The 52160-nt window shown below is 50.2% G+C and carries 31 protein-coding genes, 2 tRNA genes and 1 pseudogene; 27 read left to right on the top strand and 7 right to left on the bottom strand.

Annotated elements, in window-relative coordinates; all coding sequences use genetic code 11:
* The 6 genes from QVO66_RS13375 to QVO66_RS13350 all read left to right on the top strand — a co-directional run.
* Window positions 1-712, top strand: a 712-nt coding sequence (locus QVO66_RS13375) for a topoisomerase C-terminal repeat-containing protein (RefSeq protein WP_288172906.1), incomplete at its 5' end; no start/stop codon positions are given.
* Window positions 713-717: 5 nt separating this feature from the next.
* Complete coding sequence (locus QVO66_RS13370; RefSeq protein ID WP_021856010.1) at window positions 718-1245, top strand: shikimate kinase; 528 nt, start codon at window positions 718-720, stop codon at window positions 1243-1245.
* A gap of 14 nt (window positions 1246-1259) precedes the next feature.
* A complete protein-coding gene (gene speA, locus QVO66_RS13365; protein ID WP_021856009.1) occupies window positions 1260-3152 on the top strand; it encodes a biosynthetic arginine decarboxylase in 1893 nt (630 codons plus the stop codon).
* 108 nt (window positions 3153-3260) lie between these two features.
* The gene (argB, locus tag QVO66_RS13360; RefSeq protein WP_288172919.1) at window positions 3261-4034 is read left to right on the top strand and encodes an acetylglutamate kinase; all 774 of its coding nucleotides are present in this window, start codon (window positions 3261-3263) and stop codon (window positions 4032-4034) included.
* A 278-nt stretch (window positions 4035-4312) separates the two neighbouring features.
* On the top strand, window positions 4313-4825 hold the full coding sequence (locus tag QVO66_RS13355) for an RNA polymerase sigma factor (RefSeq protein WP_021856007.1): 513 nt from the start codon (window positions 4313-4315) through the stop codon (window positions 4823-4825).
* Window positions 4815-5282: a hypothetical protein gene (locus QVO66_RS13350; protein ID WP_053397786.1), complete on the top strand. Its 468-nt coding sequence runs from the start codon at window positions 4815-4817 to the stop codon at window positions 5280-5282. The genes QVO66_RS13355 and QVO66_RS13350 overlap by 11 nt, the downstream gene beginning before the upstream one ends.
* A 440-nt stretch (window positions 5283-5722) precedes the next feature.
* On the opposite strand, the gene QVO66_RS13345 is transcribed toward QVO66_RS13350, so the two are convergent.
* Window positions 5723-6367 (bottom strand): DKNYY domain-containing protein, encoded by a 645-nt coding sequence (locus QVO66_RS13345; protein ID WP_021856005.1) that lies wholly within the window; start codon window positions 6365-6367, stop codon window positions 5723-5725.
* Between the two features lie 455 nt (window positions 6368-6822).
* A complete protein-coding gene (gene pnp / locus QVO66_RS13340; protein ID WP_021856004.1) occupies window positions 6823-9144 on the bottom strand; it encodes a polyribonucleotide nucleotidyltransferase in 2322 nt (773 codons plus the stop codon).
* Window positions 9145-9674: 530 nt separating this feature from the next.
* Between pnp and QVO66_RS13335 the strand changes: the two genes are divergently transcribed.
* The 3 genes from QVO66_RS13335 (at window position 9675) to QVO66_RS13325 (ending at window position 13727) form a co-directional block, all read left to right on the top strand.
* The gene (locus tag QVO66_RS13335; protein ID WP_021856003.1) at window positions 9675-10877 is read left to right on the top strand and encodes a clostripain-related cysteine peptidase; all 1203 of its coding nucleotides are present in this window, start codon (window positions 9675-9677) and stop codon (window positions 10875-10877) included.
* Between the two features lie 143 nt (window positions 10878-11020).
* A complete protein-coding gene (metG, locus tag QVO66_RS13330) occupies window positions 11021-13087 on the top strand; it encodes a methionine--tRNA ligase (RefSeq protein ID WP_370798908.1) in 2067 nt (688 codons plus the stop codon).
* A gap of 271 nt (window positions 13088-13358) precedes the next feature.
* Window positions 13359-13727, top strand: coding sequence for a YbaN family protein (locus QVO66_RS13325; RefSeq protein ID WP_053397848.1), 369 nt, complete (start codon window positions 13359-13361; stop codon window positions 13725-13727).
* A gap of 196 nt (window positions 13728-13923) precedes the next feature.
* Here the strand turns inward: QVO66_RS13325 and QVO66_RS13320 are convergent, their stop codons facing one another.
* Window positions 13924-16419: a TonB-dependent receptor domain-containing protein gene (locus QVO66_RS13320; RefSeq protein WP_021856000.1), complete on the bottom strand. Its 2496-nt coding sequence runs from the start codon at window positions 16417-16419 to the stop codon at window positions 13924-13926.
* Between the two features lie 106 nt (window positions 16420-16525).
* Between QVO66_RS13320 and QVO66_RS13315 the strand changes: the two genes are divergently transcribed.
* The 13 genes and pseudogenes from QVO66_RS13315 to QVO66_RS13255 all read left to right on the top strand — a co-directional run bounded on the left by QVO66_RS13315 (window position 16526) and on the right by QVO66_RS13255 (window position 35810).
* A tRNA-Arg gene (locus QVO66_RS13315) sits at window positions 16526-16597 on the top strand.
* Window positions 16598-17360: 763 nt separating this feature from the next.
* Window positions 17361-19751 (top strand): TonB-dependent receptor, encoded by a 2391-nt coding sequence (locus QVO66_RS13310; protein ID WP_441295441.1) that lies wholly within the window; start codon window positions 17361-17363, stop codon window positions 19749-19751.
* A 59-nt stretch (window positions 19752-19810) separates the two neighbouring features.
* Entirely contained in the window at window positions 19811-21244 is a 1434-nt protein-coding gene (locus QVO66_RS13305) for a DUF4374 domain-containing protein (RefSeq protein ID WP_021855998.1), read from the top strand.
* A 108-nt stretch (window positions 21245-21352) separates the two neighbouring features.
* Window positions 21353-22510, top strand: coding sequence for a PepSY-associated TM helix domain-containing protein (locus tag QVO66_RS13300; RefSeq protein ID WP_021855997.1), 1158 nt, complete (start codon window positions 21353-21355; stop codon window positions 22508-22510).
* 453 nt (window positions 22511-22963) lie between these two features.
* Window positions 22964-23341 carry a fluoride efflux transporter CrcB gene (gene crcB / locus QVO66_RS13295; RefSeq protein WP_021855995.1) on the top strand — a complete coding sequence of 126 codons (378 nt, stop codon included), beginning with the start codon at window positions 22964-22966 and terminating at the stop codon, window positions 23339-23341.
* 1 nt (window position 23342) lies between these two features.
* Entirely contained in the window at window positions 23343-24509 is a 1167-nt protein-coding gene (locus tag QVO66_RS13290; protein ID WP_021855994.1) for a TlpA disulfide reductase family protein, read from the top strand.
* Between the two features lie 193 nt (window positions 24510-24702).
* Window positions 24703-25917 (top strand): alkaline phosphatase family protein, encoded by a 1215-nt coding sequence (locus tag QVO66_RS13285; protein ID WP_021855993.1) that lies wholly within the window; start codon window positions 24703-24705, stop codon window positions 25915-25917.
* A 245-nt stretch (window positions 25918-26162) separates the two neighbouring features.
* Window positions 26163-27323: a glycosyltransferase gene (locus QVO66_RS13280; protein ID WP_021855992.1), complete on the top strand. Its 1161-nt coding sequence runs from the start codon at window positions 26163-26165 to the stop codon at window positions 27321-27323.
* Between the two features lie 490 nt (window positions 27324-27813).
* A complete protein-coding gene (locus QVO66_RS13275) occupies window positions 27814-29046 on the top strand; it encodes a nucleoside recognition domain-containing protein (RefSeq protein ID WP_021855991.1) in 1233 nt (410 codons plus the stop codon).
* A gap of 61 nt (window positions 29047-29107) precedes the next feature.
* Window positions 29108-30638: pseudogene (locus QVO66_RS13270) on the top strand (oligosaccharide flippase family protein).
* Window positions 30639-30749: 111 nt separating this feature from the next.
* The gene (locus tag QVO66_RS13265) at window positions 30750-32870 is read left to right on the top strand and encodes a S46 family peptidase (RefSeq protein ID WP_021855989.1); all 2121 of its coding nucleotides are present in this window, start codon (window positions 30750-30752) and stop codon (window positions 32868-32870) included.
* Window positions 32871-33238: 368 nt separating this feature from the next.
* A complete protein-coding gene (locus QVO66_RS13260) occupies window positions 33239-33655 on the top strand; it encodes a hypothetical protein (protein WP_021855988.1) in 417 nt (138 codons plus the stop codon).
* Window positions 33656-34646: 991 nt separating this feature from the next.
* On the top strand, window positions 34647-35810 hold the full coding sequence (locus QVO66_RS13255) for a multidrug effflux MFS transporter (RefSeq protein ID WP_021855987.1): 1164 nt from the start codon (window positions 34647-34649) through the stop codon (window positions 35808-35810).
* Window positions 35811-35931: 121 nt separating this feature from the next.
* Here QVO66_RS13255 and QVO66_RS13250 read toward each other — a convergent pair whose 3' ends face one another.
* Window positions 35932-36615, bottom strand: coding sequence for a hypothetical protein (locus QVO66_RS13250; protein ID WP_021855986.1), 684 nt, complete (start codon window positions 36613-36615; stop codon window positions 35932-35934).
* Between the two features lie 890 nt (window positions 36616-37505).
* On the opposite strand from QVO66_RS13250, the gene QVO66_RS13245 reads away from it, so the two are divergent.
* The 4 genes from QVO66_RS13245 (at window position 37506) to QVO66_RS13230 (ending at window position 47879) form a co-directional block, all read left to right on the top strand.
* Window positions 37506-39329 carry an Omp28-related outer membrane protein gene (locus QVO66_RS13245; RefSeq protein ID WP_288172905.1) on the top strand — a complete coding sequence of 608 codons (1824 nt, stop codon included), beginning with the start codon at window positions 37506-37508 and terminating at the stop codon, window positions 39327-39329.
* Between the two features lie 184 nt (window positions 39330-39513).
* Complete coding sequence (locus QVO66_RS13240) at window positions 39514-42756, top strand: hypothetical protein (RefSeq protein WP_021855983.1); 3243 nt, start codon at window positions 39514-39516, stop codon at window positions 42754-42756.
* Window positions 42757-42860: 104 nt separating this feature from the next.
* Complete coding sequence (locus QVO66_RS13235) at window positions 42861-44717, top strand: T9SS-dependent choice-of-anchor J family protein (protein ID WP_021855982.1); 1857 nt, start codon at window positions 42861-42863, stop codon at window positions 44715-44717.
* An 18-nt stretch (window positions 44718-44735) separates the two neighbouring features.
* Window positions 44736-47879, top strand: a complete 3144-nt coding sequence (locus tag QVO66_RS13230) for a hypothetical protein (RefSeq protein ID WP_021855981.1) — start codon at window positions 44736-44738, stop codon at window positions 47877-47879.
* A gap of 542 nt (window positions 47880-48421) precedes the next feature.
* Here QVO66_RS13230 and QVO66_RS13225 read toward each other — a convergent pair.
* Both QVO66_RS13225 and QVO66_RS13220 read right to left on the bottom strand, forming a co-directional pair.
* Window positions 48422-49240 carry an MBL fold metallo-hydrolase gene (locus tag QVO66_RS13225; RefSeq protein ID WP_021855980.1) on the bottom strand — a complete coding sequence of 273 codons (819 nt, stop codon included), beginning with the start codon at window positions 49238-49240 and terminating at the stop codon, window positions 48422-48424.
* Between the two features lie 92 nt (window positions 49241-49332).
* Window positions 49333-49406 (bottom strand) — tRNA-Asn (locus QVO66_RS13220).
* A 398-nt stretch (window positions 49407-49804) separates the two neighbouring features.
* Here QVO66_RS13220 and QVO66_RS13215 point away from each other — a divergent pair.
* A complete protein-coding gene (locus QVO66_RS13215; RefSeq protein WP_021855979.1) occupies window positions 49805-51487 on the top strand; it encodes a S41 family peptidase in 1683 nt (560 codons plus the stop codon).
* A gap of 259 nt (window positions 51488-51746) precedes the next feature.
* Here the strand turns inward: QVO66_RS13215 and QVO66_RS13210 are convergent, their stop codons facing one another.
* Window positions 51747-52154: a helix-turn-helix domain-containing protein gene (locus QVO66_RS13210; RefSeq protein ID WP_021855978.1), complete on the bottom strand. Its 408-nt coding sequence runs from the start codon at window positions 52152-52154 to the stop codon at window positions 51747-51749.
* Window positions 52155-52160: the final 6 nt, after the last annotated feature.

Raw genomic sequence — 52160 nt, 5'->3', positions numbered from 1 at the left:
GCTGAAATACTTCCCGACGATCATGGACTACAACTTCACGGCCAAGGTGGAACAGCAGTTCGACACCATTGCCGAGGGCAAGTCGCAGTGGACATCCATGATAAAGAACTTCTACAAAGACTTCGAGCCTACCGTAGAGCAGACCATGAACACGCGCGAGGAGCACAAGGCCGGAGAGCGCGAGCTGGGCATCGACCCCGCAAGCGGCAAGCCCGTGTTCGTTAAGATTGGCCGCTTCGGTCCCGTCGTTCAGATAGGCAAGGCCGAGGACGAGGAGAAGCCGCGCTTCGCACAGATGCCGTCGGACAAGAGCATCGAGACCATAACTCTCGAAGAGGCGCTCGAGCTGTTCAAGCTGCCGCGCACGCTAGGCGAGTTCGAAGGCTCGCCCGTCATTATAGGCGCAGGCCGCTTCGGCCCCTACGTCATGCACGCCAAGAAGTATGTTTCGCTGCCCAAGAACGAGAATCCGCTGACCGTTACGCTCGCCACGGCCATACAGCTCATAGAGAGCAAGCGCCAGCAGGAGACGCAGCGCCACATCAAGGCCTTTGAAGAAGAGCCAAAGCTCGAGGTGATGAACGGCCGCTACGGCCCTTACCTGGCCTACGACGGCAAGAACTACCGCCTGCCGAAGAACCTTCATGACAAGGCCGCAGAGCTGTCGCTCGAGGAATGTATGGAAATCATAAACACATCAAAGAAGAAATAACGCCGATGACAAGAATCCTTATCATTGGATATATGGGTGCCGGCAAGACCACCCTGGGCAAGGTGCTGGCCAAAGACCTCGGCCTGCAGTTCTACGACCTCGACTGGTATATCGAGGGCCGCATGCACAAGACGGTGGCACAGATATTTGCCGAGCGCGGCGAGGAAGGCTTCAGGACGATAGAGCGCAACATGCTCCATGAGGTGGCCGAGTTTGAGGACGTCGTGATAAGCTGCGGCGGAGGCACGCCCTGTTTCTACGACAACATGCAGTATATGAATGCGCAGGGCGACACAGTCTATCTGAAAGCCTCTCCCGAAGTGCTCAGCGCACACCTCAAGATGGGCAAGACGGAGCGCCCGCTCCTTAAGGGCAAGACTCCCGAAGAGCTGCGCGACTTCATCACCTGCCAGCTTGCCGCCCGCGAACAGTACTATACACAGGCCCGACACGTGTTCAACGTCGAGGTGCTTGACAGTTATGATAAAATACAAACATCCGTAACTAATCTGCGGACATTGCTTAATATTTAAATTTTACAGCCCTGATGAAAAAATGGACCATTGAAGACTCTAACGAGCTCTATAACATGAGCGGTTGGGGAACATCCTATTTTGGTATTAACGAAAAAGGCGACGTGTATGTCACTCCGTGCAAGGACGACACACAGATTGACCTTCACGACGTCATGGACGAACTCTCGCTGCGCGACATCACACCGCCAGTGCTGCTGCGTTTTCCCGACATTCTCGACAACAGAATCGAGAAGACATGGAGCTGCTTTAAAAAAGCTTCAGACGAATACGGGTTTACAGGAGAAAACTTCATTATATATCCCATCAAGGTTAACCAGATGCAGCCGGTCGTTGAGGAGATTATCAGCCACGGACGGAAGTTCAACCTCGGACTCGAGGCAGGCAGCAAGCCCGAGCTCCACGCCGTCATAGCCGTGCAGTGTCAGAGCGACTCGCTCATAATCTGCAACGGATACAAGGACCAGAGCTACATAGAGCTGGCTCTGCTGGCACAGAAGATGGGCAAGCGCATATTCATCGTGGTCGAGAAGCTCAACGAACTTGAGATTATAGCCAAGGCCGCCAAGAAGCTCAACGTAAGGCCTAACCTCGGCATACGCATCAAGCTTGCCTCGTCAGGAAGCGGCAAGTGGGAGGAGAGCGGCGGCGACGCAAGCAAGTTCGGACTGACAAGCTCTGAGCTGCTCAAGGCCCTCGAGATTCTCGAAAAGAAGGAGATGAAAGACTGCCTGCGCCTTATCCACTTCCACATCGGCAGCCAGATAACAAAGATACGCCGCATACAGACAGCCCTTAGAGAGGCTTCGCAGTTCTACATACAGCTGCACAAGATGGGCTATAACGTTGACTTCGTTGACTGCGGAGGCGGACTTGGCGTCGACTACGACGGCACACGCTCGCCCAACAGCGAGAGCAGTGTCAACTACTCTATACAGGAATACGTCAACGACTGTATCTACACCTTCGTTGAGGCTGCCAACCGCAACGGCATTCAGCATCCTAACATCATAACAGAGAGCGGCCGCTCGCTGTCGGCTCACCACTCAGTGCTCGTCATCGACGTGCTCGAGACTGCTTCATTGCCGGAGATGGACGACGAGTTTGAGCCGGGCGAGGCATCTCATCCGCTCGTAAAGGACCTATATGATATATGGGACAACCTTAACCCGCGCACCATGCTCGAAGACTGGCACGACGCCGAGCAGATACGCGACGAGGCGCTCGACCTGTTCAGTCACGGCATAGTAGATCTTCAGACACGCGCCGAGATAGAGCGTATGTACTGGAGCGTGTGCCGCGAAATTAACTCTCTGGCAAAGAGTCTGAAGCATACGCCTGAGGAACTGAAGAACCTCGACAAGATACTTGCCGACAAGTACTTCTGCAACTTCTCGCTCTTCCAGTCGCTGCCCGACGCCTGGGCAGTCGACCAGCTGTTCCCGATCGTGCCGCTGCAGAGGCTCAATGAGCGTCCAACACGCAGCGCAACGCTGCAGGATATCACTTGCGACAGCGACGGAAAGATAACCAACTTCGTCACCAACCGCAACATCTCGCATATCCTTCCGGTACACACCCTGCGCAAGAACGAGCCTTATTATCTCGGCGTGTTCCTCGTTGGAGCTTATCAGGAGATACTCGGCGACATGCACAACCTGTTCGGTGACACCAACGCCGCACACATAACGGTGAAGGACGGACGCTATCACATCGACCAGATATTCGACGGCGAGACCGTTGAGGAAGTGCTCAACTACGTTCAGTACAACCCGAAGAAACTGGTAAGGCAGCTTGAAGTATGGGTTACAAAGAGCGTCAAGCAAGGCAAGATTTCGCTCGAGGAGGGCAAGGAGTTCCTGTCTAACTATCGCTCAGGACTCTACGGATACACTTATCTCGAATAAAATAACAGAGCAGAGAGCCGATGCCATGGTGTCGGCTCTTGTTTTTATTACAGGCGCAGACGCTCACATGCCGTGCAGTAGGATGCGCCATTGCTGTAAGATAATATGATGAAAGAGAAGATAACAGTAGTGAAAGTAGGCGGAGCCGTTGTTGAAGACGAGGCTCGCCTTAGCCGTCTGCTCAGCGACTTCAGCGCCATTGAGGGCCGCAAGGTGCTCGTTCACGGCGGCGGTCGCCGCGCCACGGCCGTTGCCTCACGCCTCGGCATAGCGAGCAAGATGGTCAACGGTCGCCGCATAACCGACCGCGACATGCTCGAAGTGGTTACGATGGTCTACGGCGGACTGGTCAACAAGAACCTTGTTGCGCGCCTTCAGGCCAACGGCGTTGACGCCATCGGACTTACAGGTGCCGACATCGACGTGATACGCTCTCACAAGCGCCCCGTTAAGGACGTCGATTATGGCTTTGTAGGTGATGTTGACCGTGTGGACGGACATAAGCTCCGCACGCTCATAGAGGCAGGAATAACGCCCGTGATGGCGCCCCTGACGCACGACGGCAACGGCAACATACTAAACACCAACGCCGACACCATAGCCGCAGAGACGGCAAAGGCGCTGGCAGAACATTACGACGTAACGCTCATCTTCAGCTTCGAGAAGAAGGGAGTGCTCAGCAATCCCGGCGACGAAGACAGCGTGATACCGCTCATAACCCGTGCCGACTTTGAGCGTTATGTGGCCGACGGCACCGTGGCAGGAGGCATGCTGCCCAAGCTCGAGAATGCCTTTGAGGCCATAAGTGCCGGAGTTTCGCGCGTCAACATCACCCTTGCCACCGCCATCGACGGCCGTCACGGCACGATGATAACGGAGTAGGGCATGCAGTTAGCACTGCAGATAAAGAAGATTTTGAGAGAAACAGAGCAACATTTAGCATAAAGTCATGCTATGATTTGCGAGACATTGAATTATGTCCGAATGCGCCCGGCAACAGCACCGGCAGCAGGGCATTGCGCACCACAAGGCAGTCTGCGGGCACATACCACCCGGCAGAGACTGCAGTCTCTTAATAGCAAATAAACGTTAAAATAGAAAAAAGACCGCATCAGTTTGTAACTTTCGGTCTGTTGAATCGTCATTTAAATAGAGAGCAGATGAAAAATATCAGTTTCCGTAACGATGTTTTGCCGTTGAAGAACGTGCTCTACCGCCTCGCCTTGCGCATAACGCTCAACAAAGAGGAGGCTGAAGACATCGTACAGGACACGCTGATGAAGGTCTGGAACAGGCGCGACAGCTTGCAGAACGTTGACTCGATAGAGGCTTTCAGCCTTACGATATGCCGCAACTTGTCGCTCGACAGAATGAAAAGGGCCGGAAACGACAGCCAGCCGATAGGCGATGAGGAGATAGGCTCGGCCGATACGGCCTCTGATCCTTATGAAAGGATGATACAGAAAGACCGCGTCGAACTGGTGAAACGCATCGTTGACAGCCTGCCCGAGAAGCAAAGAAGCTGCATGCAGCTGCGCGACTTCGAGGGGAAAAGCTACAAAGAGATTGCCACTGTTCTCGGTCTGAGCGAGGAGCAAGTGAAGGTTAACATCTTCAGAGCCCGCCAGGCGGTTAAACAAAAATATAAAGAATATGAAGGATATGGACTATAAATACATAGAACAGCTATTGGAACGCTACTGGAAGTGCGAGACAAGCCTCGAGGAGGAGCACATCCTGCGCACGTTCTTCAGACAGAAAGACGTGCCGGAGAGCCTTCGCCAGTACAGAGACTTGTTCTGCTATGAGCACGAGGAGAAGGAGACCGACGTGCTCGGAAGCGACTTCGACGCCAAGATGCTGGCTATGGTCGACGAGCCGGAACCCGTGAAGGCCGTTACGATAAGCCTCAGACAGCGCTTCATGCCGCTGCTCAAGGCAGCCGCATCGGTGGCTATAGTCCTTGCACTGGGCAATGTGGCTCAGGTGATGTTCAACGAAGGCGGACAGCCCGAACCGGCTGTGGCAGGCTTTCAGAAGACTCACAACGGTCCTTCGGTGGCTATGAGCGACTCGGCAAAGACCGACTCGATGAAGCAGGCTTCGGCCGCAACCACCATCTTAAAGTAAGACATATTTCGATGCTTTCTCAATAAATCATGTTTAGTAAAACAAAAAAACGAAACTGTGAAGTTTCAATTCTCTCAAATTTTTCATAACATACTAACGTAAAGAAAAGGAGCCGTTATCTGACAAGAGATAACGGCTCCAGTTGTTTTTACCAAAATCTGTCATTACATTGTATATCTTTCAATGCTGCAATCAGACTGATGTCTTCATCCGTCTGACAGTCATCTGTTGTCGCCCTGCCGTCTGTCTTTATCTTGACTCCGTCTGTTATAAATGCTGAAAAGCATGCGGCGAGAGGCTCTTTATAGAGCGGCAATCATGCAGAATGATAATGAGCGGTTTGCGAGAAATAAACGTTTCGTTGCTGACTTTGCGGCCGGCCTTTGCTGTTTGGTCTCTTTCCGGCCGCGCGTCGTTGTATTGATGTCCTTTTAGCAAGGCTATATCTTATTCCCCTTATAATACGTACTGAAGTTGTCTTTGGCGTATCCGTTGTCGAGAACGACGAAACTTGACGCCGTAGCCCCGTCAATTTTCTTCCCTTTATAGAACACTCTGAAGCTGTCTTTGGCATATCCGCGGCCAAGCAGGGTGAAGCTCGACGCCGTGGCATCGTCGATTCTCTGTCCTTTGTAGAACACTCTGAAGCTGTCTTTTGTATATCCTTCGCCGAGCAGGGTGAAGCTCGACGCCGTTGCTACGTCCATCTTCTGCCCCTTGTAGAACACCTTGAAGCTGTCTTTGGCATATCCGCAGCCGAGCAGGGTGAAGCTCGACGCCGTTGCGCCGTCTATCTTTTGTCCCTTGTAGAACACCCTGAAGTTGTCTTTGGCGTAGCCTTCGCCGATGACGCTGAAGCTTGATGCCGTGGCACCTTCAACCACCTGACCGCGGTAATACACCTTGAAGTTGCTTACAAGATAGTCGTTGTTGCTGTTATGATGCCTTCTTTTTGCGTGTGAGCCGTTGTCGCAGGCGTTGCAGTGATGTGTACCGTAGCAGTCGGATTGCGGGCACTGAGCGAACGAAACAGAGCCTGCTGCCAATGTAAGGATGAGTGTCAGGGTTGCTGTAAGTATCTTCATAATGTTAAGCTTTAAATGATTTCCCGTTTTATTTATATAGACGTATTTAACGATGAAGGTTTATCTCGTTAATGTATTTTATGCTTTCTGGCAGCCTTTGTTGCTGATTTAACCCAAACCGCCGTTAGAAATACATGCTTTCTTCTTGCCTGATAATAACGGCTTTTATAGGAAATATCAGACCGTATGCCATGCGGCTGATCATAAGAACAATAGCTTGCTTGCTGCCTGAATGTGAAAATCTCTAACGCCCGGTTTGTGCTTGCTGCCTGCCGGCGCGTCCGTCATACATGGCCGGGGCGTAGTTATTAGGCCTTTATACGGCGGTTTATGCCGCCGTGCAGCGCGTTTCGACCATGTCTCCGAGCCTTTGTCAGCCTATGCAGATGATAATAAAAATGGCGGCAATGTGAAAGTTGCCGCCATTAATTATAGTCTTAATGAGATAATCTCAATTAGTCGTTGTTGTGGTCAAGACTGTCGTTGAAGTCTTTGGGCTCTCTCGGTGCCAAAGGATCGTGGAAGTCGTTGTTGTTGCTGCGGTGCTCAAAACGGCGCTGTTCGCGGTTGTTCTGGCGCTCTCCGCGCTCCGGTCTCTGACGGCGCTCGGGTCTCGGGCGGCGCTCGCGCTCAACATATCCTTCGGGTTTCGGTATCAGCACGCGGTGAGAAAGCTTATACTTGCCTGTCTTCTGGTCGATGTCCATCAGCTTGACGGTGATTTTGTCGCCCTCTTTCAGTCCGGCTTCCTCAACAGTCTCGAGGCGCTTCCAGTCTATTTCAGAGATGTGCAGCAGTCCGTCCTTGCCCGGCATGATTTCAACGAAGCATCCGTAAGGCATTACAGAGCGTATTGTTCCGTCGTAAACCTCGCCTACTTCGGGTATTGCCACGATGGCCTTTATCTTAGAGATGGCTGCAGTGATGCTCTCCTTGTTAGGCGCACTTACCTGCACTTTGCCCTTTCCGTCGATTTCGTCGATGGTGATAACGGCTCCAGACTCTTCCTGTATCTGCTGTATGATCTTTCCGCCCGGGCCTATTACGGCTCCGATGAACTCCTTCGGAATGTCGAATGCCTCGATGCGCGGTACCTGCGGCTTCAGTTCGGCGCGCGGTTCTGCTATAGTGTCGGTCAGCTTGCCGAGGATGTATTCGCGTCCGCGCTTAGCCTGCATAAGAGCCTTTTCGAGAATCTCGAAGCTCAGTCCGTCGCACTTGATATCCATCTGTGTTGCTGTCAGACCGTCTTTTGTACCGGTTGTCTTGAAGTCCATGTCGCCCAGGTGGTCTTCATCGCCGAGGATGTCGCTCAGCACGGCATACTTGTCTTCGCCCGGGTTCTTGATAAGACCCATTGCGATACCGCTCACGGGCTTCTTCATCGGAACGCCGGCGTCCATCAGTGCCAGTGTGCCTGCGCATACTGTAGCCATTGAAGAAGAGCCGTTGCTCTCAAGAATCTGAGATACCAGACGTACTGTGTAGGGGAATTCCTCAGGAATCTGGCCCTTGAGCGCACGCCATGCCAGGTGGCCGTGGCCTATCTCGCGGCGTCCTACGCCTCTCTGAGCCTTAGCCTCGCCCGTACAGAACGGCGGGAAGTTATAGTGGAGAAGGAAGCGCTGGTAGCTCTTGTTGAGCACGTCGTCAACCATCTTCTCGTCGAGTTTTGTTCCGAGAGTACATGTAGTGAGGCTCTGAGTCTCGCCACGTGTGAAGATAGAGCTTCCGTGAGGCATTGGCAGCGGGCTCACCTCGCACCATATCGGGCGTATCTCCTCGGTTGTACGGCCGTCGAGACGCTTGCCCTCGTCGAGGATGCAGCGGCGCATTGCGTCGCGCTCAACGTCGTGGTAGTAGCGGTCGATGAGAGCGTTCTTCTCCTCGAGCTCGTCTTCTGTCAGCTCGGTGTGTGCTGCGGCATAAGCCTCTGCAAAGTCGGTCTTGATCTTGTCGAAGGCCTCTTCGCGTGCCTTCTTGTCGTGGTCGCCGGCTTCAGCTATGGCGTAGCACTTGTCGTAGGTCTCTTTTCTGAGCTGTTCGCGCAGCTCCTCGTCGTTCACCTCGTGGCAGTATTCGCGCTTCACGTCGGTGCCGAGTTCCTTCATGAGCTCCTCCTGCAGAACGCACATGGGGCGTATAGCCTCCTGAGCGGCCTTGAGGGCTCCGAGCAGGTCTTGCTCTGAAACCTCGTTCATCTCGCCTTCAACCATCATGATGTTCTCCTTAGAGGCACCAACCATGATGTCCATGTCGGCGTTTTTCATCTGCTCGAATGTCGGATCAATAACGTATTCGCCGTTGATGCGTGCTACGCGCACTTCAGAGATAGGACATTCAAACGGAATATCTGAGCATGCCAGGGCACATGAGGCTGCGAAGCCTGCCAGTGCGTCGGGCTGGTCGACACCGTCGGCAGAGAAAAGAATTACATTAACGTAAACCTCTGCATGGAAGTCTGACGGGAAGAGGGGGCGCAACGCACGGTCTACCAAACGGCATGTAAGGATTTCGTTATCGGTTGCTTTGCCTTCGCGCTTGGTGAATCCGCCCGGGAAGCGTCCGGCTGCGGCATACTGTTCTCTGTACTCAACCTGCAAAGGCATGAAATCTGTTCCGGGAACTGCATCTTTTGCGGCACAAACAGTGGCCAGAAGGACGGTGTTGCCCATACGGAGCATACAAGAGCCGTCGGCCTGTTTTGCCACTTTCCCGGTTTCAATGCTGATGGTTCTGCCATCAGGCAGTGAAACTGTTTTCGTAATTACGTTCATCTAATAAAAAAACTTCTTGTTTTATAACATCTTCAAAAAAATCTCAACAAAGGTAGGTAAAAGTGCATAAATAAACGAATAAAAACCGAATTATTTTCTTTTTTTATGATTATGTGTGATGTTTTGACTTATGCCTGCTTGCAGGGCGTTTTCCAAAAGGTGGCCTTTTAGCCTCCGAAAGGGCACCTTTTGCATGCTGAAAGACCACCTTTTGCAGCCTGAAAGATGCCCTTTTGCAACGCGTTGATTGTCAGTGTGTTATGCCGCCTGTGTCTTGCCGTCTTACAGGCGGCCTGTCCGCGGTTTGGCCCCGCACCTGCTCCCGCTTCAGCGCCCCCCCTGCCATTGCTTCGCGGCGGCTTGCCGGCAGGCACGGGACCCGGGGTGGGGGATAAACTAAAAAAATGGAGGTTAAAGTCCTGATAATCAAATTTTTTTATTAGTTTTGCAACCGTTGCGGCCGCTGTTGCCTGCTTGCGGCAGGATGACCGGCGGCGAGCCCGTTTATTTAACCCCAAAAACATCGAGATATGAAACAATATTCAGCCTTGCAGTTTATTCGCCGAGTTATGCTTATGATGCTTGTGGCATTGGCCCTGACGGGCTTGTCGTCGTGCCACGACGACGAAGACGCGCCGGAGGTTAAACCCGAGCAGCGCACGCTGTTCATGTATTTCCCGTGGTCGACCAACCTTACCGACTACTTCTACGACAACATCCTTGCCATGGAAGAGGCCATCGCCAAGACCGGACTCGACAACGAGCGCGTGATAGTGTTCATATCAACAAGCTCATCAGAGGCCGAGATGTTCGAGATAACCTGCAACGGCGGAAAATGCACCCGCACCGAGCTGAAGACCTACGACAACCCCTCGCTCACCACGGCTGCCGGCATATCGGGCATACTAAGCGACATGAAGACCTTTGCCCCGGCCGACGTCTACGCCATGACCATAGGCTGCCACGGCATGGGATGGCTGCCCGTTGAGAGCAAATACAAGGCCAAGGGGCAGGCGCCTGCCTTCGTGCCGCATTACAGCGCCGACAAGGGCTACGCCATGACGCGCTACTTCGGCGGCGTTACGAGCGACGACCAGACAGACATATCAACGCTGGCCGACGCCATATCCGACGCCGGACTGAAAATGGAGTTCATACTCTTTGACGACTGCTACATGTCGTCGGTCGAGGTGGCTTACGACCTGCGCCACGTAACCGGCCACATCATAGCCTGCCCTACGGAGATAATGGCCTACGGAATGCCCTATGCCGAGATAGGCGCAAGTCTGCTCGGAGAGCCCGACTATAAGGCCATAGCCGACGGATTCTATGAATTCTATTCCAACTACGACTATCCCTACGGCACGCTCGGCATAACCGACTGCAGCCAGCTCGACGCCCTGGCAGAGATCATGAAGCTGATAAACAGCCGCTACGAGTTCGACAGTTTGCAGCTCTACAGCCTGCAGCGCATGGACGGATACACGCCCGTGCTGTTCTTCGACTTCGGCGACTACGTTGAGCATCTTTGTCCCGACGAGGCCCTGCTCGTCGAGTTCAAGGCCCGCCTGGCCCGCGCCGTGCCCTATGCCGTGCACACCGAGCAGTATTATTCGTCATACAGGGGAGCCGTCGACATAAACACCTATTCGGGCATCACCACCTCGGAGCCGAGCACCCACTCGCTTGCCGCCGACGTGGTTGACACCAACTGGTATAAGGCCACCCACTGACACCGCCTGTGCCTGCCGCCGACGGCAGCCATGAGCCGCGCCGAAGCAGCTGCGCAAGGCCTTCGAGGGGCTACATTCCACGAAAAAAGCGTTTTCGTTTTGTAGTCCGCCCGATTTATATTAACTTTGCCGTTCAAAAGGAAATAAAGTATTATTTACACTATATGGAAGATAAACATTTCAAGCGCACCACCGTAACCGCCGCCCTGCCTTACGCCAACGGCGGAGTGCACATCGGCCACCTGGCCGGAGTTTATGTGCCGGCAGACATCTATGTGCGCTATCTCAGACTTAAGAAACAAGACGTTAGATTCATCTGCGGAAGCGACGAGCACGGAGTGCCCATCACCATCCGCGCAAAAAAAGAAGGCATAACGCCGCAGCAGGTTGTAGACCGCTATCACGCAATGATAAAGAAGAGCTTTGCCGACTTCGGCATCTCGTTCGACATCTACAGCCGCACAACCTCTGACACACACTCAAAGGTTGCGTCAGACTTCTTCAAGAAGCTCTACGAAGAAGGCAAGCTCATCGAGAAAACCTCAATGCAGTATTACGACGAGGAGGCACATCAGTTCCTCGCCGACCGCTACATAACGGGCGAATGTCCTCACTGCCACAACCCGAAGGCCTATGGCGACCAGTGTGAGAAGTGCGGATCAGACCTCGACCCTACAGAACTCATCAATCCCAAGAGCGCCATCAGCGGCTCGCAGCCCGTGCTGAAGGAGACCAAAAACTGGTATCTGCCGCTCAATGAGTATCAGGACTGGCTCAAGCAGTGGATACTCGAGGGACACAAGGAGTGGCGTCCCAACGTCTACGGACAGTGCAAGTCATGGCTCGACCTCGACCTGCAGCCGCGTGCCATGACCCGCGACCTCGACTGGGGTATACCCGTTCCCGTTGAAGGAGCTGAGGGCAAGGTGCTCTATGTATGGTTCGACGCCCCGATAGGCTACATCTCAAACACCCAGGAACTCATGCCCGAGGACTGGGAGAAGTGGTGGAAAGACCCCGAGACACGCCTCGTTCACTTCATCGGTAAGGACAACATCGTGTTCCACTGCATCGTGTTCCCCACAATGCTTAAGGCTCACGGAGGCTACATCCTGCCCGACAACGTACCTGCAAACGAGTTCCTCAACCTCGAGAACGACAAGATATCTACATCACGCAACTGGGCGGTATGGCTTCATGAATACCTCGAGGAGCTGCCCGGCAAGCAGGACGTGCTGCGCTATGTGCTCACCGCCAACGCGCCCGAGACAAAGGACAACAACTTCACATGGAAAGACTTCCAGGAGCGCAACAACAGCGAACTGGTGGGCATCTACGGCAACTTCGTAAACCGTGCGCTGCAGCTCACCAAGAAATACTGGAACGGCGTAGTGCCTGCCTGCGGCGAACTGCAGGACATCGACAAGCAGACCATCGAGGAGTTTAAGGACGTCAAGGCCAACGTTGAGCATCTGCTCGACAACTTCAAGTTCCGCGATGCCCTCAAGGAGGCAATGAACCTTGCACGCATCGGCAACAAGTACATAGCCGACTGCGAGCCTTGGAAGGTTGCAAAGACCGACATGAAGCGCGTGGAGACTATCCTCAACATATCTCTCCAGCTCGTTGCCAACCTGGCAATAGCCTTCGAGCCGTTCCTGCCTTTCAGCAGCGCAAAGCTCCGCAAGATGATAAACATCGACCAGTTCGACTGGAATCAGCTCGGCTCTACCGACCTTCTCGAGGCCGGACATCAGCTTGCTGAGCCCGAACTGCTCTTCGAGAAGATAGAGGACGACGTCATAGAGTTCCAGCTCAAGAAGCTCGAGGAGACCAAGAAGGCCAACGAGGCTGCCAACTACAAGGCCAAGGAGATTAAGCCTAACATACCTTTCGAGGACTTTGAGAAGCTCGACATACGCGTAGGTTTCATCAAGGCATGCGAGAAAGTGAAGAAAGCCGACAAGCTGCTCAAGTTCACTATCGACGACGGAAGCGGTCAGGACCGCACCATCGTCAGCGGCATTGCCAAGTTCTACAAGCCCGAAGACCTCGTGGGCAAGCGTGTCTGCTTCATCGCCAACCTTGCTCCGCGCAAACTGAAGGGCATCGAGAGCCAGGGCATGATACTCTCTGCTGAGGACTTCGACGGCTCTCTGAGCGTCATTACAACCTCTGCCGACGTTAAGCCGGGCAGCCAGGTGTGCTGATGCATTGGGCATAACGCCGTGCGGGCGGCCCTCGGGCACGCTGCGGCAGGGCTGACATTGCCTTACGGAAGACAACGTTATAGCATATAAAATATAACCGGATAATATAAAGACGCATGCTCCATGATGCTGGTGCATGCGTCTTTTATTTTTATGAATGCCGCCGCCGGAGGCCGCCGGTCATGCCTCTCAGGCGTCAATACATGCCCTGACATAACTTATTATGCCGCTATTGTGCCGTTATTTCGTGCCGTGTTATTATCTTTGCGGCATGAAATATGTTTTCATGTTGATAGGTTCTGTGTCGCTGGTGCTGGGAGTTGCAGGCATATTTCTGCCCCTGCTGCCCACCACGCCCTTTCTTCTGCTTGCGGCAGCGATGTTCTTTCGCAGTTCGCCGCGTGCCTACAGGTGGCTTCTCGGGCACAGATATCTCGGTCCGTACATACGCAGCTTCCGCGAGGACCGCAGCATACCGCTGCGCGCCAAGATAGTGGCTTTGTCGCTGCTGTGGCTCACGTCGCTTCATTGTGTGGTGCTGATATTCGACTCCTGGTGGCTGCGTGCCGCCATGCTTGCCGTTGCCCTGGGCGTGAGCTGCTATATCTTGTCGTTCAAGACGCGGCGCAATGCCGACTGAGGGAATTCCTTCAGTTGCCTTACTTGTTGCCTTCAGTCTTATTATGTAGGTGCAGTGCCCTTGTCCCCGTTGTTTCTTTATCGGCGTAAATATATAAAATGCGACCGGCGTCGGTTCTATCCGTGATAGATTCTGACGGCCGGTCGCACTGCGATGTGTTGCGTTATAAATAACTTAAACTATTTATTGGTCTGGTCTATTCGTATCCGTTCTCCATTCCGTTCATGTTCTCAGAGCCTTCGTTGGCGCTGTTGTTGACCTTTTTCTTAGGTGCCTTTGCCTTCATGTTACCGAAGTTCCATGTCAGCGAGAGGTTCACGGTGCGTCCGCTTCTCCAGTTTTTCTGATAGCGTGTGAAGGTGTCCGAGCTTGTGTAGTTCTCAAACTTGCGCGAGTTGAGCAGGTCGCGGCAGTTGATGGCGAGCGTCAGCTTCTTGTCGAGGAATGTCTTGCGCAGACCCAGGTCCATGCTGAAGTTGGCCTTGCGGTATCCCTGTGTGATCACCTGGCGTGCGCGGTAGCGTCCTGACAGCTGCAGAGATATGTCCCAGGGCAGCATCAGCGAAGCCTGCATGCGTGCGTTCCATGTAAAGTTGTTGTTGCTCTCGCCTGTAACGGTCTGGCCGTCCACGTCGTATGTAAAGCCGTCGAGCTTGTAGTAGTAGGCGTTTGCCGTGGTGGTGAGGTCGAGTATGCGGCATATTCTGTTCTTCAATACCAGTTCGAGACCGGTGCTCAGGCTGTTAGACACGTTCATGTAGGTCTGATACATCATGTTGTCCGTGCTGCTCTGATATTTTATCTGCTGTATGACGTCGCTTGTGGGACGATAGTATGCACTGACAAGCATTGAGTGAGCGTCCCATGTTTTCAGGTAGTTGAGCGAGAACGAGTTGCTGAACTCCGGGGTAAGTTCGGGATTACCGAACGATATCATCGATGCGTCGCGTGTGTTCTTGAAGCTGTTGAGCTGGCCTCCCCACGGACGGCGCAGACGGCGTGTATAGTTGAGCTGCAGCTGCTGTGTCTCGTCGAGCTGATAAGAGAGGAACACGCTCGGGAACAGTTCGAAATAGTCTTTCTTGAACGGATTGTCGCGTTTCGAAGGGTCGTGTTCCTGCTCGTAGTTGTAGCTTTCGGTGTTCACACGCCAGTATTCGCCGCGCAGACCGGCCATTACGCCGAACTTGCCGAACTTCATCGTTGCCGTTGCATAGAGCGCGTGCAGGTCCATGTTGTAGATAAAGCGGTTGTAGTAAGCCTCGTCTTCCACCTGGTTTACACCGTCCCATGACGTGTCGTCGATAAAAGACTCCTGCGGAGAGTTCTCTCGGCTGAAGTTGCCTTGGTATCCTGCCTGAAGCATAATCTTGTCGGTTATGGGGTTCTCGTAGTCGAGTTTCACCTCCCACGACCTGTTGTTCATCAGCATCGGGCGGTTCTGGTAGTCGTATTCTGTGGGCAGCGGCTCGTCGATATACGTGGTGCTGTCCTGGTAGATGTTGCTCTGGTCCATCTTCCATTTGTTGAAGTCGACGGTGAAGTCGAGATAATGCTTGTCGGTAAAGTTGTGGCGGTAGTTGAATTCGCCGTAGTACATGTTCATGTCAGAGCTTCCCGACGAGCGGCGCAGCATGATGTAGCTGTCCTGCGGTGCGCCTATCGTACCATAGTGATACGGCGTTGTGCCTCCGTTCTTGTGTCCGCCGACCATTGTCATTCCGCTCAGTGTGAACTCGTCCTTGTCGGTTGCGCGGAAGGTTAGTCCGGCGCGTGCGAACATATTGTTGCCCATGCGGTCGTTGTCGGCCGTGTACGACTGATATTCGTTTGTGTTGAGATACTCCTGATAGCTCATCGAGCCGCCGTCGTTGCTGCGGTGGCGGTAGCCAAGGCTTGCGTATCCCTCAAAGCGTCCGATGTTGAAGTTGATGTTGCCGTTCACGTTGGCGCTTCCGCGCGTGCTTCCTCCGGCCTGCACAGAGCCGTAGTATCCGGCCTGGCGGTTCTTCTTCAGTATGATGTTAATGATGCCGGCGCTTCCCTCGGCGCTGAATTTTGCCGACGGGTTGTCTATCACCTCTATTCTCTCTATGCTCTCAGAAGGCAGCTGCTGAAGGATTTCGGCGCGGTTGTCGCTTGTCAGTCCGCTTGCCTTTCCGTTGATCCACACCTCCACGCTGGTGTTGCCGCGCAGCGATATGTTGCCGTCAGTGTCAACCTCTACCGACGGGATGTTCTCCAGCACGTCAGTGGCGTCGCCTCCGGCATTGGTGATGTCCTGCGAAACGTCGAACGACTTGCGGTCAACCTCGAGCCTCATTGTAGGCCTCTGTGCCGTCACCGTAACCTCTTCGAGCGTCTGGCTGTCGTCGTTCATGTAGATCTTCTTAAAGTTCATGTGCCTTCTGTTTTCGGCCACGCTGAACGCTTTTTCAACCGTGGTGTAGCCTATGTAGGTAAGCTTCACGGTGTAGTTGCCATAGGGCAGCTTGTCGATGTAGAACAGGCCTTTCTCGTCTGAGATGGCACCTTTTACGAATTTTGATGTTGCACGGTTATACACAGCAACGTTGACGAAGGGCATAGCCTCTCCCGTCTGTGTATCCTCAACCTTTCCCCTTACGCTGCCTTGCGCATGGCATATGGCGGCGTATAATACTAACAGACTAAAAATAATAAGTTTCTTCATAACACCTATTGTGATGTTTCTAAGCGTGAAAAGTTTAATTGTTAATATGATTTTTCACATTTTATTTGGTTTTACGTCATAAACTGACTAACTTTGCAGTCGGATTGGTCTCATAGTTCAATGGATAGAACAAGTCTCTCCTAAAGATTAGATCCGAGTTCGATTCTCGGTGAGACCACTTTCAGAGCGGCATCCATGCGGTTGCCGCTTTTTTGTTTTGCCGCCCTGCCGTATATGTGCATGCCGTCTGGCAGCCGGGGCGTAGGCATGAGCGATGGGCGAGGGCCTTGCGGCAGATGCGTTGTGCCTCCGCTTTATATATACGCAACAGCCGCTTAATTGTGTCATAACATTATGATATTTTAACGTTGAGGCCGATTTCTGCCTTTTGTTTTAACACATCGCGGAGCGCGTTTCGGCGTTCCACGGGGCCGTGTCTTGCCGCTCTAATGTCCGTTTTGTCATGTCCGTCATGCCGTTTATGGTCAGAAATTCCCCAAGCTCATCATTCCTTCATTGATTTTCGTCCCGTTTTTCAGTCAGAAAGCCATGCTCTTATGCTGCAAAAGGCATCCTTTTACGCCCTAAAAGCTATCCTTTCGCCTTGCAAAAGGTGGCCTTTCGCCTTGCCGTTTCGTGCCATTTGTCATGCCGTTTGCGTAATGTACTGATTGATAAGGTGTTATAAAACATGCCGTTTTTTCGTGTTTTTCATTCCGGAATACGTTCCGCTTTCAAAAATACGGCTGTTTCAGCAATGCCAATTAACTTATTTAACATCTTTTCGTTCCGTCGTCCTGAATACCCATAAATTATTATCCGCCCCGGCAAGTGTGTGCCTCTGCAGGGCCATAAAAATACCGATTTTTTGCTATTGCAGGCATTTTTATTTACAATTAACTTTGCAGCGGTTTTATTTATTAACGAAAATACTTGTCAAAGTGAAAGCAAAAGGCTTCAGATTAACGCTTATTTTAATTAATGTTCTTATATCGCTTACACTGCATGCGCAGACAGGCGGCAGCGGAACAATATCGGGAAAGATAGTAACAGACGGCAAGCAGGCAGTGGAATACGCCACGGTCAGGCTGAAGGGCACATCATACGGCGGCCATACAGACATGCAGGGCATATATCATATAACCGCCCCGGCAGGGCGCTACAGCCTTGTGGTGTCGGCCGTAGGATACAAGACCGTAGAGCAGACCGTCGCCATCGAGGCCGGCGTAAGGCTGAAACTGAATGTCCGTATGAAGGAAGACGCCATACAGCTTGACGAGGTTTCGGTGGTGTCGGCAGGCGTAAGCAGAGTGAAAAACTCAGCCTACAACGCCGTGGCAGTTGACACCCGCGACATGCTCAACACCACCAAGACGCTGAGCGAGGCCCTCGCCAAGACACCCGGACTTAAGCTCAGGGAGTCGGGCGGAGTAGGGTCGGACATGAACCTCATGCTCGACGGCTTCAGCGGCAAGCACGTAAAGATATTCATCGACGGTGTGCCGCAGGAAGGCGTGGGCAGCTCGTTCGGGCTGAACAACATACCCGTGAGCTTTGCCGACCGCATAGAGGTCTACAAGGGCGTGGTGCCTGTGGGCTTCGGCACTGATGCCATAGGCGGCGTTGTCAACATCGTCACCAACCGCAAGCGCCGCAGCTGGTTTCTTGACGCATCTTATTCGTATGGCTCATTCAATACACATAAGTCGTACATAAACTTCGGACAGACGTTCAAGAACGGCTTCACATATGAGATAAACGCCTTTCAGAACTACTCCGACAACAGCTACCGAGTTGATGCTCCGGTGCTCGACTTCGGCTCGCAGAGCATCGATACAAAGACGCTCTACAGCGTAAAGCGCTTCAACGACACTTATCATAATGAGGCAGTGGTGGCAAAGTTCGGACTGACAGACAAGAGCTGGGCCGACAAGCTGATGTTCGGCTTCACCTATTCTCACATGTACAAGGAGATACAGACAGGCGTAAGACAGAAGACTGTGTACGGACAGAAGCACCGCCACGGCTATTCGCTCATGCCGTCGATCGAGTATTCAAAGCGCGACCTCTTTGTCAAGGGGCTCAGCCTCGTGGCCACAGCCAACTATAACCGCAACTCAACCACCAACGTCGACACGGCAAGCTACCGCTACAACTGGCTCGGCGAGCGGCAGCGCACAAGCTCTCCGGGAGAGCAGTCGTATCTCTACTCGAGGGCAGACAACGACAACTGGAATGCCACTCTCAACATAACATACCGCATAGCGAGGATGCACACGCTGACATTCAACAACGTGTTCAATGCCTTTAGCCGCGACAACACGTCGCTTCTGTACGGACGAGAGGACAAAGACCCCATATCCAAGGACATGAGAAAGAACATAGCCGGACTCTCATACAGGCTCCTGCCTTCGGAAAAGTGGAACATCTCGCTCTTCGGCAAGTACTACCGCCAGTATGTGTCGGGGCCGGTGGCTGTCGACGAGAACGCAAGCAGCTATGTAAAAACCAGCCGTACGATAGACTCCTGGGGCTATGGCGCGGCCGGAACCTGCTTCATCGCTGACGGACTGCAGGCCAAGCTGTCGTATGAAAAGGCTTGCCGCCTGCCCACGATAGAGGAGATGTTCGGCGACGAAGACCTCGAGACGGGCAGCGTGCTCATACGTCCTGAGCGCAGCGACAACATCAATTTAAGCCTTAGCTGGAGCAAGTCGTTCGGCAGTCACTCGCTTTACGTGGAGGGCGGACTGGTCTACCGCGACACGCGCGACTACATCCAGCGCAGCATTGCCGAGCTCAGCGGCAACCGCGAGGGTGCCTACTATGAGAACTACGGCAAGGTGAAGACAACCGGATTCAATCTTTCGGCACGCTACACCCTGGACCGCTGGCTCAGCATTGGCGGCAACTTCACCCGCATGGACGTGCGCGACAACGAGAAGATAATGGTGGGCAGCACCTCGGTGGCCAATCCCGTGTATAAGTCGCGCATGCCAAACGTGCCATGGCAGTTTGCCGATGCCGACGTAAACTTCTACTGGCACGACCTTCTGAAAGAAGGAAACATGCTCACAGTGACCTACGACAATCAGTATCTGCACAGCTTCTGTTACTATTCCGAAGGCGTGCAGGCCGTCAATCTGAGCGACTATATGGTGCCTACGCAGTTCTCCCACAACCTCACTCTTACCTACAGCATGTGCCGCGGACGCTACAACGTGTCGCTTGAGTGCCGCAACTTCACCAATGAGAAGCTCTACGACAACTTCAGTCTGCAAAAGGCGGGGCGCGCATTCTACGGCAAGGTGAGGATATATTTAGGCAGATGAGATGCCGGTTACACGAAGGATAAACGATAAAGTTAAACTAAATAATAAATTTAAGACAAATGAATAAGAACCGTTTCCTTGCCGGAATGCTGGCCATTGCTGCGTCCGGAGTTTTCTTTGCGTCATGTTCTGACGATGCCGCTGACGATGGCGGAGGTGCAGCTTCAGGCATTACGAACCCTTATGTGATAGCAACCACAGTCACAGGCTCTAACACCACGGCCAACATCCTCACCTCGGCAGCGTCGCTTGAGGGCGAGATAACGCCTTCGGGACTTGCCAACGACGGCGCCACCTACTGGGTGTTCCACGGCCGCAAGTATCTTTATGCGCTCAACTATCATCAGGGCGAGAGCGGCACAACCTACTCTTATGTGCGCAACAGCGCTACAGGTGCGCTTGAGCAGCGTGCCAAGGAGTATTACGTTACGCGCTTCACCACCTACGGCCTGTATGACAACTACATCATGACGACGTCGAGCGGCGACGGCAACGCGGCATGGGCCGACCCCGTTACGGGCTATCTGCCGCAGGCGTTCAAGGTGTCTTATCTCGATGTTGACAGCGAGACATTCGAGTCGAACACCGTTGCTACTGACGGCAACGATACTTCCGTGGCCGATGAGGACTATATCTGCGAGAACTTTCTGGGCAACGGCGAGTATGTAACTCTTGCCGGACTGGAGCAGGTGGGCAGCAAGATATACAGCGCAGCCGTGCCGATGGGACTGTCGCAGTATGGCTGTCAGCAGTTTACAGACGACGCCCGCACTCAGTATAAGTGGGTGCGCCCGGGCTATGAAGACCTTATCAAGACCGAGAGCGGCGGCACAAACAGCAGCGCTTACGACAAAGATGAGCTGCAATGGACCCAGTGGCCCGACGAATGTTGGGTGGCTGTGTTTGCCGACAGGACACTGAAGGAGAAGAAACTGATAAAGACCGACAAGATAAGTTATGCCTGCGGACGCAACAAGTCGCAGTATTATCAGATGGTATGGGCAACGGACGACGGCCGGTATGTCTACGTCATATCGCCCAGTTATGCCAAGACGATGGCCGATGCACGCCAGCAGACCACGCTGCCGGCAGGAGTGGTGCGCATAGACACGTCGACTGAGGACTTTGACGACTATTACTGCAACCTTGAGCAGCTGTCGCCCAACGGACTTCTGCGCAGCTGGTATATTGGCGGCGACAGCTTTCTGTTCCTTATGTATGATGCCCCGATTACCTCATCGGACAAGACTGCCAACCGCCTTGCCGTGTTCAATGCGTCGGCAAAGACTCTGACCGATGTCACGGGCCTGCCCTCTGACGTGTCAGGCTTCGGCTCTACGCCTTACATGGCCGACGGATATGCATACGTGTCGGTGAACACCGGGTCGGGCTATCCTGCCATATGGAAGATTGATCCTGCCACAGGTGCGGCCACAAAGGGGCTCACCGTCAGCGGTGCAACCACAGTGACGGCCGTAGGACGCATTGACTGATCAGTGCTGATGATATGTCGCCGTCATGCAGGCGGAGGTCTGCCGGAGTGCATCTTAGCATGTTCCGGCAGATAATAATTTGACAAAAATGACGTTGAATAATAGTATATGAAAAAGATTTTCTTAAAGTTTCACTTGTGGCTTTCGGTGCCTTTCGGCATCATAGTCACGCTGATATGCTTCTCGGGCGCCATGCTTGTGTTTGAGCCCGAGGCCGTTAAGCTGCTAAGGCACGACGTGCTGTATGTAGACAGACCTCAGCACACGGCGCTGCCGATAGAAAGTCTCGTGAGGAACGTTGAGCAGACGCTGCCCGAAGACGTAAGGGTTACGGGCGTAACGATGTATGCCGACCCAGAGATGGCATGCAAGGTAAATCTCTCAAAGCCGCGCCGCGCTGCCGTGTATGTAGACCAGTATACGGGCGAGGTGAAGGGGCTGTATGAGCGTCCGGCGTTTTTCGCTACGATGCTGAAGCTTCACCGCTGGCTGTTAGACAGTCGTGACGACAGCGGCGGAGTGTTCTGGGGCCGCACCGTTGTGGGCATATCCACCATTGTTTTTGTGCTGGTGCTGCTGTCGGGCGTGGTGATATGGTGGCCTAAGTCGCGCCGCATGCTGCGCAACAGTCTGAAGATAACCGCATCGAAGGGCCGCCATCTGCTGTGGCGAGGCCTGCACGTGGCAGGCGGAATGTATGTCCTACTGCTGTTGCTCGTCATGGCTCTTACCGGACTTACATGGTCGTTCCAGTGGTACAGCAAGGGCTTCTATGCCCTCTTCGGCGTCAGCGAGGTGCCCAAGAGCGGCGCCGTGGCGTATGCCGAGCAGGCGAAGAAGGGAAAAAGCAAGGCGAAAGGAGACAGGAATAGGGCTGAAGGCGCCCGTGAAAAGGGCCGGAATGATGCTGCCGCGTGTGCCATGTGGCAGACTGCCTATGACGCCTTGCGCGCCCGCAACCCCGAATATGAGCAGATAACCGTGTCGGACGGTACGGCCGAGGTGGCTTTCGGCGGACTTGGCAACCAGCGTGCTGCCGACAAATATACGTTCGACAAGTCGACGGGCAGCATAACGTCGTCGTCGCCCTACGCCGACTCGGCAAGGTCGTCAAAGCTGCGCGGCTGGATAATGTCTGTCCACATGGGCACGTGGGGCGGTATGCTCACTCGCTTGCTGTGGTTCGTCGCCGCCCTGTTTGGCGCCACGCTGCCCCTTACGGGCTATTATCTGTGGATACGCCGCCTGCGCCGCCGTGCGCGATGATGATGTCTCGGATGGCGCAAACTGGGCGTATGTATTGAGTTAATGTAGGCGGCTGGAGGGTTGGTTTGTGCCGCGTCCAGATGTCATGGCATAGGCACAATTGTCCGGCGGACAGATATATATAAGATGAAAGGTGGTCTTTTGCATTCCAAAAGGCCACCTTTTGCCGTCTAAAAGGCCGTCTTTTGCCGTCTGAAAGATGACCTTTTATATTGTAAGCAATATGCTTTGTTTTGCTTAACGGTTTTCTTTTGTAGATATGTCGGCGGCAGATGCTGTAAGCATTAAGGCAAGTTTTGCTTACAGATTTTTGGCGTTTGCGGATTAGTCGGCCTCGTTTCCTCTCGTGCTTCATATTTTGATAATGTAAATATTGTCCCGTAAATAAAAATAAAAGACTGTTTCACGCCCTTTTATTTTGTATTTCACTCAACTTGCATTAACTTTGCAAGCATGTTGAAAAATATACTTTTAGTGGCCTTGGGCGGAGCCTGCGGCAGCGTGGCCCGCTATCTGCTGTCGAAGCTTGTGCAGGACAATGCACTGTCTAATTTCCCCTTCGGCACCATGACGGTCAACATTCTGGGATGCCTGCTGATAGGCATGGTCTACGGACTTGCGGAAAACAACATCAGTATAAGCCCTGCGCTGAAGCTTCTCCTCACGGTAGGCTTCTGCGGAGGATTCACCACGTTCAGCACGTTCATGAACGAGTCGCTCTCGCTCCTGCGTGCCGACAGCGCGGCCATGATGGCCCTTTATGTCGGCGGCAGCGTGGCGCTGGGACTGCTGGCCGTGTTTGCCGGATTGCAAATAATAAAACTAATATAAAATGAAGAAGACGTTTTCATCATTATGCTTGTGCACGCTGGCCCTCATGGCGGCCATGCTGACCTCCTGCAACAACAAGAAGTTTCATATAAACGGAACTGTCACCGAGGCCAAAGACTCTGTGCTGTATCTTGAGAACATGAGTCTCGACGGACCGGTGGTGGTCGATTCGGTTAAGCTCGACGACAAAGGTGCCTTCAGCTTCAGCGGAAAGGCTCCCGATGCTCCCGAGTTCTACAGGCTCAGAATAGCCGGACAGATAATCAACCTCAGCGTTGACTCAACCGAGACGGTTGACGTAAAGGCGTCGTATCCGTCGATGGCAACGGGATATACCGTTGACGGCTCGGCCGAATGTGCCACCATCAGAGAGCTCGCCCTGAAGCAGATAGACCTGCAGAACCGCGTGATAGCCGTACAGAACAACCCCAACCTGGGCTACGACCTTACGCGCGACAGCATCGGAAAGCTCGTGGCTGCATATAAGGAAGACATAAAGCGCAACTATATCTATAAGGCACCGATGCGCGCATCGTCGTATTTCGCACTGTTCCAGACGCTCGGCAACATGCTGATATTCAACCCGCGCGAGAATGCCGACGACGTTAAGGTGTTTGCAGCGGTGGCAACAAGCTGGGACACTTATCATCCCGACGCCCTGAGAGGCAAGAACCTGCACAACATAGCCATTGAAGGCATGAAGAACGTGCGCATCATGCGCAACAAGATGGCAGCCCAGAACATCGACGCCAGCAAGGTGAACGTGTCTAACATCATAGACATCTCGCTGCTCGACAATCAGGGCAACCGCCGCAGCCTGACCGACCTGAAGGGCAAGGTGGTGATGCTCGACTTCCATGTCTTCGGCTCAAACGGCTCTACAAAGCGTATAATGGAGATGCGCGAGCTGTATAACAAATATCACGACCGCGGCTTCGAGATATATCAGGTGGCGTTCGATCCGGACGAACACTTCTGGAAAACGCAGACTGCCGCACTGCCATGGATAAGCGTAAGAGACCCGCAGGGACTGCAGTCGCAGAACCTTGCCGCTTATAACGTGAGCAGCATACCAACCTTCTTCCTCATAGACCGCAACAACGAGGTGAAGAAGCGCGACTCGCAGATAACTGACATAGACGCCGAGATAAACGCCCTGCTTAACTGATATCAGAGGTAAGGCCAAGGCAAAAGAATACAGGCGGGTTCTATAAATTCGGAATAGACAGCATGACAGCAGCAAAGACAGTCATCGGAAGCCGGATTTATAGAACCCGCCTTAAATTATAACAGAGCGTTGAGGCTTTGCCCCCGCCGTGTGCATGATGACATTCAACATTTATAAATACGTGATAATAGAGATGAAGAACATTAGAAAAATTAGCTTGCTTACCTTCCTGCTGCTCGCATTTGCAGCCGTAAGGCTGTGCGCCGGGCGTCATTACACGGTGATAGTGTCGCTCGACGGATGCCGCTGGGACTATCCGATGATGTACGACACGCCGTTTCTCGACTCGCTCGGAAGCCGCGGCGTTAGCGCCGTTATGCGCCCGTCGTTCCCCTCGAAGACATTCCCCAACCACTATACGCTTGCCACAGGACTCGTGCCCGACCATCACGGAATAATAGCCAACAGGTTTTATGACGTGGCTTCGGGCCGCACCTACAGCATAAGCGACAAGGCAACGAGCAAGGATGGCTCGTTCTATGGAGGCGAACCGATATGGCTCACGGCAAAGCGTCAGGGCGTAAAGGTGGGCGTGGTCTACTGGCCCGGCTCTGATGTGGCCATCAAAGGCATGTATCCCGACTACTACAAGGACTATGCAAAGAAGCCTCTGCTGACCTTTCCCGAACGACTTGACGAGGCAGAACGCCTGCTGACGCTGCCCGACAGCGTGCGTCCGCAGCTCGTGATGATATACTTTAACGAGCCCGACCACAGCGGACACTCGTACGGACCGGCATCTAAGCAGACGCGTAAGGCCGTCGAGGAGCTCGACTCGCTGATGTGCAGCTTGTACAAAAGGCTGCGCGCTCTGCCCTGCGGACAGGACATCAACTTCATTGTTACGTCCGACCACGGCATGGCATCCACATCGTCCGAGCGCATAATACGCCTATCTGAATATCTGAAACCCGAATGGTGTGAGCGCGTCATGGCAGACCTGCCCACGCTGATATTCCCGAAGAAGGGCCACGAAGACGACATAATGAATGCCCTGAGGGGCGTGGCGCACATACGGACGTGGAAGAAAGATGAAGTGCCCGAGTGCTTCCATTACGGCACCAACCGCAACATTGCGCCGATAGTGGTAATGCCTGACGTGGGCTGGGTGGTGTCGGAAGACGGCAGGGTGATACCCGGCAACCACGGATTCGACCCCTACAACTCCGAACTTAACGTGCCCTTCCGTGCCGAGGGGCCCGACTTCAAGCACGGATATGTGAAGACCACCATGTTCGACAACACCTGCATATATCCTCTTCTGTCGCGTCTGCTGGACATAGAGCCGGCTCCTTGCGACGGAAATATTGACGACGTGGCAGACCTGCTCGCGCCGGTTGGACAATAAAATCATATACATATATTCTTTGCGGAGGCAGTGCGGCGGCACGCCTCCGCTTTTTTTGTTCCGTCAGGTGCCGTGAATGTCAACCGTGAAAGACAGAATAAGCACGCAGAACGGGCGTTGAACGGTAAAGAGACATCAAGTAACACAAAGGTAAACACATTGAAACGCTATTGTCAGACGATAGCAACGCCGGAGTAATCAGTGTTTTGTTACTTTGCGGCATAACAAGATAAAACATATAAAAGATGCTCGGAATTTTCAACGACTGCTTTCCGCCGATAATGGACGGGGTGTCTGTAACGGTGCAGAACTATGCGCGGTGGCTCAACCGCAAGTGCAACAACGTGTGCGTGGTGACGCCTTCGGTGCCCGGTACGGTGTATGATGAGGAGTTTCCCGTTTACAATTACTTCTCTCTGCCCATACCCATGCGCAAGCCTTACCGCATGGGGTTCCCGCGTGTCGACCTGCCTTTCCGCTCCCGTATAGGCAAAGTCGGCTTCTCGCTGGTGCATGCCCACAGTCCGTTTTCGTCGGGCAGGCTGGCGCTGAAGATTGCGCGCGAGCAGAACATCCCCATCGTTGCCACGTTCCACTCTAAATACCGGGCCGACTTTGAACGCGCCATACCAAACAAGATGGTTGTCGACTATATGGTGAAAAACGTCGTCGACTTCTACAGTCAGGCCGATGAGGTGTGGATTCCGCAGGCTTCTGTCGAGGAGACTCTGCGCGAATATGGCTACAAGGGCAGGGTGGAAGTGGTGGACAACGGCAACGACTTTGCCGCCGACACACGCACAGACCTGCTCAGGAGCGAAGGCCGCGCGATGCTCGGGGCAGGACGCTGCGAGCCGGTGCTGCTCTTCGTGGGGCAGCATATCTATGAGAAGAATCCGCAGCTCATCATCCGTTCGCTCGCCAACATGCGCGACCGCTCATGGCACATGTATTTCATTGGCACGGGATATGCCGCCGGCGAACTGCGGCAGATGGTGCAGTCAAAGGGACTTGACGACAGAGTGACGTTCCTCGGACAGATAACCGACCGCGAGAAGCTTAAGCGCTGTTATGCCGCTGCCGACGTATTCCTCTTCCCGTCGCTCTACGACAACGCTCCGCTCGTGGTGCGCGAGGCGGCAGCCATGCACACGCCGTCGCTCATGGCGCAAGGCTCGACGGCTGCAAGCGTGATAAGAGACAACGTGAACGGCTTTTTGTGCAGTGCCGACGAGCAGGGCTTTACGGAGCGCCTGGTGCAGATTCTTGCCGACAATCGCCTGCGCCGTGCTGCCGGCGACAACGCACGCGCCACGCTGGCACGCTCATGGCAGGACATAGCCGACGAGGTCTACGACCGCTACATGCATCTCGTGCGCCGTCGCGGAGGCATGCTCTCGGCATGATTTCAAGGATGATTTTACAGCCGTCTGCGTCGTGACGACGCCCGTGGCGGCATACATGATACAGCAAAAACCTTTATTTCTATACTATTTATGACACACATTTTAAGGCGTTGCCGGGCGGACAATGGTGCCGTCGGCAACGCCTTGTCTTTCAGACAGTTACAGGCGGCTTTCCAAAAGACCGTCTTTTAGCCTCTGAAAGGTGCCCTTTCGGGCGCTGAAAGGGCACCTTTTGCAGCGCGAAACATGGCCTTTTGCAAAGCCGTTTGCGGCATGATGAAAAATATTTACATATATCCCGGCTTTTCGTCCGTTCGGGCCATGTGCCCATCAGTTGTCGTTCTGTGATCCATGTGATGCGCCGTGGCGGCGCCGATGAAACCTCCATGTGGCAAAAAAGCCGCGCAGACGGACGAAAGAGCGTGAAAAAATGTATTAAAAGGCATAACTTTTTGCAAAGCCGGATAAAAATCTTATTTTTGCAGACTATATGGTACTGAATTATATTTGGATAGCATTTTTCGTGGTTGCCTTCGTCATAGCCTTGTTCAGGCTTGTGGTGATGGGCGACACCGAGGTGTTTCCCGAAATAATGAACTCCACGTTTGCCTCGTCCAAGACGGCCTTCGAGATATCCCTCGGCCTTACGGGCGTGCTGTCGCTGTGGCTCGGCATAATGAAGATAGGCGAGCGCGGCGGCGTGGTAAATGCGCTGGCAAGGGTGCTTAGTCCGGTGTTTACGCGCCTCTTTCCCGACATACCGAAGGGCCATCCCGTTACGGGCAGCATATTCATGAACATAGCCGCCAACATGCTCGGCCTCGACAATGCTGCCACTCCGCTCGGCCTCAAGGCCATGGAACAGATGCAGACGCTCAACACAAGGAAGGACACGGCAACGAATCCGATGATAATGTTCCTCGTGCTCAACACGTCGGGACTAACCATCATCCCCGTTTCCATAATGGTCTACCGTGCCCAGATGGGTGCGGCACAGCCCACGGATATATTCATACCCATACTCCTTGCCACGTTCTTCTCAACGCTGACGGGCATCATCGTCACCAGTCTGTACCAGCGCATCAACCTGCTTAACCGCGTGATGCTGCTCACCCTGGGCGGTCTTTGCGTTGCGGTGGCAGCCGTGATGTGGGGCTTCGGCAGGCTCGACAAGGAGCAGATGAACATCGTTAGCACGTCGGTGGCCAACATTCTGCTGTTCACCATCATCATAACATTCATCCTCGCAGGAGTCAGAAAGAAGGTGAACGTCTACGATGCGTTCATCGAAGGCGCCAAGGACGGATTCTCGACGGCCGTGAGGATAATACCTTATCTGGTGGCAATACTCGTTGGAATCGGCGTTTTTCGCGCCTCGGGAGCCATGGATATGCTCATAGGCGGCATAAAATGGGTGGTTGAGGCCTGCGGTGGCAACACCGACTTTGTGGGCGCGCTGCCCACGGCACTGATGAAACCGCTGTCGGGCAGCGGTGCGCGCGGCATGATGGTGGACGCCATGACAACCTACGGCGCCGACTCGTTCGTGGGCCGTCTGAGCTGCATCTTCCAGGGATCAACCGACACCACGTTCTATATCCTTGCCGTATATTTCGGCAGCGTGGGCGTAAGATACACCCGCCACGCCGTGGCCTGCGGTCTTCTGGCCGACCTTGCCGGCGTGATAGCGGCCATAGCCATATGCTATATGTTCTTCGGATGATGCCGCAGGGCAGTAAGAAGGGCATTAATATGATGTCAGAAAATATAACTTATTAGATATTATGAGTAATCTTAAAGGTCTTGCAAAAGACACGGCCATCTACGGACTGAGCAGCATCGTGGGCCGTTTTCTCAACTATCTGCTCGTGCCTCTCTACACCGCCAAGCTCTCGGCGGCAAGCGGCGGCTACGGGGTTATAACCAATGTGTATGCCTATACGGCGCTGCTGCTCGTCATCCTTACCTACGGTATGGAGACAACCTTCTTCCGCTTTGCCAACAAGGAGGGCGAAAATCCGCAGAAAGTCTACTCAACCACGCTCATGGCTGTAGGCTTCACGTCGCTCCTGTTCGTGGCATTGGTGCTGGCGTTCATAGGTCCCATTTCATCGGCTATGGGCTATGCAGAGCATCCCTCGTATGTGTGGGTTATGGCAATAGCCGTTGCGCTCGACGCGTTTCAGTGTATCCCGTTCGCATATCTGCGCTACAAGAAGCGCCCGATAAAGTTTGCCGCGCTCAAGCTCTTTAACATCGTGCTTACCATTGCGCTCAACCTTGTGTTCTTCCTGCTGCTGCCTGCGCTCTACGAAAATGGCGGAAACGGCGGTTTTATCGGCAATATCTACAGTCCGGAGGTGGGCGTAGGCTATGTGTTCTATATCAACCTGTTCTGCTCCGCCTCGCTAATGTTCCTGCTTGTAAAGGAGCTTACGGGCTTCAAATACACCTTCGACAGCGCCCTCATGCGCCGCATGCTGTCTTACAGCTGGCCTATCCTGGTGCTCGGCATTGCCGGAATACTTAATCAGACGGCCGACAAGATACTCTTTCCCTANTCAGCCGGCCGACAAGATACTCTCCCCCTATATCTACAAGAACGCCGATGCCCACTCACAGCTCGGCATCTACGGCGCCGCCAGCAAGATAGCGATGATCATGGCCATGATAACTCAGGCGTTCCGCTATGCCTACGAGCCGTTCGTGTTCGGCAAGGCGAAGGACAAAGACAACCGCGAAACCTACGCCAAGGCCATGAAGTATTTTGTTGTCTTCACCCTTCTGGCATTCCTCGTAGTGATAGGATATATGGACATTCTGCGCCATCTCATCGGCCGCGACTACTGGAGCGGACTCAAGGTGGTGCCCATCGTGATGGCGGCAGAGATAATGATGGGCGTATATTTCAACCTGTCGTTCTGGTATAAACTCATCGACAAGACCATCTGGGGCGCCTGGTTCTCCGGGGCAGGCTGCCTGGTGCTCATCCTTGTCAATGTGATATTCGTGCCCCGCTTCGGCTACATTGCCTGTGCGTGGGGCGGATTTGCAGGCTACGGCACGGCCATGCTGCTCTCTTACTTCGTAGGACAGAAGCATTATCCGATAGCCTATCCCGTCAAAGACATCATGCTCTATGTGGGCGTGGCCCTCGTTATGTTCGTTGCCATGCGCTTTGCCAACGCCGATCTGCCCGTATGGGCTGCCCTCGGCGTCAACACACTGCTCATAGTGATGTTCATGGCAATGATCGTTAAGCGCGACTTCCCGCTTTCCGGGCTTCCCGTCGTCGGCAAATACTTCCGCAAGTAGCGTGCCGCACGGTGCCCCTTCCGCCGTCTGTGGCGGCGCGGGACGTCAGTGACCGTAACAGATATAATAATATAATCGACAATTATCCTTAATCCTTTTAAAACATACACAATGAAAAAAGCAAAAGCTCTATTACTTTCAGCGCTCATGGCGGCTGCCCCCATGGCTCATGCTGACGAAGGAATGTGGACGCTCTACAACCTGCCACAGGCTGTTTACGACCAGATGAAATCTTACGGTTTCAGTCTTCCTTACAACGACATTTATGGCAGCAAGGACGCCATCAAGAACTCTGTAGTGCTCTTTGGCGGCTTCTGCTCGGGCGTGGTTGTATCGCCCGATGGCCTTGTATTCACCAACCATCACTGCGGTTTTGAGGCAATACGCAGCCACTCTACCGTGGAGCACGACTACATGCTCAACGGCTTCTATGCCAAGAGCTATGAAGAAGAGCTTCCTAACGAAAACCTCTTCGTTAGTTTCATGGTTAAGCAGGAGGACGTAAGCCAGCGCCTCAAGGCTCTCGGCATCGACAAACTGTCTGACGAGGAGGCCACACAGCTCATCGACTCTGTTGCCGCCGCTATGACAGAAGAGGCACGTCAGGCCGACAAAGGTCTTCACGTGGAGATTGACCCATACTATGAAGGCAACCAGTATTTTGCCACTACATACCGCATGTTTACCGACGTGCGCCTCGTTTTCACCGTACCTAAGTCTATGGGTAAGTTCGGTGGCGAGACAGACAACTGGATGTGGCCGCGCCAGACATGCGACTTCAGCGTGTTCCGTATATATGCCGACCCGAAGACTAACGGCCCGGCAGAATATTCTAAGGACAATGTGCCCTACAAGGCACCTCACTGGGCACAGGTTTCGCTCGACGGATACAAGGACGGCGACTTCGCAATGACTGTTGGTTATCCCGGCAGCACCGAGCGTTATCTCTCTTCTTACGGCATCAAGGAGATGCGCGACGCAGGCAACGCAACACGTGTGCAGGTGCGCGGCGTAAAGCAGGAGATAATGAAGCGCCACATGCAGGCCGACGAGGCTGTGCGCATCAAGTATGACTCTAAGTACGCACAGAGCGCCAACTACTGGAAAAACTCTATGGGTATGAACAAATGTATCGATTCTATCGGTATCATCGGTCAGAAGCAGGCTTACGAGAAGCTTATCCGCCAGTATCAGGAGAAGACAGGATACCTGCAGGGCAAGCTCGACTTCGACAAGATGGCAAAGCTATACGGCGAGCGTTTCGACCGCATGCGTGCCTTCTATTACTGGTATGAAACATTCAACGGAACATGCGAGCTGACATCACGTGCGCTCAAATACTGCAACGGCATGGAGGCCAAGGGCTCAGAGAAAGACTCGCTGAAGATGTACAACGAGTTTGAGGACAACAGCGACGCATGGGACGAGGCACTGGATAAAGAGGTGTTCTCTGTGCTGCTCCAGAACTACCGCGAGCACGTAGACAAGCAGTATCTGCCGTCGTTCTATACAACAATCGACAAGAAGTTCAAGGGCAACTGCAAGGCTTATGTTGACTATCTCTACAAGAAGTCTATCCTCATGAAGAAGGGCGCAAAGATCTACTTCAACAAGAAGGGTACAGAGAAAGACCCGGGCATACAGCTCGGACTGTCGCTCCAGAAGTATCTTGCTGACCAGAAGGAGGCTCTCGGAACACTCAGCGACTCGATAGCTCTGCAGGAGAAATATCTCTGCGCCGCACGTCTGCGCATGGAAGAGGATATGCCTCACTACAGCGACGCCAACATGACAATGCGCCTCAGCTACGGACGCGTTGGCGGATTCACCATGAACGGCTCGCCTTCAGGCTACTATACAACAGCCGAGAGCATCGTCAAGAAGATGAAGACCAGCGACAACTTCTCTGACTATTATGCAGAGCCTATCATGTCAGAACTCCTTTCAGCCAAGGACTTCGGCAAGTATCAGGACAAGACAACGGGCAAGATGCAGCTCTGCTTCCTGACAAACAACGACATCACCGGCGGTAACAGCGGCTCGCCTATGTTCAACGGCAAGGGCGAACTCATCGGTCTGGCCTTCGACGGCAACTGGGACAGCCTGTCAAGCGACATCTACTTCGAGAAGAACCTGGCACGCTGCATCGGTGTTGACATCCGCTATGTCATCTTCATGATGGACAAGTGGGGCCACGCTGACCGTCTGCTCAAGGAAATGAACGTAGAGTAATGCTCTCTGCGTAAATATAAAATACCGTTGTGATAACGGATTTGTCTTTCATATGATTTAGCTATGGCGCGCCGCAAAAGCGGCGCGCTTTTTTTATGTCTTATGCCTGCGAGGCCTGGTCAGGGCCTTTTCGTGGTCTATGGGAGATACAAGCCTTATTGTTACTATTGCGCATTGTGGCGGAGATAATAGGCCTTCAGACAGAAAAATCGCCGTTTCATCGCATCCGTGAAGCGTCTGCCGTGCGCCTGTTATGACTGTAAATGCCGCGCTGACGAAAATAATTTGCGCCTATAATGTTTTTTAGATGTTTTGAGAGAAGAGTTTGGCCGTAACTGATTAAATTTGCAGAAACAATATTTTAGCTTATGAAAAAACTTATTTTTGCGCTCTTCGTGAGCCTCGTTCCGCTGCTGTTGCCGGCGCAGACCGACTCAACATTCAACGTTACCCTGCACAACGACGAATATAAAATATACATAACGATGAATCTCTACGACAAGAACGTGGACGTGCCGGGGCAGGCCGTGCTGGGCAAAGTGGACGGATTCATCGCCTCTAAGCAGAGCACGGGCAAGTGGATTATCGTGTCGTCGCAGATTAAAAGCAAGAATGAGGCCGAGATAGAAGTGATCAACGACTACGGCAGCGAAGACTTTACGGCCGTGATAAAGCGCAACTCTGACGGCACCTACTCGTACACCAAGAAGGGCGGAAGCACGCTGAAGTTTGCCGTGAGGGGCAAATGGCAGAAGATTCCCGGCAGTGTCGAGTTTGTCAGATAGCCGATTTCATCGTATTTTTCACCTTGATACATAACCATGTATTGTGCTTTACAGGAGCGCAATACATGGTTTTTGTTTTCCTGCACCTGTTATAGTAAAGCCGCGGGCTCACCCGGTGTGTGGCTTTGTTCTTACGTTTAACTGAAGAATAAAGGTAGAATATTGAATGGTTCATGTGCCGCTCAGATGTCCTGCAGCGGTCTGTGTCAGCTCTCTTGGCGATATATTATGCCGCTGACATTCTGCCGTAACCGCCGCATTATCCGCAGAAAACATAGCCGGCAGCATTTCCGTCGCCTTGAAAATACATCTGTAACCTTAATCTCTGATATGCTTACACATTGATTTTTGTTGACGCTCTCATACTGCGATATTTGAAAATAAAAACCATTTGGCCGCAAAAATGGCTCAAAATCGTGTGCAAACGCAAAAGCTTAGATAGCAGTATGTTACATGCGCCGATGCCGTTCTGTGCAAAGATTTTTGTCCGATTTGGGACAAAAACGCCCGTTTTTCAATGAAAAAACAGGGCTGTTTGTGCGATGAAACCGGCCTGTTTTCTGCTGAAAAGTGGCCGAGTTATTTTCCTAAAGCATACCTTTTGCATGATAATGTAAATATACTTTACCATTAAGGCAGTCTGCCTGCCTTATTATTTTCTATTTCATCGGAAAATCCGTACATTTTTGCGGTGACACAATGACAGGCTGCGGCCTGCTTAACGTGTCACGGAGCTATCTACGGATGGCTGCCCTAAGTTGTTGCGGCAGAGGCAAAAGGCACGTAGGGCAGGCGTAACTCTTGAGATTAGTCAGGTCTGAATCGGTCTTCGTCCATATTTTTCGTATATCCGTCTATGTTTTTGGTCTATAAAACCCTGCGGTTTAGTATATGCGTGGTCGGCAGCCTGCCGTGATTCTTTTCGCGGCTCACACATTTTTGCTAACTTTGCACCCGAATAAGATAATGGAGGATAACAATGAAACAAAACATGAAAGTATTTATTCCTGCCACGCTCGGCATGCTTACGGCCTTCGGTCCGTTCGTTACAGACTTCTATCTTCCGGTGCTGCCGGAGATGACAGGCTATTTCCACACCACGCCCGCGCTGGCCTCCATGAGCCTCACGGCCGGCATGATAGGTCTTGCCGCCGGTCAGCTGTTCATAGGGCCGCTCACCGACAAGTATGGGCGCAAGCGCATATTGGTTGGCTCTATGCTGCTCTTTGTGGTGGCGTCGCTGCTGTGCATATTCTCGGGAGATATATTTATGTTTAACGCCATGCGCGTGCTGCAGGGACTGGCCGGTGCAGGAGGCATAGTGATTGCCAAGAGCATGTCGGCCGACATGTACACAGGCCGCGAGCTTGCCAGCTTCATGGCTCTGCTCGGCGCCATCAACGGCATTGCACCAGTGTGCGCCCCGGTGGTCGGCGGACTTATGGCCGGCGTTACGTCGTGGACAGGCGTTTTTGCAGTCATTCTTGCCGTGGGACTTGTGCTCATGGTGTGCAGTATGTTTCTGCCTGAGACGCTGCAGCCTGCCAACCGCATACGGAAGAGCGTGATAAAGGTGTACGGCAATCTGTTCCGCGTGTTTCGCAACTCTCGCTTCACTCTTTCCGTCATGGCCGAGATGGCTTGCTTCTTTATGTTCTTTGCCTACATAGCCTCTTCGCCGTTTATCATGCAGCAGGTGTATCATCTTTCGCCGCTCGGCTATAGTCTCTGTTTCGGCCTGAACGCGCTCATGATAGGCGTTGGTGCCGCCATGGCCACGCGTTTCCGCAGTCAGGGCACATGCCTGCGCTTCGGCGGTCTGGGCATGCTTGCCGGCACGCTGCTGCTTGCGTTCCTGCTCAACACGGCCATGCCCCTCTGGATAGTCATGCTGGCATATATCTACACGCTGATATGCTTCGGACTGATGCAGCCGCCTTTGACGGCCATAGCCCTCGACAGCGAGCGCGACAATGCCGGTGCTGCCAGTGCCATCTTCGGTGCCTCCGGCTTTGTTGCCGGTGCCCTTTCGAGTCCGCTTGTAGGCATTGGCGACATAACCCTCACTTCAGGCCTCGTCATGGCATGCGGAGCCGTTGTCTGCCTCCTGTTTATCCTGCCGTTGAGCAGCAAGCTGCGCGCCGTTGCGGCATAGGCGTGCTCCGTTGCGGCTGATTTCTTCTTAATTGTGCCAGACTTTTGTTACAGAAAATAAAAACAGCGTGGAAACTGCCAAGACGGTTTCCACGCTGTTATGTTTTATAGTCGGGGTTATATTATCTTATAACTTTTTTTGCCGTCTTTCCGTTGGCGTACTTAATGATGTTTACACCCTTTTTCGGAGCAGTCAGTTTGCGTCCGTCAAGGCTGTAGTATGCAACAATGCTGCCGTTGTCTTCTGATACAGTTCCGCTTATCGATGTAACGTCTTCGTTTGTAAATTCGACGGTTATCGACGGGCCTGCAATTCCATCAGAAGTGTCGTTGGCATCAGCGAGCTTCTTCACTGTATATGTTATGGTCATCAGCGAGCCGGGCTTTACGTTGGCTACAGGGTCGTCGCCAAAAGGATTATAGTTGGCGTCGAGTATCCATTCGTCCATGAATGGTTCTGTGTCGCCCATCATGGGTGATACGGCAGAGGTGTAGCTTCCGGCTTCAAGGTTAGGCGACTTGCAGTTGACAAAGCATATCTGATATGCAGTTCCTTCAGTCATCTCTTTTATAGTGTAGTCAACTCTTGCGTAAACCGAGCCTTCCACGTTCTTTTTTACCGACAAGCCCGAATGAATCACAGGGCCGTAGAACGTATCGTTCTCAATGTTTGTACGTTTTATTGTAGTGCCGTCTTCTATTACATTTCCTTCGGCATCAATAAAAGAAAACGTGTTGTCAATCTGTGCGTTGGCAAACAGGCTTCCTGTCAATAAAGACAGTGCTAAGGTAAAAACTCTTCTCATATTTCTAAAGTTGGTTAATGTTTTTTGTTTATATTATATATGTTATTTTAAAATTAATGAAAAAATCTGTCGGGCTATTAACAGAAATTCATCTCTTAAATCACAGTTATAAATGTTTATCATAGCGTATTCTGCAAGATACACCGGCGTTTTTTCGTCTTTAACGATGAGTTTTTGGCTCATACGGAAGGGCTGTCGTATTTTAATATAATGTGTCCGATGTTCTATATTGTCGGTGCAAAGATATTAAAAAGAATGATATTGTGTATATGTGTCGTGTAATATTTTGATATTTATTATCCGTTAACGGTTTTACAATGATAATCCGTTGTACGGTATTCTTTCAATGTGCATAAATATTCATAGGTATATGAAAATGTATTGTATATTTTTTCAGAGCCATATTGCTCAACAAATTGTCTTTATGTACGCATGTTTTGTGTGATTATAAGTGAAATGTATGTTTTTTGCTCATGTTTTAAAGTATGATGTAAAAATTTTTGATAATTATTTTTAGTATTATGCGACTTATTTTTATAATATTAGCACATATAGGTTAAAAACAGTATATAAATGTAAATATTTACCCGTGCCTTTTAACTTTTTATGTAATATTTTTTTTATACTTTTTTTATTTTATGATAAAATAAAATTAAACTATGGTTATTTACGATAAATTTTTACTAAAAATAATTGTATTACTTTTAATATATTACTTTTACGAATTTTAACCATAATGTTTGTTTTTGCTTTTGATGAATTTATACTTAATTGCTAATTGTTGTGAACAATTAGATATTAAAGACACACATTCTCTATTAATTTATATATAAAATTCGGTTAAGTGTAATATTATGATAAAAGGTTCTACTTTTGTTATGGGGATGCTGATGCTCCCAATTTGTATGTCTGCACAGACAAAAATAGGTTACAGTAATGGTGACTTCGAACGTACAGACGGTGTAAGGCTCAATAGCAGCGAACAGCAGTCGGCTGCTATCAGGATACCTGTGTCAAAGTTGAAGACCTTGGCAGGCAAGAAAATTACAGGTGTCAGAGGCGTGTTCGGTACGAGAAACGTCGAGTCGGTTAAGTTCTTTATCACGGACAATCTTAACGGCACTCCTTTGTACGAGCAGGCTATTAGCGGAGTAAGTACAAGTTGGAAGAATTTTACTCTTGACACACCTTTTGAAATAACAGCAGATAAGGACCTTTATTTCGGTTTTACAGTTACGAGCACCACTAACTACAGACCTTTGGCTTTCGACCGCAGCTACGGAGAGAAAGGCTGTTCATACGGCGTAAATGAAGACGGAGAATGGGTGGATCTGTTCAGCAACAAGATGGGATGCTTTAACATTATGTTGCTTGTTGATGATGCACCGGCTTTTGTTGATGTTTCAGTGCGTCCTTTCGATGCTGATGGCTATTATAAGACTGAAAGCGAATATAAATTTCAGGGTCAGTTGTATAACTTCGGAAGTGAGACTGTGACAAGTTTTGACGTTCACTGCAAGTTTGACAATAAGGAGACAGAGACATTTACAGTAAGCGGAGTGTCGATACCCAATGCGTCAACATATAATTTTGATATTCCGAATATACTGACAGAGAGCCAGGGACGCAAGGTGGTCGAACTGTCTGTAGATAATATAAACGGCACGGCAGACACTGACGCCACGGATAACGAGTGCCAGAGTACGGTCTATTTCTATCCGGCTGACATTCAGCGCTCATATTTGCTTGAGAATTTCACTTCTCAGCTTTGCATCAACTGTCCTGACGGCCATGAAGTAATGGAAGCAACGCTTAAGGACCGCACCGAAAGCATAGTTCAGATCGGACACCATTCTGGTTATCAGCCTGATTCTTTCACGATGGAAGAGGATGATGCCTATGTTGACTTTTATAACAGCAGCTCAACGTTTGCTCCTGCTTTTATGCTTAACAGAGCTACGAATGAGAATATAAGTGCAGCTTCACCGGTGTTTAACGTAAGCCGTGTTTATATAAATGAGAGCATTGATAAACAGGCAACAATTCAGCCCTATGTTGAATTGCAGTTGAATACTGATTTTGACAAGAACACCAGTCTGCTTTCCGGTACGGTTAAGATAAAGACCTATGTAAAGCCGGCAGGAACAGATCCGAGACTTACATTGTGCATTGTTCAGGACTCAATTATGGGTATGCAGCAGAACGGAGGTTCGGCTTATATGCACAGACACGTGTTCAGAGGCTGTCTGAACGGTGCTTGGGGCGAGTCGGTTGCTCTTGAAGAAGGTAAGGAATTTACAAAAGAAATTTCATATACATTGCCTGACAGCATATTGTCTACATACTATGGCATAAACGTAAAGACACTGCCGGAACAGATGTATCTTGTTGCTATCGTAAGCAACTATAATCCTTCAGACGTTACAGACCGTAAGGTGTATAACTGTGCTGAAGTGAGATTTACAGACGGAGGTGCTGCCAGCGGCATTAGTGAAGTGGTGGAGAATAATGTCAGCGGACGCCTGTATGGCTCTTCAGACTGTGTTAAGGCAGACGGAAACTTCGACCGCATGTATGTATATGACATAAACGGAAAACTTGTGCGCAAGTGTGAAAATCCGGGTGAAACATTTACTCTCAGTCCTGGAATATATGTAACCAGGGCTGTCAGAGACGGCAAGACAGCTACGGCTAAATCAGTTATTGCCCGCTGAATAATGTAAAAATAAGTTTAGCATGAGTAGAATGTGGGGACTGGCATATGGCACCAGTCCCCGGTTCTACAAGCTATCACGCATGGTGTTGTGTGAAAACTTTGACGACTCTTAAACGTTGTTACTTAACATTTAATACTAGGGGTAAATCATTATATACTAATTTTTTTAACAATTAAAGCCTATGATTAAACATTACGCTGCTGCATTATTGGCGGCAATTACTGTAGGTGGAACTGCCTTTGCGCAGAGTCCGGATATGAAGTTGAGATGCGTAGAAAAATGGGGTGATGCTATGGGTGATGCCAAAGGTATCAGCACCAAGGCTGTAAGTTATTACAATTCAGACAATCAGATTGTTTCTGAAACAGACTATGGCGCTGATTATGTCACCGGTGAGTATCTTCCAAGCAGATTCACTGTCTATGAGTATAATGACAAGAAACAGCTTGTTAAGAAGTATTCTCAGCAATATGGATTGTATGACGGCGAGGATCTCGCCTTTAAGGCATCTGTCGACACTGTTTACTATTCGTATGACAATGCTGGCAGACTGATCTGTGAACAAGGAATTCAGTCAAAGGATTCTATTGTTTACGAGTATGACGATCAGGGCAACAAAGTGAGATATGCAAGATATTTGCCTGATTTCTACGGAACTATAAACAACGGACAGCCTTATGTTATGCAGGAGGAGAGATACAGCGACTTCGTTGCTCCTAATTGTCCGAGAAAAATAGTAGGTGACGGCAGATATGACAGCTATAAGGTTTCTTACGACATTGCCTATGATGCTGACTTTAACATGATTTCCAAGAAAAAGTTCAACTCAAGCGATGTTCCGACGGAAAGCGAGTATTGGACATACAATAACGGACAACTGACCAACTATATTAAATATAAGGTTAGCAGCGTTGCCGGCGAGAACGATGAAACGACTTATGAGGAAACTCCTACCACTAAGACGGAATACACTGTAGTTGGCGAAGATCCTTTGCGTATAAAGGAGCAGGGTTATAGTTATAACAAGCAAAATTCAAGTTGGGGTACAAATGTTTATTATTATGTATCAGAATATTTTAAACCAGATGCAACTTCGGCTCCTGAGTTATCTGCTGAAAAAGTAACGGATAAACTTAATGCTGTTAAATTAACCTTCAATGCTGTGCCTTTGAGCGGTGTTCAGAACGTAGCTTATGACATTATGCGTCATGGAATAAAGGTTGCACGCCTGACATCTGCAGATGCGAAAGACGGTCAGATAACCTATACAGACGAGAATGTAAAGAATGGTTACTACGACTATTTTGTGCAGACTGTTGACGCTGATGCCGACACAAGTGGTGAAGAGGCACTTAATTCTTACGGATTTGGTATGAACTCTTCAAATCTTATCCGTGTTAACTTTGATACGGAGCTACCTGCTGTGACGAATATACATAAGGCATATGTAGATTATGTTGACGGCCAGTGCTTTGCTACGTTGAAATGGGATGAGCCTGCCAATAAGGATTATTATAAATTTGTCAAGTATAATGTGTTCGTTAAAGGCATGAAAATACAAGACAATCAGGGTGACACTCTTACCACTAACAGCTATAGAATAGCCATTGGATGGGGTTCTGAAGCTAATAATATCTCAAAGGATCTTTATGTACAGGCTGTTTATGCCATAGGTAAGGTTAACAGTGATACTGTTACTATAGACAACAAGGCTTACAGTCTGGATGGATATGTTGCCCGCTCAGTTGAGAAATGGGGCGATGTTATGGGTACAGCCAAAGGTATCAGCACTAAGGATGTAAGCTATTACAACTCAGACAATCTTATTATTTCTGCTGCCAATTATGGTGCTGATTATGTAACTGGCGAATTTGTTCCGAGCAGATTCAATATCTATGTTTATAATGATAAGAAGCAATTGGTTAAAATGTACTCACAGCAATATGGTCTGTATGATGGTGAGGACTTTGCTTTCAAGGCTTCTAACGACACTACATTCTATTCATATGACGATGCAGGAAGACTGGTTTGCGAGTATAACATGCAGAGCAAAGACTCTATCATATATGAATATGATGAAAACGGCAACAAGGTAAGATACGCCCGTTACAGACCAGATACTTATGGAACAATGAACGGCGGTAAACCTTATATCATGCAAGAAGAGAGCTACAGCGATTTTATTGCTCTCGACTGTCCTACAAAAGTTAAAGGCGACGGAAAATATGATAACTATAAGTTTACCATGGACGTTGTCTATGATGGTAGAAACAATGTGATTTCAAAGAAAAAGTATGATGTTAACGGCGTTCCTACACAGAGTGAATATTGGGACTATGTTGACGGCTTGCTTTCTACTTATATAACTTATGATATAAATGCAGAAGAAGGAGAAAATGGCGAAACCGTTTATGAGGAAATGCCAAACACTAAGACTGTATATACGCTTGAAAGCGCTGAACCTATGCGTATAAAGAATCAGGCATATACATATAATCCTTATGATTCAAACTGGGGCGAAAACGCTTATTATTATGTTACAGAGTACTATAAGCCGGAGAGCGAGACAGCTCCTAAGCTGGTAGCTGAGAAAGTTGCAGATAAAATTAATACTGTAAAACTTACGTTTGATGCAACAACAATAGAAGGTGTTCAGAATGTTGCTTATGACATTATGCGTCATGGTATCAAGATTGCCAGAGTAACTGCTGAAGACGCTGTTGACGGTATGATTACTTATACTGACGAGTATGTAAAGAATGGCGACTATGAATATTTTGTTCAGCCTGTTGACGCAGACGCAGACAAGAGCGGCGAAGAGCCTATGAATTCATATGGATATGGTATGAACGTATCTGATCTCGTGCGCGCTAATGTTTACACAGAGCTTCCTGCAGTTACAAACGTTCATGGTGTTGACGTTTCTTATGAAGCAGGAGAGTGCTTTGTTACAATAGAATGGGATGAGCCTGCAGACAAGGACAAGTATATGTTCGTTCAGTATAATGTATTTGTCAAGGGAATGAAGATTCAGGACAATTTCGAGAATCCTATTACAACCAACAGCTACAAGATGTCTATTGGCTGGGGTGACGAGAATACAGAATTGTCTTCAGACATCTATGTTCAGGCTGTATATGCCATAGGTAAGGCTAACAGTGATACAGTTACTATCTCTAACGATATAATTCCGTCTGCAATTGATGCTGTTAATGCAGGTCCTGATTTCAGCTATAACAATGGCATATTGACAGTTGCTGATGGTGCTACAATGGATGTCAGCTCAATCAACGGAACTGTAATAGCAGTAGGCCGCAAAGAACCTCTTGACCTTACAAGCAATCCTGCCGGTGTATATCTTGTTAAGGTAACCAAGAATGGTGTTTCTTCTGTATACAAAGTTGTTGCAGGCAGTAAGCACTAATGTAGATATGTCCAAGTATGCGCCATGAAAATGGTGCATACCTGGACTTTTTAAATCTAATACAGGCAACTACAATCATAATAAAGCGTATAAATAGTTTCTACATGAAAAGAGTACTTACAGGTGTAATGGCTGCTGCTCTCTCTGTTGTGGCTATGGGACAGTCAAAGGTCTATTTGTCCGAGAATTTCGACAATGGTATTCCTTCTGACTTTGTTACTATAGACCGTGACGAGAATCCTGTGGCTACGTTCTGTTATAAAAATGTTTCCATAAATCCAAGCTGGATAGCCAATGTCATAGATGTTAAAACAAATAAGGCTGCATTCAGCTTCACGCAAGGTAATTATAACTTCGCGCAGGAAAATTGGCTCATAACACCGCAAATTTCCATTGATTCTGACTCAGAGGCTTATCTCTGTTGGGACGGCAAGTCTGTGTATAATGATTACTTGGAAGACTATAAGGTAATGGTGTCTACAGGTAATGATGATACGGGCAGCTTTAAGGAACTTTTTAGTGTTAATGGGGAAAGCTATTTTTGGAAGACTCACACCGTGTCGCTTAAACAGTTTGCCGGTCAGAAGATATATATTGCTTTTGTGTGCACCAGCCTCAATAAGTATATTCTGGCTATCGACAATATGTATATTGGCGAACTTGATGGCTACAATTTTGATGTGAAAAATACATCAAGCCGATTCTCCGGTAATGTTGCTTCGGCTACAATCAGCGGTAAGGTGCGTAATATAGGCCGTACGGCAGACATCAAGTCAGTGGCATGTACCATTGGTGGTTCTGTCCTTTCTGAAGATGTAAATGTCTCAGACTTTGAGCCGGAGGAAGGGCTCGACTATAAATTTGACATTCCAATCACAGCAAACAGTGTTAACCGTTATGACATCAGTTTGCGTATGGCAGATGGCACAGAACAGAAGGTTTATACTGACAGTGTGATCAGTTCTTATTTCCCGCGCACGCTTTTGCTCGAGGAGATTACTGGTGGCTGGTGTCCTAATTGTCCTGACGGCACTCTTTATCTTAATGAGGTCAAGGAGCGCATGGGCAGTGACGTCATAGTAGTGTCGATCCATATGAGTCCTGATCCTCTTATCTGTAATGAGTATGCAAATGGTATGATACGCTGGCTCTCAAGCCTGCCTTCTGTGATATACAACCGTGACTTCGATTACAAGAATACAGATATGTATCACACTGAAGGCTATCTTGAAAAGGCAATGCTTGAGCCTACAACAGCCATGGTCACTGCTACGGCTGCTCTCGACGGCAATAAGGTGAATATGCATGCCAATGTCTCTTTTGCCGCAGATTATGATAATTCATCAGACAAATATAGGGTAGGCTTTGCCATTGTAGACAAAGAATATACTCAAGGCAATGTGGTTCAGCGCAACTCATGCACTTTGTTAAGCTCAGGCGAATATTATTATCTGCCTCAGGAGATTCCCGGATCGTTTGTTCGTTTCCACGACATGCCTATTGAAGGCAGCACAATCATTAACGGAGTGCCTAACAGCTTGCCTGCTGAAATAAAGTCTGGCGGTGAATACGGATGTGATTATCAGCTTACTTTGCCAGACCGCGTGTATGGCGTAGACAGTCTTTGTGTCGTTACAACGGTATTTGACAGCCGTACAGGCGTGGTACTCAATGCTTCAAGTACAGACCTCGTTGTTGATGTTACGTCTGCTATAAATACTGTTGACGGAAACACTTTGAACGCACAAATTATCTGTTCTGATAATGGTGATGTCTGCATCATACTACCGGAAGCACAGCCTTCGTCGGTGCGTGTGGTAGGTATCGACGGCCGTGTTGTACGTGAGGCATCAGCCAATGGTTCAGACCGCTTAAGTGTAAACTGTCAGGGCCTCAAAGGATGCTATATCGTTCAGGTAATACAGAATGGAAGAAAAACAGTAAAGAAAATCATATTATAAATAACTAAAAAAATCAACATGAAAAAATTTTGCATTTCGGTTTGCCTTTCTTTGCTATGCATGAAAGGTCTCGCAGCCACTAAGCCTGTAATCTTGTACAGCGACCCGTATCAGTATGTAACGGCTCTTTCTGCCAACGGAAAGTGGGCTTGCGGTACTCTTAATGATGGCACAGGTTCACTTGTTGCATTTGTATGGAATCTTGAGTCAAACGAACTCAAGAGTCTTGGTACAGGTACCATTGCTTATGGCATTTCAAATAATGGTGTTGTGGTAGGTTCTTATCCCGACTCAGAGGCTTCAACCAATGGGGCAGAGGTTACTTCTGCAGGTTATTGGAGTGATGGCAAGTGGCATCATCTTGAGCTTCCGAATGGTTTGAAATATACCAATTCTGACGCCAGCAGTATAGCTAACTGTATCAGCCCTGACGGAAGGTTCATCGGTGGATCTATTTATTCTGCCACAGGTCTTTATTCTCCGGTTATATGGGATAATGGTAAGTTCGCGCGTGACCTGAGCGGCGGATATGCAGGTTCTGTATATGCTGTTACCGACGACGGATCCAAGGCCGGTGGATGGACTTATACTAAGGAGTCTGGCAGCACACGTATCACTGTTATGTGGGACGAAGAAGGCAATCGCCATTTCCTTACAGATAATATTTCTCATGGTTCTCCTTATTTTGCCATACAGAAGTTCTCAACCGACGGTAACATAGCTCTTTATGAACAAGGTCTGTATGACTTTACAACAGGAAAAACTACAACAATTTCTGCTATCAACCCTGACTTCTGGGGATTTGTTCTTTATGATTTCAGCGACAGCCTTTCTGTTGTTGGTTATGAGCAGACTGCCGATGGCGCTCAGTTCCCTGTTATCTATAAGGACGGCAAGACACAGAAGCTGGAAGACTATCTTATAGCTAAGGGCGTTGACTTTGCTGCAGATGGAATGATAGCTCCCCGTATTGACAGTGAGGGACAATATAATCTGATGATAGCCCGCTCTGTTTCAAAGAATGACAGTGTTTTCGCGTTTACTTTTGTTGATAACAACCAGAATCTGCGTTCTGCAGTTGTAAAACTCAATCAGAATTGTTCTAATCCGGAGCCTGTTGCTGTTCAGGGCGCAATGCTCGAAGGCCTTTCAACAGCCAAGATTACATGGAAGGCTCCTTTGCTGAACAGTGAAAACATTAAGGGCTATAATGTTTATCGCAACGGCGAGAAGGTGAATACATCACTGCTGACAACTGCAGAATACTATGATGCAAACCTCGCTGTTGGAGCATATCAGTATTACGTTACTGCTGAATACAACGACGGACAAGTTTCTGCAGCTTCAACTTCTGTTACTGTTAATGTAGAAGCAGATGGAGCTAATGCTCCTTATGCTTTGAGCGCACGTATGAAGAATGCAGAAAATGTGCTTCTCACATGGAATCGTCCGCAGAGCAATCTTCCTACAAAACAGTATTATGCTGCTGAAGACGAAGTTAGCGGATTTGGCGGCGGCAGCAACTCGTTCGAGTCAGCTATACGCTACAGCAAGTCTGAAATGCAGATGTATAAAGACTATAAGATTTCTGCTGTTAAGTTTGTTCCGAGAACCAAGATCAGCGGTTGGGATATCAACATATATAAAGATCAGGAGTTGGTTTATACACAGCATGTAGACCAGGAGCTGATTTATGGTCAGGAGAACACAGTTACTCTTACTAACCCTGTAAGCGTTCCTCAGGATGGCGATGTTTATATCGCTGTCAAGGCCACAGTTCCGTCTTCATTGAACAGCTCTGACGTTATTGGTATAATTTACGAGAAGTGCGTATCAGGCTATAGCGATATGGTTAGACTCGTGACAGAGAAAGAGTTCTATTCTCTTAATGAGGCTTCACAGTCTAGCATGGGCATTACATTCCCGGTTACATGGGCTATAGGAGCTACATTCATGGCTGATGACATGACAAGCGACATTGATAATGTTGCAAACTATAACGTTTATCGTAATGATGAAAAGGTTGGAACATCTGAAACAACCAACTTCTTAAATGAGTCTGTACCTGCAGGCGATTATACTTATGCCGTAGAAGCTGTTTATGAAAATGGCAGCGTGTCTGAAAAAACAGCTCTCGACTTCACTGCTGTTACAAATAAGGCTGCATACAAGGCTGTAAATGACGTTGCCGTTTCAAACGGAGGCGACGCTACTACTGCTGTGTTCAATTGGCCTGTTCCGGTAGATAATGATGAAACTGTCATTGAGTACTGCGGCAAGAATCCGTCACCGGGTGCCATCGCTTCTGAGAGCACTAACTATGGATACATGGCTCTTACCAATTATTCTGGCGATAAGTTGTTAAGCTTTGGGAACTATGACGTTAAGGCTGTTCGTTTCTATCCTACAGCTGATGCAGACTTCACTGTAATAATTAGAAAAGACGGCGAGGAAATTGTAAATCAGTATGTTGAGAACTACAAACTCAATGAGTGGACCACAGTAACACTTGACGAGCCGTTTGTTATTGATGAGAACTCTTCTTATGACCTTATCATCGACTGCTTCGATGTTACTCCTAATGAGGCTCCTCTGGCTCTCGACGGCGAGACTCCTTTCACAGGCATTGCCAATATGTATTCTCTTGATGAGGGCGCAACATTCTCTTCTACCGGTTACGTAGGCAACTGGATGATGGGTCTTATTGCTACTGATCCTAATGCAAGTGAGCTTCCTGTTGAAGGTTACGACGTAAGAGTTGACGGCGTTAAGGCCAACGAGCAGACTCTCACAGAGCCTACATTTACCTATGCATTTGGCGAAGGCGCTGACATGAATGCTACACACAAGGTTAACGTTGACGTTTACTACAGCGTCGCAGGTAAGGTTGAAGGCGGTGCAGTGTTCTTTACTCTTGCTGCTGCTGCCGGCATTGGCGAGAATGTCATCAACGACATCAAGATCACACGTGACGGTGATAGCTATATACGTGTTGAGGGTGACGGCGTTCTTGGCGTAGACCTCTACTCTGTAAACGGAACACTTGTAAGCAGCACTGACACTAATGTTGTGAACATTTCTGGCGTTCAGGGCGGTGTTTACGTTCTGAAGGCTAAGACAGCCAACGGTGTAAAGAACTTCAAGGTTCGCGTTTCTAAATAATAATGTCTATGTTGTTGTCTGAGGCCTGACATGGTCTTAGACAACAACTGCATGATAAAAAGAAGGTGATTGACGGCATATTAATGTCGTTCTCCTTATATAAAAGTTAACGGACAACAGCTTTAGAATAAACATAAAGCTGTTGTCCGTTAACTTTTATATTATGTGATTACTGATTTTAACCCAAATCAGTCATTAGTATTCGGTCTGTATTTTTGCTTTATATTGAGCGGATTTTGGTTAGATTTTTCGCAGGTATAGCGGGCTATGTTAAGAATAATCTGACAAAAGGACGCCAATAGAAATAAAAAGACCGGCTGAAATCATCAATGCACAAAATTGATAAAGTAATATGCGGTCTAATTACCGATTGGGGTTTAATTGCCGTCAGACCTCATTCTGCAGCCTGTATTGATATGTTTTGCCGACGGTGGCATAGTTGATAGCCGGTCAATTTTGTGCTCTTTATATCGATTTTTTCAAAGTTCAGGCTGTGTTACATGGCTTATATTGTCTTCACACGCATTATTACGCATCCCGGTTCAGTCGATGTCTATAGTTTCGAGGTCGTCAGGTACAAAAATGTTGCCCTTGAAGCTCTGCGCCGCCTCGCGGGTATATTCGGTCCTGCGGGTGGCCAGCGTCTTGTCTTCGGTGTGGTATAGCAGCAGATTCTTCACGCCCAGCTCGGCTGCCACGGCTCCGGCGTCCATGGCCGTGCTGTGAAACTTCTCGTAGGGCTTGAATACATCGCGGTCTTTATACAGGCAGAAAGCCTCGCACATAAGCCAGTCGGCACCGCGCGCAATAGGGTAGTTGGTCCTGTTGCACGGCTCGTCGCCCATGCACACCAGCGTGGCTCCTCCAGGCATTATGGCACGGAAGCCAAACTGCTTTTCCTTGTCCGACAGCACGTCGAAGCACTGCATGCTGATGTCTCCGGCCTGAAATTCGTCGCCGCTCAGCTTCTCGCACAGCATGATGCGGCTGCCGAACAGCGCGTTATAGTTCTTGTGCAGCGTCATGAGGCATATCTGCTTTAGCGTGCTTATCACTTTGTCGTTGCCGTATACGTTCAGGTTGCCCTTATATTCGCCGCCGAGAATCCTGTGCATAATCATCCTCACCACCCACACGGCGCCCAGTATGTGGTCGGTGTGAGCGTGCGTTATGAACATGTGGTGTATGTCCGTAAGGTTTATGCCCGCCTTTTCTATCTGAGACATTATGCCGTTGCCGCCTCCTGCGTCTACGAGCAGTGCTGTGTCGGCTGTTTTCAGGAAGAAGCATGTGTTATAGCATCTTGTAACTCCTGCGCTGCCTGTGCCCAGCATTATTATCTTGTTGTGGCTGTTGTTCATGTGGTGTATTGTCTGCAAGGTGTAGCCGTTGCGGCTAAAAGTGATAAATTATACAAAAACAAAAAAGGAGTTACCGAAGCAACTCCTTTTTGCGCTTCAAGATGGGCTTGAACCAACGACCCCCTGATTAACAGTCAGGTGCTCTAACCAACTGAGCTATTGAAGCATGTGATGCATTTCCTTTCAAATGCGATGCAAAGGTAAGAAGATTTTTTGAAACCTCCAAACTTTTTTGGCAAAAAATTCAATTTTAGACTAAAATAAAATAATTTTTCCCCGAAAAGTGGTGTTTTCACCATATATATATGTAACTTTGCATAAGTCAATACGGCTGCTGATACCATGCCTTAGGCTCATGCTTTTTGGCCTGTGTCCGGCCGGCTGCCGGTGAGTCTGCGTGTGCTGCTTCTGCCGCTTAGGGCACGTGCGCATGCTTTTGCTGCCGGTGGAGGCGGCTGTGGGCATTGCCGGCAACAGGGCTGAGGCCTCTCGCGTTGACGCTTTGCGGCCGTATGGGGCATGAATTTGCTTTGCAACAAGAAAAAGAAACAATAAGAACATAAGATGAGAATAAGACTATTTCAGCTTGCGGTGCTGTTCATGCTGCCTTTCATGGCGGCGTCGGCCCAGGAAAGCAAGAGCCACAACTTCGACGTGGCCAAGAACATGCAGGTGTTCAACGAGATTTACAGCTATCTCGACCTGATGTATGTAGACACGCTCAACGCCGACGAGGTGGTGGGCACGGCCATCAACTCGATGCTGCGCTCGCTCGACCCCTACACCGTCTACTATCCCGAGGACAAGGTGAACGACCTTAAGACGATGATAACCGGCCGCTATGTGGGCATAGGAGCCGTGATACGCTACAACCAGAAGCTGAAGCGCGTGGTCATCGACGAGCCTTATGCAGGCAACCCGGCTGCCGAGGTGGGCCTGAAGAAGGGCGACATCATCCTGAGCATCGACGACTCTGTGATGACCGACAAGGACGTGAGCTACGTAAGTTCGCATCTGCGCGGCGACGCCGGCACGACGTTCGTGCTGAAGGTGAAGCGCCCCAGCACGGGCAAGAACATGGAGTTCAGAATAACGCGCCGCTCTGTCAACATGCCTTCAATTCCTTACTACGGCCTGCGCCCCGACAGCATAGGCTATCTCAATCTGAGCAGCTTCACCGAAGACTGCTCAAAGGATGTGCGCAAGGCGTTCATCGAGATGAAAAAGCAGGGCATGAAGGGCCTCGTGCTCGACCTGCGCGGCAACGGCGGCGGCTCTCTCTCTGAGGCTGTCAACATTGTCAACATGTTTGTGCCGAAGGACATCACGCTGGTGAAGACGCGCGGCAAGCTGAAGCGTGCCAACTATGACTATAAGACCACCGTTGAGCCTATCGACACAGTGATGCCCGTTGTGGTGCTCGTCAACGGCGAGTCGGCCAGCGCCAGCGAGATTACCAGCGGAAGCCTGCAGGACCTCGACCGCGCCGTAATCATGGGCACGCGCACCTATGGCAAGGGTCTCGTGCAGTTGCCTGTTGACATATCATACAACGGACAGCTGAAGCTGACCACAAGCAAATACTACATTCCGAGCGGACGCTGCATACAGGCAATAAACTATAAGCACGCGCGCGGCGGATATACCGAGCACATACCCGACAGCCTGACCAAGGTGTTCTATACGGCAGGCGGACGTGAGGTGCGCGACGGCGGAGGCATTAAGCCCGACATAGAGGTGCGCCCCGACTCGCTGCCCAACATTGCCTACTATCTCACCGTGAGCGGACTCGACTCTACCGAGGTGCTGCTCGACTATGAGGTCGACTATATAGCGTCTCACCCCACGATAGCCAAGCCTTCTGAGTTTGAGCTTTCTGACGCCGACTATGAGGACTTCAAGCAGAGAGTGATAAAGAGCGGATTCACCTACGACCCTGAGAGCGAGAAACTGCTAAAGTCGCTAAAGAAGGTTGTTGAGTTTGAGGGCTATTATGACGACGCCAAGGCCGAATTTGAGAATCTGGAGAAGAAGCTGAAGCACAACATAGCCAAAGACCTTGATTATCACAAGGACGTGTTAAAGCAGATAATATCCAACGACATCATTGCGGCCTACTATTATCAGGCAGGAAGCATGGAGAACAGTCTGCGCTACGACAAGCAGATGAAGGAGGCATGCCGCCTGCTCAACAGTCCTGACGAGTATAAGGCTGTATTAGTAAAAGGTGCAGCGAAGAAGAAATAAAAGTTGAGAGAATATATTTTTTCGGGAGAGGTAAGGGCCGCATGGCTTTTGCCTCTCCTTTTTATGGAGTTTCATTAGGAGTTAAAGTAGTTAGAGGAGTTATCGCCAACAAGTTGGCTAGTAGTTAAAGTCAATAGCCCTGTGGATTCTTATCACCACTCTGCACATGAATTCTTCTCTCTTCCCTTAATTAGCTTTGTTGCTTCTCGTCAACCACTACGCATTTGGATTTTTAACTTTTCACTTTCGTAAGACGTTTTTAATTTTTCATTGCGCGCAGCGCCTGCTCTTCGTTCTTCACTTTCATTTTTATATATTCAGACGGCGCATGGCCATACATCTTTTTGAATGCTTGTGAGAAGTGCGATCTGTTCTTAAATCCTGCCGTATATCCCGCATCCTGTGCCGTCAGTCCGTATTTAATCATGAGTTCCTTGGCCCTTTCAAGCCTGTGTTCCGTAATCCAGCGTTGAGGCGGCAGCGTGCTTATCCTGGCAAAGTCGCGTTTAAACGTGGCTAGACTCCTTCCCGTGTATGCCGCAAACTCCTCGAGCGTCAGGTCCTCGGTAAAATTGTGCTCCATGAAGTCGAGCAGGTCAATCTTCCATACCTCGTTAAAGTCGAATAATGTGGGATAAAACCGCTGGTCGATGTTCAGCAGGCGCATTATGGC

Origin of the sequence: Prevotella sp. CAG:255 (assembly GCF_000431195.1) — a bacterium.
In the GTDB taxonomy this organism is placed as follows: domain Bacteria; phylum Bacteroidota; class Bacteroidia; order Bacteroidales; family Bacteroidaceae; genus Prevotella; species Prevotella rara.
Note: the sequence above shows the minus strand (reverse complement) of the source record. Positions and strands in the feature narration are given on the sequence as shown.

What these genes read in the sequence shown, in the direction of transcription:
- QVO66_RS13305 (WP_021855998.1), top strand. Translation starts at nt 19,811, where the DNA reads ATGAATAAGAACCGTTTCCTTGCCGGAATGCTGGCCATTGCTGCGTCC.
- QVO66_RS13230 (WP_021855981.1), top strand. Translation starts at nt 44,736, where the DNA reads ATGAAAAAATTTTGCATTTCGGTTTGCCTTTCTTTGCTATGCATGAAA.
- QVO66_RS13320 (WP_021856000.1), bottom strand. Translation starts at nt 16,419, where the DNA reads ATGAAGAAACTTATTATTTTTAGTCTGTTAGTATTATACGCCGCCATA.
- QVO66_RS13215 (WP_021855979.1), top strand. Translation starts at nt 49,805, where the DNA reads ATGAGAATAAGACTATTTCAGCTTGCGGTGCTGTTCATGCTGCCTTTC.
- QVO66_RS13280 (WP_021855992.1), top strand. Translation starts at nt 26,163, where the DNA reads ATGCTCGGAATTTTCAACGACTGCTTTCCGCCGATAATGGACGGGGTG.
- QVO66_RS13265 (WP_021855989.1), top strand. Translation starts at nt 30,750, where the DNA reads ATGAAAAAAGCAAAAGCTCTATTACTTTCAGCGCTCATGGCGGCTGCC.
- QVO66_RS13240 (WP_021855983.1), top strand. Translation starts at nt 39,514, where the DNA reads ATGATTAAACATTACGCTGCTGCATTATTGGCGGCAATTACTGTAGGT.
- QVO66_RS13235 (WP_021855982.1), top strand. Translation starts at nt 42,861, where the DNA reads ATGAAAAGAGTACTTACAGGTGTAATGGCTGCTGCTCTCTCTGTTGTG.
- QVO66_RS13255 (WP_021855987.1), top strand. Translation starts at nt 34,647, where the DNA reads ATGAAAGTATTTATTCCTGCCACGCTCGGCATGCTTACGGCCTTCGGT.
- QVO66_RS13210 (WP_021855978.1), bottom strand. Translation starts at nt 52,154, where the DNA reads ATGCGCCTGCTGAACATCGACCAGCGGTTTTATCCCACATTATTCGAC.
- QVO66_RS13275 (WP_021855991.1), top strand. Translation starts at nt 27,814, where the DNA reads ATGGTACTGAATTATATTTGGATAGCATTTTTCGTGGTTGCCTTCGTC.
- pnp (WP_021856004.1), bottom strand. Translation starts at nt 9,144, where the DNA reads ATGAACGTAATTACGAAAACAGTTTCACTGCCTGATGGCAGAACCATC.
- QVO66_RS13250 (WP_021855986.1), bottom strand. Translation starts at nt 36,615, where the DNA reads ATGAGAAGAGTTTTTACCTTAGCACTGTCTTTATTGACAGGAAGCCTG.
- crcB (WP_021855995.1), top strand. Translation starts at nt 22,964, where the DNA reads ATGTTGAAAAATATACTTTTAGTGGCCTTGGGCGGAGCCTGCGGCAGC.
- argB (WP_288172919.1), top strand. Translation starts at nt 3,261, where the DNA reads ATGAAAGAGAAGATAACAGTAGTGAAAGTAGGCGGAGCCGTTGTTGAA.
- QVO66_RS13260 (WP_021855988.1), top strand. Translation starts at nt 33,239, where the DNA reads ATGAAAAAACTTATTTTTGCGCTCTTCGTGAGCCTCGTTCCGCTGCTG.
- QVO66_RS13285 (WP_021855993.1), top strand. Translation starts at nt 24,703, where the DNA reads ATGAAGAACATTAGAAAAATTAGCTTGCTTACCTTCCTGCTGCTCGCA.
- QVO66_RS13335 (WP_021856003.1), top strand. Translation starts at nt 9,675, where the DNA reads ATGAAACAATATTCAGCCTTGCAGTTTATTCGCCGAGTTATGCTTATG.
- QVO66_RS13290 (WP_021855994.1), top strand. Translation starts at nt 23,343, where the DNA reads ATGAAGAAGACGTTTTCATCATTATGCTTGTGCACGCTGGCCCTCATG.
- QVO66_RS13300 (WP_021855997.1), top strand. Translation starts at nt 21,353, where the DNA reads ATGAAAAAGATTTTCTTAAAGTTTCACTTGTGGCTTTCGGTGCCTTTC.
- QVO66_RS13355 (WP_021856007.1), top strand. Translation starts at nt 4,313, where the DNA reads ATGAAAAATATCAGTTTCCGTAACGATGTTTTGCCGTTGAAGAACGTG.
- QVO66_RS13225 (WP_021855980.1), bottom strand. Translation starts at nt 49,240, where the DNA reads ATGAACAACAGCCACAACAAGATAATAATGCTGGGCACAGGCAGCGCA.
- QVO66_RS13325 (WP_053397848.1), top strand. Translation starts at nt 13,359, where the DNA reads ATGAAATATGTTTTCATGTTGATAGGTTCTGTGTCGCTGGTGCTGGGA.
- QVO66_RS13370 (WP_021856010.1), top strand. Translation starts at nt 718, where the DNA reads ATGACAAGAATCCTTATCATTGGATATATGGGTGCCGGCAAGACCACC.
- speA (WP_021856009.1), top strand. Translation starts at nt 1,260, where the DNA reads ATGAAAAAATGGACCATTGAAGACTCTAACGAGCTCTATAACATGAGC.
- QVO66_RS13245 (WP_288172905.1), top strand. Translation starts at nt 37,506, where the DNA reads ATGCTCCCAATTTGTATGTCTGCACAGACAAAAATAGGTTACAGTAAT.
- QVO66_RS13350 (WP_053397786.1), top strand. Translation starts at nt 4,815, where the DNA reads ATGGACTATAAATACATAGAACAGCTATTGGAACGCTACTGGAAGTGC.
- QVO66_RS13345 (WP_021856005.1), bottom strand. Translation starts at nt 6,367, where the DNA reads ATGAAGATACTTACAGCAACCCTGACACTCATCCTTACATTGGCAGCA.